Consider the following 57,671-nt stretch of genomic DNA (forward strand, 5'->3'; position numbering starts at 1 on the left):
CATCTCCAGCGAAACCAGCACTTTTTCGGCGCGGCCACGGGCAGCCTTTACCAGTGAAGCCGCGGGGTAAACCGTGAGCGACGTACCGACAACTAGCACTCTGGCGGCGGTAGAGACGTGCCACTTTGCCTCATCCATGTATTGCGTCTCTTCGCCGAACCAAACAATGTCCGGCCTGAGTTGAGTGCCATCTTCACAGCACTGCCCTAGCGAAATCGCCGAATCGTCTATGCGGTAGCGCTTTGGGTTTTCAGAGGTCCCACGCGCATAAGCAATTTCACCATGCAGGTGAATCACCTTACTGGAGCCGGCACGCTCATGGAGCCCGTCGACATTTTGCGTAACAACGACAACTTCAAATGATTGCTCCAGCTCCGCTATTGCAAGATGTGCTGCATTTGGCGCAGCATGCCATGCCTTCAACCGACGCTCGTTGTAAAAGGCTAGAACAGCTTCTGGACGTAGTTCCCATCCCTCAGGGCTGGCAACCTCTTGCCACGAATAGTTGTTCCATAGGCCCTTAGCATCCCGGAATGTGGGTAACCCACTCTCCGCGCTCATGCCGGATCCAGACAGAACAACTATCTTTCTTGGATCAACCTCAGGTTTCATGGTGACTCTGGCATCTTTTGGTCAGTCGACGCAGGTAGCATCAGCGCCTGTGGTGCTGGCTAAGGCCGATCGATCGCATTGTTGGGCATGAGATCTTAACCGGGACTGGCATCATCGTAGATACGGAATGCGCCCCTTGCGCTGTAGCGCACGTTCCCATCTCCTGATGATGCCGCGTAAGGGCTCCTGACTGTCGTCCTCGTAGCTATCAACGACATCTTGTTCGTCCACCGACAATTGCAGCACGCGCTTGATGCAGCCACATCCGGCAAGTTGCGCTCCGCAGAAAGGACATCGCTCCTTAAGGCAGAAGAGCTCATGGAGCTCGCCAGGCTGGCAACCACAGTCGGGGCAATCGGTCAGCGTCAAGAAGAATCTCCATTTGAACTAATGCTGTTAAGGAATCGCGGCAGGGTGGCGCTTGAAACTTAGTGATTTGTGCCCCCCCCCTGAAACCACATCGTCACTTATCACTTAGTCTAGTCCCGCTTTTCAAGTGGCAACATCTCAAAAAGCCAAACACATTCCGCGAAAACGCCTCTGATCCCTCCGTCCGAACTACATAGACTCATTCCTAGCGGCAGCCAACTCCGCTTTGAAAGACGTAGCACGATCACGTTTTATAGCCTTTTCATAACTCGGAATTATTTCTCTTGCCAGTGCCCGAACCGCCGTGAGACTTTTCAACTCTCGCTTGTAGTCGAAGGGGTGATCCGAGTTACTACGATCTTTTATTTCAGCGTTTAGATCAATCACGAGATCAGCAGTTATTTTCTGGGCAAGAAGAAATAAATTATCGAACCCAATTTCTTTAGCTATAGCTTCAGGATTTCGACAAAATTGCTTTCCTTCAGCATCAACTTCAAGCGCCTGACGTAATAGGTACATCAGGAAATAAGTCGTCAGCGTGTAGCTCGCCACCAACTTATTATCAATTCCACTCATAGCTTTGTTTACCGCGTCAAAGATCACAGAAATAGATGCAATTCTCCAAGCATTCACTTCTGGCCTGCCGAATATTTCGGAATGCAAATCGTCAAAAAGCCTATACGACTGATGACAGGACCAAGGCTGCTGTAGATCAAAAGCCAGTAATATTCGTGCCGCCAACTCGTTTGTGATTACGTTTTTAGCACTAATAGCTTCCCCACGCTTAATTTCGTATCCAAAGAGGTTTCCTAATTGATGCTGAAACTCCGCCTGCAGCCGACGCTGAATATTGCTATTAGATTGCAGGTCACGAGCACTAATGGAATTTTGGTTATTGCTATGCCTAGTGATTTTAGCCGCCAGCTCACTTGCAGGCGATAACCGAACAATTCTGGTGATAAGCTTTAACTCCGTCGAAATACTTTCCCTGTTTTCATAAAGAGTCGTTAAGCTTTGACAGCCATTAACTACTGTATACCCCGACATCCTAAAAACATCTCTATCGAAGCTAGCGTCTTCTGCAAGTATTGTAAGACCGTTATGGTAAAAGACGAAATTCTTATGCTCTGCCTGATTTCTAGCGCTTTCAGATATAGCTTTGTTTACTTTCGTCTTTCCAAGCGTCTGGCGAACGTTCCAAGAAAACAGCTCACCGTTCTGTAAGCCAGCCATCTGAACTAACTCGTCAGCACGAAGTACAGTTACAAAAACTTTAGCCTCGCCGGTCGAGTACTCAATAGGTTGAGCGCCGTCAAGGTTGAACTTAACTTCTGTCCCTACCGGAGCTGCTTCACCGGGAGGAACCCAGTTTTCCTTTAACGAATTTTCATCTACAACTCCAATGTCTATGCGATGTTTTAGATAATCGTCGGCATCGTCATTTATCACTGCGTTGGTTACAAATACGCCTCGAACTTCGTAACCCTTTTCTACCAAAGCACCTAGACCGGCATTTTTAATCAGGTGCTTCAGCTCATTATTCCCGGTGGATTCAGATAGTTTGGCGACAGACTCCGCCGTTTTAAGTTGATCGAGGGTTCCAGCAAAGAGTTTTAGATCGTTGTCCCCTAAAGTTTTTGCATTATTTTGTCTGAGCTTTGCTTGAAAAACAACAATCCGCTCCATATTATCATCTACATATATTCCGTCTATTCCTTTATCATCTACTCCGTCACAAATTGCGTCCTGAGCGGACGTCTCATCCAATCTAAAATAGTTTTCAAGAAACCACCCTAGGAAAGCTCGTGATTCAACTCGACCCGAAATCATATGCTTGCCAAAAAGCTGAAGAATTCTTGGGTAACTGAGATCCAGCATTAGCATTCCTACGAGTAGTGAATGTTTGACGAGATGACGTACCAGAACCTAGTCCTATGTGCGTTATCTAAATTTATTTTTTCGCTTTATGTATTTAAAAATCCAAACTTTTGATAATTAATTGGAAACGGGGTATGAATTGCTGCTCTTTAGCTCTGGCCAAATGCTGGAGTACGGCCCTGCGTAGACCAGACCACGCAAAGTGCTGGAAATAACTTGGTTAAATACAGCTTTATTGCAAGATACTGTATGGAAAGAAGGAGAAAAGAAGAGCAAATAAAGATGATCAAGTTAGCGGGATGTAATATATTGAAAACACAAAGTGCAGCGACAATAAACGCGACAAAAGCCGCACCGTGCAATCGTTGGAAGATTTTGCGTTGACTTGAAAGTTCCTCAGAAACTAGAGTAGTGCAACTGTCATTTGGATTTTGAGAGACCCCTGTTTTATTTGCAATTTCTGATGCCGATCTGACAAATTGAGTTATCACGCCAGTCTTGTATATCAAAGAGAATATCTTTTTCACCCCTAGTTCGTAGGCGCCTTTCATGGAAGCGGTAATTCCTATAGATATCATTATGGCACCAACGGAGGTTGATGAAATAATTCCTTTTTCCGTATCAAAAAGCGTTGATAGGTTCTCGCTAAAAACCAAATCAGCCGTGGGTGGCCAGCTAAGACCATTACGCTCTATCAAGTAAGCGACGGCTGCAACAATCAAGAACGCGGTTAGCGTTCCAATAGATGGCAGCTTACCTAATTCATCTGCATATCTCTCATATATTTTTTCTGATATGCCACTCATTACATCTCTCCCAAATCACGCACCAAGGCAATGAAAAGAATATCTCCCGCACCCGGATCGAACGCGCCATACTCGATCCATGGAGCCCCATAGAATTCAATGACTTCATTTTTCTCGAATGGTCTAATTAAACTAAGAAGTGCGCCTTCGCTGCCGAAATACAAGTTGGACTGCCGATCAGCTTCTAGATTTGTAATTTTTGCTGTCTTTGAAATTCTATCGAGAGATCTAATTCTTGCTTGATATATAACTGGCTGGCCAATTTCTCTACGAGAAACAACTTGGTGGAAAGCAACCGCCTCATCTCTACCAAATGTATACCTAATAGGTTCTTTCGTTGCTAGTGTCATTTCAAAGCTACTTTCGCCCGAAGCTTTTGATCTAATTATTGCAAGAATTTGGTCTATTTCCCGAACAATAGCTCGGTCTCCGTAGGTCCTAATGATTTTTGGATCTCCTGTCCGCAGGAGCTCGGAATGAGTTGACGGCTTTACTAAACCAGACGTGATTTGCGCTCTGCGTTGTGCGACCTCTTCAGCAAGAGCCTGCGTTCTATTGATGCCTTCGCTGGTCATTTTTTCAACAGCTGTTTTCAAGGCCAAATTTACTCTTTCAATAGCCGCCTTTACTCGATCGCTTTTTTTTACAAAGTCGATTATGTACCCTCCATTATATGAGGGGCCAACGAGTAATTCTGCATCTGGCCATAGCTTTTGAGGCATCTTTGAGTGCTTCCAAAGAGCTCCGTAGTTAATCTCAAGACAAGCCCTGTCTACGGCGTTTTGCAAATGGGAAAGTGTTTTCCCCAATGTGCGCATAGACACCATGTGATCACTTGCAATATCACCATCAAAATGTAGCTGCACTGCATAAGAACCGACCATATAACTTTCTCGAGAAATAATTAAAGGGCCCGGCATAAATCCTGAAAGCCCGGTTGTGTATTTATGAAAAACGAATCCTAATTCTGCATGCCTCCCTCAACGAAAATGGTCTGCACCGGATCGGCGTTATAACGCGCTAGGTATCCATGTATATCGCACACGACGCTGACGCCCACTCGCTGCCGGTTCCAATGTTTCCATCGCAGCAATGAGCAGACGCGAGCCGTTGGTTGCTGGGCTCGCTACTTTGGTGCGGATGTCAACCAGCTTGCTACGTTGATAGCCACAGGCGGACGAAGGGAGCGCGACTAGCCAGTACAAGCCAAGTACTATCCATGCGATGAGCGCAAGTGCTGCACCGATGCCTTGATTGAGGTCTTGTGCCAGTGGGTTGATCTGCTGCCAAAAAACCCATGGCAAACCGTTACGGATGGCTACAAAAACGCCAACGCCCTCAGCGGGCTCAAGCGACCATTGTGATGACCGCAGAGGCGTAAGCCTAGTACTTCTCCATCTGCTTCCCATGCATGAAACCCCCGTTCCAACCTGCACACTACCGTTGTGTAGTGGTTTTGTCAGCGGGGCACCCGGCATTTTGTATCAGCGGTGTCATCCGCTGCGATTGCACGCACTAAATTGCATGAGTAGAGGCGCCCGCCTTTGTGCGAACGCCTCCACCACTTTACTGCAGCGCTCGCTTATTTCTTTTTTCCTTTCTTGTCCGGCGTTTGACTCAAAGCGGACGCGGCCGCTGTTTTTGAATCCTTGCCGGTGCTGCCGCTACGCAAGACCTTGCTTGCGGCCTTGGCCGCTTTGGGGCCGGTTTTCTCATTGGTCGCCATGCGTGTGACCTCCTCGCCACCCCAGTGGTGGCGAGGCGAAACTAGGCCGATTATGTTGGCGGCACAAGTCTGGCTGCAGCGCGCGAGACGGCAGATACTGCAAGACCGCCGGTGTGTTATCTGGGTCAGTTATCTGGCGATGTACGCGCTGCTGTGTGCCTGATGTTTCAGGGTCGGCGTGCAACGACACGGTGCCAAGCCATCACTGCTGCGACGGTTCGGGCAACGGCTGCCGCGCGTCGCCCCAAGTGAGCATTGCATCCAGTGCGGGGCAAAGCGCCTGGCCCCATGGCGTGAGGCGGTAATCCACCTGCGGCGGTACCTGCGCGTAGACGGTGCGGAGCACCAGGCCGTCGCGTTCTAGCTGGCGCAGCTGTTGGGCGAGCATCTTCTGCGAGATGGCGGGAATCAGCCGTTCCAAGTCCGAGTAGCGCTGCACCTTGCCGTCGAACAGGTGGAACAGCAGTAGCAGTTTCCAGCGGCCTTCGATCAGTTTGAGCAGGGCTTCGACATCGCATGCGGCGGTGTCTGGGGTGTGCGGCTTTCCCATGGGTGCGTGACTTACCTTTGCGTGCGTTCTTGCGGCAGGTGATGCCGCTGCCGATCATGGCATACCCCTTTACACCGGACATCGCTGCCATGTCGCTTACCCTGCCCCACGCCATTGCCTGCTTCTTTGCCGCCAGCAACGCCGGCGATGCCACCGAGCTGGTGCCGCACCTTGCCATTGAAGCGGTGGTGCACGATGAGCGCCGCGAGCACCGTGGCGCTGCCGCCATTTCGGCGTGGCTGGCACAGACGCAGGCAACCACGCCGTATTGCGCGGTGCCGCTTGGCGTGCACACCCAGGGCGAGCAAGTGCGCGTCACTGCACAGGTGTCCGGCGATTTTCCGCAGAGCCCGTTACAGCTGGAGCACGTGTTTCAGTTGGTGGGCGGCAAGATTGCGGCGTTGCAGATTCATTGACTAGGCATGCCGGCGTATTGCGCCGTTAACACGTGCCGTGTGCCCTGCTGCCACAGCAGTCGGTACTACGTTTCGCCATGACGAGCGCTACCGCAGCGCGATGGATGCGCTGTCGCGTGCGTGATCACCGGCAGCGGCGATCACCTTCTACAACCTCTCTCTCTTTTGGAGCCAGCCAGCTGATGCATGCCCTTATCGTTGTAGCCCATCCCGAGCAGCGCTCGCACACACACGCGGTGGCCGCGCAGATTGGCGAAGCGCTGCTTGCCTCAGGCGGGGCGCATACATTCGAAGTGGCGGACCTGGCGCAGGAAGGCTTCGACCCGCGTTTTACGCCGGCCGATGTAGCGCTGTTTTCGGGGCAGGCCGGAGCGCCGCCCGATGTGGCGGCCGAGCAGGCGCGGCTGGATCGCGCAGATGCGTTGGTGCTGGTGTTCCCGATTTACTGGTGGTCGTTTCCGGCGCTGCTCAAGGGCTGGATCGACCGCGTGTTTACGCTGGGCTGGGCGTTTGATGAAGACGCTAACGGCAAGATCGTCAAGAAGCTGGGGCGTCTTTGCGTGCATGTGGTGGCGATCGGCGGCGCGGACGAGCGCACCTATGCGCGCCATGGCTACTTCGGCGCGATGAAGACGCAGATCAATCACGGCATTTTCGATTTTTGCGGTGCGCCGGTGCGCACCACGGAGTTGCTGACAGTGCCGGACCCTGCATTCCCGCAATCGCACTTTGCCACCGCGCGGGCGGTGGGTGAGCGGGTGTTTGCTGAGAGCGTGTAGCGAAGGTTGCAGAGCGGCGTGCTGCGATCCTGCAGCCAAGTGGTCAATAGCCGATGTGTCTGCCACCGCAGCGGTTTATTCAAACGGCCGCGGAGACGGTTGCCGGTTCTTGGCGTAAGTCTGGTACAGCCCTGCGGCGCGCTCGTCGGCGACGACGTTTTCGATGCTGCTCAGCCCCTTCGCGGCGATGGCCGACGACGCCTTGCCATCGCCCAACAGGTAGGCCAGGCGCAGATATGCCGCGCTATCCACCAGGTTTTTGTGCTCGGTGTCGCTGGCGTAGACCTCGGCCAGGCCGTAGTAGGCGTACAGGTTTCCGGTGGCTGCGGTCTTGCTCAAGATCGCCAGGCCTGGGTAGAAGCGGCCGCTCACTGCGGTCTTGGTGCCATAGAGCACCGTTGCGGCTTTGTTGCCTGCTTGCGATTCGGCCTTTAGGTGGGCCAGGTCCATGCGGTCCAGTCGCGCGCGTTCGGCGTGCGAGGGGTAGCCGTGGGCCAGCAGCCACTGCGCTTCTGCCTGCGAGTTGGCCACCAACGGGCTGCTGATTGAGCACGCGTGTGCGCCACGCTCGCACAGGTACTGCGCTGTGTCGGCGCCGGTTGCAGCTGGATGGGCAACCGCTGCTGGTGTTGGGTTGTTTGAAGCGGCAGTGCGGTTGGCCGTGGCTGCGTTGCGGCCGGGCGCACTGGCGGTTGATGCGGCATCGGCTTGGGTGTGTTGCTGTGCGCGTGCGCAGCCGGCCAAGGCCACTGCAACGATTGCCGCGAACAGGATGCCGGTCGGTCTCATCTCACTCTACCTTGTGGATGCGGTGACGACGGCAGTTATCCGTCATCGCCGCCATTGCGCGTTGCTGACGAATGCGCACCTTGGCGTGCAGCGATTGCGTGGTCAAGACCGATGCAACCACGCTGCTTGCGATCAGGCCGGTGCGCCACCGTCGCCATTGATCGCCCATTGCGCAGCAAACGCGCGTTGATACGCCGGCCGGCTTTCGCCACGCGCGACGTAGGCCTGCAGGTTGGGGAAGGCGTCCAGCAGGCCGGTGAGTTTGATGCGGATGAGCACGGAGATCATCAGCAGGTCGCCGGCGTTGAAGTCGCCTTCCAGCCAGGTGCGGTCGCCCAGATGGGCGCTCAGATGCTGCAGGCGGCGGTTGATGCGTTTTTGCAGCAGCGGCAAGCGCTCTGCCATCCAGGGTTTGTCGGCTTCCAGCAGCAGGGCGTTGCCCAGTTCCAGCATCGGCGGCTCGACGGTATTGAGGGCGGCAAACATCCAGGCGATGGCACGGGCACGGGCGTTGTCGTCGTGCGACAGCAAGCCAGCATGGTGCTGGGCGATGTGCAGCACGATGGCGCCTGTTTCGAACAAGGCCAAGCCATCCTGCTCGAAGGTGGGGATCTGGCCGAACGGGTGGATGGCCAGGTGCGCCGGTTCCTTGATCGCACGGAACGGCAGCAGGCGCACTGCGTAGGGTTGGCCCACTTCTTCCAACGCCCAACGCACACGGGTGTCGCGCACCAGCCCCTTGCCGCCGTCGGGCGAGCGCTCGAACGCGGTGATGGTGATCGTCATGGTCGAAAGACTCCGAGTGGCCGGCAGCTGAGGGCCTAGCGTACGCCGGGGAGACGCGCGGCCGCTGCGGGCAGTGACTGGCCTCGATGACGCGTGGATCGGTTGTCTGTCTCGCCTGCGCTGCCGCCGCACAGGTCGCGGCAAGCGCCGCATCCCTACGCGTTGGTATGGCCGTGGCAGATGCCCTCGGCCTGGCGGCGGCAGCAAGTGCCCGACCAGCCAACGCCCGCTGACAGCGCCGACCGCAGGCACGGCACGGCCCGCCCGAATCGTTTTTGCACTGCACAACGGTCGCGCCCGGTTGCCCGGTTGGCGGGGTGTTTTTAGGCGTAAAGCGCCTGCGCCTTTGCGTAATCAGGCCGATTGAGACGTTTTGCCATCCTCGTCTCACTTTCCCATTATACCGTGCTCGACATCACACACTTGTGTGACGGAACGCACATTTATAGCCGGAAAGGAGAGTCGTCATGATCGATAATGGACTGGGTTTGCAGACGCAGCCTATGGGGACGCGAGGTGCTGCAGGGCATGCGTGGGCCGGGTTTTTCCCCAGCGTGGCAACGCCATTTGGCAATGCCCCGCCGACGCGCTTACCGCCCGCACCCGCGCCCCGGCCAGACAGCCTCACCCTCAAGCGCCTGTTGCGTAAAAGCGCGCGCCGCCTGGTGCGGACGCTGCCCTGGCGGCATCAGGACCGGCTGTATTTCTTGAACACGTTCGGGCGGCTGCCCAATCTGTACCACCCCACCTACTTCAACGAAAAAGTGCTGTACCGCAAATGCGTGCACGGCGATTACCCGCTGTATCAGCGGCTGGCCGACAAGGTGGCGGTGCGGCCGTATGTGGCGGCGCGGATCGGCCAGGCGCATCTGATTCCGATGCTGCTGGACAGCGCCAATCCCGACGATCTGCTGCGCCTGCCGCGCTGGGAGCAGACGGTGATCAAGGCCAATCACGGCGCGAGCATGGTGGAAGTGGTGCGCGATGAGCCGGACGCGGCGCAGCGGCAGCGCATCGTGGCGCGTTGCAAGGACTGGCTGCGCACCGACTTCTCCGACATGGAGCGCGAGATCCATTACCACAACATCCCGCCGCGCATTCTGGTGGAGCAGTACATCGGCGACGCGCAGCAGGTGCCGGTGGATTACAAGTTCCATATGTTCCGACAGCCGGACGGCCGGTTTCAGTACGTGCTGCAGGTGATCTACGGCCGCTTCGACACGCCCAAGCTGTCGATGACGTTCTTTGTCGACAACCTGCACACGCCGTTCCACCGCATCCGCGACGACGGCCGCTCACCGCCATGCGCACCGGCGCTGCTGGAGCAGGCGCTGGAATTGAGCAAGGTGCTGGCGAGCGACTTCGATTACGTGCGTGTGGATTGGTATATCCAGCAGGGGCAGGTGTATTTCGGCGAACTCACCTTCACTCCCGGCGCAGGCATGGTCACCGGCCTGGACCGCGGGCTGGACCGGATGATGGGCGATATGTGGGTGCAGCGGCGCGCACCGGTGGAGGCGCGATTGCCGGCATATGGCATGGGTATGCGGGTGCCGGTGCGGTGAGGCATGACCGCAGGCGCAGCACCGATGCGATGACGATGCAGCGCACCAGCGATGCCTGCAGCGTTTCGGTGCGCCATGCACAAGCGTTGCGGGTGGCTGTTAGTGATGTGCTGATGTGCACGTTGCGGCAGCACGCGCGGAACGCACGCGATGCCGAGGATTCGATCGATCATGCGATCGCCGCCGCGCTGTATCCGCAATACCGGGCACCGCAAGCGTGCCTACCCGATCGGCTGGGCCACGCCTGCATGTTTGGCAAACTCGCCAGCGGCCCAGTCCAGAAACACACGCACCCGTGGCGACAGTTGCCGGGCGCGCGAATACAGTAGCGACACCGGGTTGGACGGTGGCGGTGTATCGCGCAGGATTTCCACCAGCGTGCCCTGTTGCAGGTCGTGGGCCACATGGAAGCGCGGCACCTGTGCAATCCCCAGGCCCAGGCGGATGCCGGCCAGATAACTCTCTGTGCCGGTGACGGTGAACAGGCTGGGCGGCGCGAACGTGCGCAGTCCTTGCGCGGTCTGAAACTCCAGCGGGGTGATCACGCCGGTGGTGATGGAGCGCAGGCCTACCATGCGGTGCGCGTGCAGCACATCGAGCTGCGTGGGCGTGCCGAAACGCTGCAGGTACTCCGGCGTGGCACAGGTCAGGCGTTCGAGCACGGCAACGCGACGCGCGACCAGTTCGCTGTCGCGCAACGGGCCATAGCGCAGCACGCAGTCGATGCCTTCCTCCACCAAATCCACCCAGCGGTCGCTCTCGCTCATCGCCAGCTCGATCTGTGGGTATTGCGCAAAGAACGCCGGCATCCCGGGCAGTAAAAAGTGACGCGCCAGCGTGCCCTGCACCTCCACCCGCAGCAGCCCTTTGGGTGCCACACCGCGGAAGCCGCCTTCGGCATCGTCGACGTCGTCGAGGATGCGCACGCAGCGTTGATGGAAGAGCTCGCCATCGAGCGTTGGCCGCACCACCCGCGTGGTGCGTTGTAACAAGCGCACGCCCAGACGCGCTTCCATCTCGGCGATGACCTTGGTGGCGGTGGAGCGCGGAATGTCCATGTCGTTGGCGGCCGCGGTGAAGCTGCGCCGCTCCACGATGCGCACAAACAAGCGCATGGCAGCGAACCGATCCATTGCACCCTCTGCCCACTGTTCGGGCGCTGGAAACAGTGCTGTGCATTCTAGTGTGATTATCGCCGTGTCATTGCGTTGGATAGTTTCGCAACGCCGCAGCCCGCGGCTTTGACGGAGAACTTCCCATGACGCAGCAACACAAGATCGCATTGGTTACCGGTGCCTCACGCGGTATTGGCGCCGCCATTGCCCAGCGCCTGGCCGGCGATGGTTTCACGGTGGTAATCAACTATGCCGGCCACGCCGCCGATGCCGAACAACTGGCGCACAGCATCGAGGCGGCCGGCGGCCATGCCATCACCGCGCAGGCCGATGTCAGCGACGCGGCCGCGGTGGCGGGCTTATTCGATTCGGCCGAGTCCGCTTTTGGCGGTGTGGATGTGCTGGTCAACAACGCCGGCATCATGCAGCTGGCCACGCTGTCAGACAGCGATGACGCGTTGTTCGACAAGCACATCGCGATCAATTTGAAAGGCACTTTCAACACGCTACGCCAGGCCGCACGGCGGCTGCGCGATGGCAGCCGCATCATCAACCTATCCACCAGCGTGGTGGGGCTGAAGCTGGAAACCTACGGCGTGTATGCAGCCACCAAGGCGGCGGTAGAAACGCTGACGGCGATCTTGTCCAAGGAATTGCGCGGCCGCGCGATCACCGTCAACGCGGTGGCGCCGGGGCCCACAGCCACGGCGCTGTTCCTGGACGGCAAACCGCCGGAGCTGATCGAACGCTTGTCCAAGGCCAACCCGCTGGAACGCCTTGGCAGTCCGGAAGATATCGCTGCGGCGGTGGCGTTTTTGGCTGGCCCCGATGGCGGCTGGATCAACGGGCAGGTGCTGCGCGCCAACGGCGGCATGGTCTGACCCGCTGTGGCACGCCGCATTGCGCACGCTGCTGGCTTTCCCATCAAGGAGCACTGACATGAGCAAACGCATTCTGGTCACTGGCGCGTCCAGTGGATTCGGACGACTGACTGCCGAAGCGCTGGCGGCCGCCGGCCACACCGTCTACGCCTCCATGCGCGATACCGCCGGCCGCAATGCCGGTGTTGCGCAGGAGATCGCCAACTTGGCAGGCACGCGGCAGCTGGCCTTGCATGCCGTCGAGCTGGACGTGCAATCGCAGGCGTCGGCAGACGCGGCGGTGGCTTCCATCGTGGCCAACGCAGGCGGGTTGGACGTGGTGGTGCACAATGCCGGGCACATGGTGTTCGGCCCGGCCGAAGCGTTCACTGCCGAGCAGCTGGCGCAGGTCTACGACATCAATGTGCTGGGGACGCAGCGGGTGAACCGCGCGGCGTTGCCACAGTTGCGAGCACAGCAGCAAGGCCTGCTGGTGTGGGTGTCCAGCAGCAGCTCGGCAGGCGGCACGCCGCCGTATCTGGCGCCCTACTTCGCGGCGAAGGCGGCGATGGATGCGCTGGCGGTGCAGTACGCGCGCGAGCTGGCGCGCTGGGGTATCGAGACCTCGATCATCGTGCCCGGTGCCTTCACCAAGGGCACCAATCACTTTGCCCGTGCCGGTGCCCCGGAGGATGCCGCACGCGCAGCTGCGTACGAGGCAGGCCCGTATGCAGGGTTTGGCGAACAGGTGCAGCAGGCGTTTGCGCGGATCGTGCCGGAGGATGCAGAGGTGGCCGAGGTGGCTCAGGCCATCGTGCGGGTGGTGGATACGTCATTCGGCAAGCGCCCCTTCCGCGTGCATATCGACCCGGCCGGTGATGGCGCCGATGTGGGCTTTGGCGTACTCGATCGCCTGCGTGCAGAGATGCTGCACCGTGTGGGATTGGGCGATCTGTTGGCACCGCGCGTGGTGAGGTGATGGGATGCGGCAGGGGTTGGGAGCGCCTGCCGGCTATGCTCTGTTGCGCTGAGTGCGCAGATGCAACCGCGCGCGGCAGTGTTGCTGGTTGGGTGCCGGCGTGGCGGTGGTGTTCGCACCACGCCGGCACCCTTGCTGCAGCGCTGCGGTGAGCTGGCGCTTGCGCGGACTGGCGTTTGGCCATGCAGGCCTGACGCTGGATCGCGCCCGGGTGCGCTCCAATGCGCCAATCCAGACCTGGTGTGTTTCCTCAACGCTTACAAGGACGTCGCTGTTGTTGATTGGTTCGTTGCGCATCCTCTGGCCCGTGGCCCTGGTTGGCCTGATGGCTTCCTGCAGCGAACCCTTGCACTGGTCCCTGCGCGCTCTGATTGGAAGCCGACGTCGTAAGGCGATCGACAGATCCATGACATGTCGATGCTATCGAGCAGGCAGGCAGACGCGACTGGTCGACGACAACGACAACGACAACGACAACGACAGCACGCTACACCCCACCCAACGGCCGCAGGCACAGCCAGATCGCATACCAATGCGACAACGCCCCGCCCAGCACGTGGGCGTGCCAGATGGCGCGGTTGTAGACCAGGGATTTGCGCACGTAGAACGTCACGCCCACGGTGTAGAACGCGCCGCCGGCAACGATGAGCCAGAGCACGGCGCTGTCCAGGCCGGCGATCATCTGGTCGACCACCACGATCCCGGCCCAGCCCAGCAGCAGGTAGATCGCCACCCAGAAGCCCTTGGCGATGCCGGGCAGGCAGAGCTTGGCGAACACGCCGAACAAGGCCACGCTCCAGACCGTCAGGATCATGGCCCAGCGCCAGCTGCCATCGAGCGCGACCAGAAAGAACGGTGTGTACGAGCCGGCAATCATCACGAAGATGCCGGCATGGTCGAACTTGCGCAGCATCGGTTGGCGCAGCGGCGGGGCGAAGTTGTACGCCGCCGAGCAGGCGAACATAGTCAGCAGGCCCAGCGCATACACGCAGGTGGCCAGCAACATGGTCTGGTTGGCGTGGGCGCGCCACACCATCCAGATGCCGCCGACGATGGACAGGAACAGACCGGCGGCATGCACGATCACATCGGCACGGCGGGCAGCAGGGGTTTTGTAGTGCGGAGCAATGGCGCGGGGGGGCACGGGCACGGCGGGTCTTCGAGGGGGAGGGCGCCCAGCAGCGTGCAGCGTCGGCGTGACGCGGTGGGGGCAACAGGATACCCGCTTGCTGAATCCGCTCAGTGAGGCAGGCTGGGCGGTTGCGCGCTGGTATGACGGACACACGCTTCTCTGCCCGGACGACCACGACGATGGACTTGATCAGGACGTGGAATCTCCCCGTAGCCCTGTCGCGTTGACTGCTGGGCTATCTAAAGAACCTTTCCACAACGCGCCCGCTTATTAAGGCATCCTTTAATAGCCCGCACTGGTAGTAAAGGATCCTTGCATGACACGTGTCACCGGCACATATGCCGTCATCAAGACGCATGACGAGACCGTACGGGCATTCGTTCCGGCTCCGCTCCCACCAGCTGCCCCTGTGCTGGATTCGGCTGCGTATCTGGAGCGCAATCGCCTTGCAGAGGTCGCACTGGCACGGCTGACGGGGATGGCGGGCCTGGTGGCGTCGAGCGAGTGGCTGATCTACAGCGCTGTTCGGCAAGAAGCGCTGTTGACTTCGCAACTTGAAGGCACGCAGGCCACCCTGACCGATGTCTTCGACGATGAGGCGGGGCTGGCGGTGACCAATGCAGACGATGTGGAAGAGGTCACCAACTATCTGCAGGCGTTCAAGTTCGTCCGCGAGCAGTTGCATGCGCCAACGGGACTGCCAATCTCGCTGCGCTTGCTGACCGAGGCCCACAGGATCCTATTGGCCGGCGTGCGTGGCGCCCACAAACTGCCGGGCAGCATGCGCACCAGTCAGAATTGGATCGGCGGGACCCGGCCTGGGAATGCCGCATTCGTGCCACCGCCGGCCGATCGCCTGGCCGAGGTGTTCGGTGATTTGGAGCGTTTCATCCATGACACACAGCCCACGCTGCCACCGCTGGTACGGATTGCGTTGGTGCACGCGCAGTTCGAAACCATCCATCCTTTTCTGGACGGCAACGGCCGGATCGGGCGGTTGTTGATCGCGGCCCTATTGGAAGACTGGCAGTTGCTGCCAGAGCCGTTGCTGTATGTGTCCGGCTACCTCAAAGCAAAGCAAAACGACTACTACCGGCACCTGTCAGCCATCCGCACGCATGGCGATTGGGAAGCATGGGTCGCGTTCTTTCTGGAGGCTGTGGAGGCCTCGGCCGAGCAGGCCCAGCGCAACATTGTGGCGATCGCCGCCTTGATCGCCGCCGATCGCAAGCGCGTGCTGAGTACCGGCAGCAGTACCTTGCAAGCGCTACGCCTCTACGAGTTGCTGCCCACCATGCCCAAGCTCACCGTCGACCGCGCCCAGCAAGCCCTGGAGGTTTCCTATCCCACCGCGCGCGCAGCCGTCACGACCTTGCAGGACATCGGTGTGCTGGTGGAAACGACCGGTCGCGCGCGCGGGCAGAGCTTCAGCTACCAAGCCTATGTGAACTTGTTGCGGGCTTAGAGCGACAGCGCACTGGCCCTCACGGCACCCGTTGCTGAATCCGCTCAGTGAGGCAGGCTGGGCGGTTGCGCGCTGGTCTCATACCCTGAGACACCTCCCCTGTCTCATGCCCCTCTTTGGGAGCCGCCGTATGCCTCCGTTTGCCCTCGCTCCCCGCACCGAAACCGCCGAACGCGCGCTGGCCACCACCGATGGCCGGCCCAGCCGCGATGGCGCGCTGCTCACCGAGCGCCTTGAACGGCGTTACCACGACCGCATCACCGGCAGCTTCACCCTGCCCGGGCGCGAAGGCCGTTACGCGCCGATCCCCGACGATGTGCCCAGCGCGCTGGCCGATGCCTTGCACGCGCGCGGCATCAGCCAGCTCTACAGCCACCAGGCCGACGCCTGGGCGGCGACGCAGCGCGGCGAGCATGTGGCGATCGTGACGCCCACCGCGTCGGGCAAATCGCTGTGCTACACGCTGCCGGTGGTGAGCGCGGCAATGACCGCCGGTGCCAAGGCGCTGTATCTGTTCCCCACCAAGGCGCTGGCGCAGGACCAGGTGGCCGAGCTGCTGGAGTTGAACCGCGCCGGCGAGCTGGGCGTCAAAGCCTTTACCTTCGACGGCGATACGCCCGGCGATGCGCGGCAAGCGATCCGCCTGCATGGCGACATCGTGGTGAGCAACCCGGACATGCTGCATCAGGCGATCCTGCCGCATCACACCAAGTGGGCGCAGTTCTTCGAGAACCTGCGCTATGTGGTGATCGATGAGATCCACACCTATCGCGGTGTGTTCGGCAGCCATGTCACCAATGTGCTGCGCCGGCTCAAGCGCATCTGCGCGTTCTACGGCGCCAACCCGCAGTTTATTTTGTGCTCGGCCACGATCGGCAACCCGCATGCGCACGCGCAGGCCCTGATCGAAGAACAGGTGCATGCGATCACCGAATCCGGCGCGCCCACCGGCGACAAGCACGTGCTGTTGTGGAACCCGCCGGTGGTCAATGCCGATCTCGGCCTGCGCGCGTCGGCACGCTCGCAGAGCAACCGCATTGCGCGCATTGCGATCAAGAGTGGGTTGAAGACGCTGGTGTTCGCGCAGACGCGCTTGATGGTGGAAGTGCTGACCAAATACCTCAAAGACATCTTCGACCACGACCCGCGCAAACCGGCGCGTATCCGCGCCTACCGTGGCGGGTATCTGCCCACCGAGCGGCGCGAGGTGGAGCGGGCAATGCGCGCGGGCAACATCGACGGCATCGTGTCCACCTCTGCGCTGGAACTGGGCGTGGATATCGGCGCGCTGGACGTGGTGATCCTCAATGGCTACCCCGGCAGCGTGGCGGCCACCTGGCAGCGCTTTGGCCGCGCCGGGCGGCGCCAGCAACCGGCGCTGGGCGTACTGGTGGCCAGCTCGCAACCGCTGGACCAGTACGTGGTGCGCCACCCGGATTTCTTTGCCGATGCCTCGCCCGAACATGCGCGTATCGCGCCGGATCAACCGCTGATCCTGTTCGATCACATCCGCTGCGCGGCGTTCGAATTGCCGTTCATTGCCAGCGAGCCGTTCGGGCCGATCGACCCGCTGGTGTTTCTGGAAGCCCTGGCCGAGAGCGAAGTGATTCACCAGGAAGGCGACCGCTGGGAATGGATCGCCGACAGCTACCCGGCCAATGCGGTGAGCCTGCGCTCGGTGGCCGATGGCAATTTTGTGGTGGTGGACAAGACCGACGGCAAGCAGCAGATCATCGCCGAGGTGGATTATTCCGCCGCTGCGCTCACCTTGTACGAAGGCGCCATCCACATGGTGCAGAGCACCCCGTATCAAGTGGAACGGCTGGATTGGGACGGCCGCAAGGCGTACGTGACGCGCACGCATGTGGACTACTACACCGACAGCATCGACTACACCAAGTTGAAGGTGCTGGACCGTTTTGACGGCGGCGTGGCCGGGCGCGGCGACTCGCATCATGGCGAAGTGCATGTGGTGCGGCGCGTGTCCGGCTATAAAAAGATCCGCTATTACACGCATGAAAACATCGGCTACGGCCCGGTCAATCTGCCCGACCAGGAGCTGCACACCACGGCGGTGTGGTGGCAGTTGCCGCAGGCCACCTTGGGCAAGGCGTTCGCGTCCAAGCAGGATGCGCTGGATGGATTTCTGGGTGCGGCGTATGCGCTGCATGTGGTAGCCACGGTGGCAGTGATGGCCGATGCGCGCGATCTGCAAAAGGCGGTGGGCAATGGCGACGGCGCGTGGTTTGCGGTGGCCGACCAGACCGGGCGTGGGCAACTGCGCGGCGTGGAAGAAGGCGAGCAAGGCGCGGTAGAACTGCAGCAGGCGTTCGTGCCCACGGTGTATCTGTACGACAACTTCCCTGGCGGGGTGGGCTTGAGCGAGCCGCTTTGGCTGCGTCAGGCCGAGCTGCTGCAGCGCGCGGACGAGCTGGTGCGCGGTTGCGATTGCACGGCCGGCTGCCCGGCCTGCGTGGGCCCGGTGCTGGCCGCGCATGAAGAGGGCAAAGGCGAGACGCCCAAGTCGTTAGCGCTGACGGTGCTGGCGCTGTTGTTCGATGCCAATGCGCCGTTGCGCCATGCCACCCAGGTGGACGACGATCTGGCGCTGGACGTGCTTGCATGAGGGTGAGTGCAGACCGGCTGCGGCTGCTGCGTCGGCAGGCGGGGCACACGGATGTGCGCGAGCCGGTGGCGGTTGCACATGGCGATGCAGCGCATGGCGCGGATGCCGTGCCTGCTGATGCCTTGCCTGCGGTTGCTACGGCGGGCGATGGTATCGGTGGAGGGGCGGAACTGCATTCCAGCGCGGTTGAACCGCTAACCGGTGATACGGCTGTTGCGGGTGATGTGCGCATGGAAGCCGCACCGGTTATGCATGCAGCGGCGGCGCCGACGCGTGCCCCGGCAGTGCCGGTGGCTGGCAGCGATGCAGGCGTCAGCGCAGACCGCCTGCGCTTGCTACGCCGTCAGGTCGGTGGGCTGACGCCTGCGCCGCGCACGCAGGATGCGGTGATGCCGACACGTGCGCAACGCCAGCCTGCGCCGGGTCCCGCTGCTTCTGCGTCGCGCGCTTTGCCGCGCGAGACTGTTGCACCAAGCGCGCAGCCCGGCAGCGGAAGTGCTGTCAGTGCACCGCGTCCCCCGCACACCACACCGGCAATGGCACGCCGCGCGTTGCAGCAGCCGGTTGCAGCGCCTGCGCGCGATAGCTCGGCGTTTGCCTGGGTGGACCACGATGTGCGTCACAAGCCGGCAGGCGCGGCCGCCGAGACGGCAGCGCGCGTGCCGGCTGTACGCGCAGCACCTGCGGTGCCCACATCCACCCCGGCACCGCAGCGACGCACCGATATCGCCGGATTACGCAAGATGATCGGCCTGCGCGAACGTGCGGTGTCGGCGCACACGCCGGTGCGCACGCCGTCCACCGATCGGCACCTGCCCGGCGACGAGATCGCACCGGGATTGCATCTGATCGAAGCGTTCCTGCCGCAGCCGATTCCATGCGAACCGCTCTCGCTGGCCTTCGCCAAACGCGAGGATGCGTTGCAGCCGGAGCACGTGCTGTTCTTCGACACCGAAACCACCGGCCTGGCCGGCGGTACCGGCACGCGCGCCTTCATGATCGGGGTTGCGCAGTGGTGCACCGATGCCGCGCAAGGCAGCGGCTTACGGGTGCGCCAGCTGATGATGTCCACCATGGCCGCAGAGAGCGCCATGCTGGAGTTGTTCTGCACCTGGCTCACGCCACAGACGGTGCTCTCCAGCTACAACGGCCGCTGCTACGACGCGCCGTTGCTGAAGACGCGGTACCAGCTGGCGCGGCGTGGCGACCCGATTTCTGCATTGGATCATGTGGATCTTTTGTTCCCTACCCGCCGCCGGTATCGCGGCACCTGGGAGAACTGCAAGCTGTCCACCATCGAACGGCAGCTGTTGCGCGTGGTGCGCGAAGACGACCTGCCCGGCTCCGAAGCCCCGGCCGCGTGGCTGAGCTATCTGCGCGGCGGCAGCGCGCGCAACCTGCGCCGCGTGGCCGAGCACAACCACCAGGACGTGGTGACGTTGTCGCTGTTGATGCAGCGGCTGGTGGCGGTGGAGGCGCAGGACAGAGACGTGATTCCGTTGATGGAGTCGGTGTAGCGGTCTGCCGCGAGCGCCGGCGATGCTGGCGGATCTGAGCGCATCAGATCTGGATATCGGTGATGCGGTGCGCTGGTGATCACGATCCGGCGACAGAAGTGCACTGCCCTGCCACTTTTCATCGCGGTGCGGCTGCTTTCGCTTTGTTGCGGAGCGCAGCGAGCAGCATGCGCAGGTGTGCGACGAATCGTTGTGCGATGGCCGGCGGTCTGTCTCTCCGCAGCGTGTGCGCGATGGGCAAGATGCAGTGTTTCGGCAGTCAAGCCACGCAAAAGCGGCGACCCGAACGCTTGGCCGTATTTGCGAAGAAGGCTGCCTTTTCGATGCGAAAGGTGGGGCGCTGTCATATTCGTTCTTTTCGGCGGTCTTACAGTGCAGTTGCCGTTCCGTCCGCAGCGCTGGTTTCCAGCGTTCTGCAGACCTAACCACTCACGCATGTGCAGCCTGCGAATTTGCCGCCGTGCTGCGCTGTGCGCAGTTGTCGGTTCGTGAGCTCGCCGCAGGAGCTGTCATCGACGCACACCAACGCACTGCGATGTGGCCGGAGTGATCGCGCACGTTGTGGGTTGACTCTGGATTTGAAGGATTGGCCGCATGGTTTCATTGTTGGATACACGGATCAGCCGACGTCGCCTGGTGGCAGCCGCCGCTGGTGCCTCGTTGCTGGGCTCCGCCCTGCCCGCACTGAGCGCCGCGCCACCGCCGGATGTGGGGCGCAAGTTCCTGCGCTCCCGTCGGCCGATGGCATTTGCCGGCAATACCTTCGTTGGCCACCTCGAACAACAGGGAGATGGCTACGACAGCTTCGATCGTGTGCTGGACATCTACCGCGAACTACCCGGGCACCGCTTCGCGAACAAGTTCGCGCTGCTGCCGCCCAGCAGTTATCACGTGACCCTGCTGGGCGGGGTCAACGAAATCGACCGCGTACGTGGGCCCTGGCCAAGTGATCTGGCGCGCGATGTGACGTTGAGCGAGATCAATGCCGATGTCCTTGCGCGGCTGGCGCAACGCACTGCCGCGCCGTTGGGTGCGTGCCGCTTTGTGGTGAATCCGGCTGCGGCAAAGACCGGCAACAACGACAATCTGCTCATCCCGCTGCAGCCTGCCGATGCGCAGACCGCACAGCGCCTGGAAGCCGCGCGTCAGGCACTGATGACGCTGACCCGCTTGCAGCGCCCGGACTACATCAACTTCCAGTTTCATCTCTCGCTGGCCTACCTGTGCGAGACGCTCGATAGCGCAGAGCAGGCTGCCTATCGCACTGCAGTAGGCGACTGGCTCAAGCGACTTGCGGCAGCGGGCCCGATCACGATTCCGCGCTTCCACTTTTGCACGTTTGCCGATATGGAGGCGTTTCGGACGGTGCGGGAGGTGTGAGGGCGGGGATTCGGGAGTAGGGATTCGGGATTGGAGTGAGGTGTGCGATCTCGCCAGTCCTCCGTGGGTGTTGCTTGAGAGCGGCTGATAAAACGTAGCGGGCAGCCGTGCGGTGTATTTGGAGAAAGCGCTCAGAACTGGGTATACGGGAGGTAGGTGGTGCACCGAGCACCAGCCGCACTCAGCTTGCGATGCGCGCAACGGTTTTTTGTCAACAGCTCTACCGGGCGCAGTACAACGGCCAATTTTTTGCACGTCCGGTATTACGCGTTTGCACTGGTAGCCATGAATCTGAAGATGCGATAGCGCGACCGTGCCACGCATTCCCGCGATCGGCCTGCTTCCACAACAAGCGCGGGTGGAAGCAGAGCGGCGTCCAGAGCGCATCCGCAATTGCACGTGCCGATGACGCGATCGTGACTTACATGGAGATGCGCAGATCTGCACCGCCGCCGCACAGCGGCGTACTGTCGCTACGACTCACTGTGTGGCGTGCAACCGCACCCGCACCTACGGACGCGTCTCCACCACGTCTGTGTGCATCTGCCAGGCGGCGAATTCCTGCTCGAAGTCGGCCAGGGTCAGCAGCCCCATGCAGGCGTGGGCGCCGCTTGGCAGCACCTGCCCCGCGGCAAGTTTGCGCACCAGCAGGATCGCGGCGAAACAGGGGATTTCCGGGCCATGCAACATCGCTGCGGTGAGGTCCCAACGCACGGTGAGCGGCTGTCCATCGCGCTCGCCGGCCAGCTCCACGCGCATGCCGCCCAGGTCGGTGCCGAAGCGGTCGAACCAGCGCCCGGCGCGTGCGAACGCTGGCGCCAGACGCGGTATCGGCACCGGCACACCGTGCTGGCGTAACCAGGCCAGCGCGGCCAGGCAGCGTTGCAGAAACGGCACCTCCAGCGCGGCGCGGAATTGCACGCTGCGCACGCCGGGATAGCGCTGCGGCAGCAGGTCGTGATCGGGCACATCGCAGGGCGATGCCAGTCGCGGTGCCAGCTGTGCAAATTGCACCCGCTGCGGCGATGCCCAGCCCACCACGGTCTGCCAACGGCCCTCGGTCCACCAGGTGAACGGCGTGCCGCAGTACGACAGCGCCGCACGCACGGTGGCCAGCCCCAGCGGCGTGCCCTGTGCGGGCGCGATCACCATGCCAATGGCGTGCAGGGTCGACAAGCGCGGCAGCAGTGCGTCGATCACTGCACTAGACAGTGCGGGCAAGGTGCTGGCACCGCTGATCGCCACGCGGCCAGCGTGCTGTGCCAGGTCGTGCAACGCGGCCGGAAAATCGCGCACGAACGCGCGGCCGTCGGCCAGGTCGATGTAGTGCATGCCGGCCTGCAGACAGCTGCGCGCCACTGCATAGTCCTGGCCCTGGAATGGTCCGGCGGTGTGCACCACCACATCGGCGGCGGTGGCGGCCAGGCACATGGCGAAATCGTCGGCGGCACTATCCAGCCGGCATGCGGAAATACGGCCAGGCGCGGCGTCGGGCCAGGTCGCGGCGATCGCGCCGGGATGGCGCCCGGAAGCAATGACATGCAGGTGTGGCAAGGCGGCCAGCGCCCGCACGATGCGCGCACCGAAGTGCCCATAGCCGCCCAACACCACCACCCGGTACGTCATCGCCCGCTCGCCCTTTCGCCAATGCACTGCAGTATCGGCGAACCGCGGCCATCGCGATCAACGCGATCAACGCGTCACAGGGCTTGCCAGGCCGTTGCGGATGGCCTCACGCATGGCGTGCCGCGCCTGGCCGTCTGCACGCGCGCTTGCCGCCGCCTGTTGCGTGGCCAGATCGGCCTGCTGCGCGGCGAGCGCTTGCTGTTGCGTGGCCAATGCCTCGATCTGCTGCTGCGTGCTGCGCTGCCTGGCGGCGTTGGCCTGCTGCATCGTGGACGTGGCCGGCCGCGCCGCAGCGCTGTCGCGTGCAAGCGACGCACGCGCCTGCGCCACGGCAGCGGCCGCATCACGTGCCGCCACGGCAGCCATCTGCATTCCCAACGCCGCTTGCTGCTCGCCCAGCCGGCCCTGCCGCTCGCCCAGCGCACCTTGGGCTTCGCCCAGCTGGCTGACCGGTGCGTACAGCACGCGGATGCGCTGCAGGGTGGCCGCATCGCGCACCACGTAGCTCTTGCCACCGTTACGAAACCACAGCAGTGCGCCCGTGCTGCCAGCCAGGCGCCGAGCGCGGGCCAGATCCTCGGTGGAGCCGTGCATGAGCGCCTCGCCGTCTTGGATCAGCACGTACGCGTCCTGGTCGGGGTGATCCGACAGGGTGAGATGACCATACGTGGTGACGTCGCTGGTCGGCGTGCGCATGGATGTCGCCGGCGCTGCCGGTGCGTGCGGCGCAGCGGGCATCGCGGTCGCGGTAATTGCAGCGACGGGGGCCAATGCAATGACCGGTGTTTGCGTACCGGGCACCTGCGCAGTGCTGGGTTGACCAGCTGATCGTGCGGCCATACATGGCGTCAACGCGCTGGTGAGCGCAAGCGCCAAGAGGATCATCAGGCCAGCGCGCGCCGATGCGGGGGTGAGGTGCAGCATGGGAATCTCCTTATGTGGATGAGGTTGGGCAAATCTTTCGTGTGATGCGGTGCTGCGCGTCGCGTCGTATTGCGGTGCTGCCTATTGCAGAGCTGCAGCGGCGAAGCGAATGCAGGATTGGCGTTGCTTGCACATGCCGTTGCTGGTGGCCCAACAAACACTGCTTGCCCTTACCGGTGCCGCCCGTAAACAAGCGTGGCGTTACAGGCGTGATGCACTACCCGCAGCAGCACGCTGTACGTCGTCGAAGACCGCAGCTGTAGGGCAAGCCTGCGTGCACGCCTGTTCGCAGTTGCTGCAGCTAGCTAGCCAGTCACCCGCGTTGCCCGGCCGCTGGCAAGTGCTTCGCGCAGAATGCTCAGCGCCTGGCGGGTGGCGAGCCGCGTGGCGCCGGCCTGCTTTCTGGCCAGCACGGCCTGCTGCTGCGTCAACAGGCGCTGCTGCTCCGCCAGCGCCTGTGTGTCGCCGGCAGCGCCCTGCACCGGTTGCGTCGCTGTTGCCACAGACGCAGGTGTGCCGGCAGCTGCGGCGGCGAGTTGCGCGGCAAGCGCTTGCTGACGCGCTTGCACACTGTCCTGGGCCGCGCGCAGTTGCAGGCTGCGTGCATAGCCGGTGCGCAGCCGATGCAGCAGGCCCGGATCGCGCACGACGTATTGCACGCCGTTGGCCCGGAACCACAGCACCCAGCCATTGGCGTTGATATACCGATGTGCGGTCTGCAGATCGTCGGTGGTGCCGTGCATGAGATGGCGCTCGCCCTGCAGCAGCACATAGGCATCGCCATCGTCCTGGATGTCCTGCGCGTTGCTGCCGCAAGCGGCTTTGGTCGATCGCGCGCCGGATGCGACGTGCCTTGGGCGTGGCGTCGAAAGCACAGGCGTTGGTGTGGGCATCACTGCGGGAGAGATCGGCGCAGTGGGAGCAGCGGAAGGGGCGGATGGAAGAGCTGGCGGGGCAGGCGCGGCCGGTGCTTGCGGTGCAGCGGAATTGGCAGAGGCCGATGGCGCCGAAGGGGCGACCGGCGCAGCACTTGATGCAAATGTCGAAGCAGCGCGTGGCGCAGCGAGATGGGCCGGCGCAGGCGCTGCGGGCGTTTGCGGCATTGCGGCTGCGTTGGCTGCTACTGCCGGTAATGTTGCTCTGGCTGATGCTGTTGTTGCTGTTGTTGCTGCCGGTGCTGCCGGTGCTGCCGGTGCTGCCATCAGCATGGGCGCAGCGAGCGCGCCGAGAGCAAGCAGCAAGGCGCGGCGCAGACGCTGCTGTGGGAACGTAATCTGATGCATGTGCGATCTCCTTGGGGATGTGGGTGCCACCAGCCGGTAACGGTCAGGTGGATGGGGGCAATAGCGAACACACGGCCACGGCGTTGCCGACGCTGGTTGCGTCGAGACGTGCTGAGTCGATGAGCGGGCGCGTGGCCTGACCCGCGTGAGTGGGGTGCAGCGTCTGGTGCTGTGCGCGATCACTGCAGTGGTCGCGCTGGATGAACCGGTCAATCGGATGGAGCGGTGATGGAACGCCTGCACTGCCGATGCAAAGACCAACCGCTGGTACCGCCGTCAGGCACGGCGACAAGGTATGCGGTGGTGACATTCCGGCCGCCGCCGCCGGCGCAGAGCAATCAGCAATCAGCAATCAACGATCAACGATCACCAGCACCGTGCATTCCAGGCACGGCGCCGCCCACCTGGCGACTGCAGGCCATGCCTCACGCTGGGCTGGTGCGCTACGCGTTGGATCTACTGCCGCGCACTGCCATGGCAATGCGCGCTGTGCTGTGGTGCAGGTCTCTAGTTGTCTTGGTCCGTGCCGGCCGCGGAGTGTTGGGCACGCGCGGCATTGAGGCGATCCTGGCGTGCGGCTTCCTTGTCCGCTTCGGCCTGATGGCGGCTCAACTCGGCTGCCTGGCGGGCGGCGGCAACATAGGCGTATTGCGCGTTGCGTTGTTGCAACGCCACCTCGCGGATCTGCTGCGCCGCTTCACGCACCTGCTGCTGCGCGTCCTGCTTGGCCTGCTCCAGCTCAGGGCCGAGCGACTCCAGTTGCTCGCGTGCTTCTGCCAGTGCGTCCTGCGCTGCCTGCAGCTCGTCCTGGCGCATCTGTGCATGCAGATCGCTCGCATCGATGGCTTGCTGTGCGGCGGCCCGGGCCTCCACTTCGGCAGCCTTCGCGCTGCGTGTGGCCTCATCGATGGCGTCGCGTACGCTTTGTTGTGCGTCGGCATCCCAGCCGGTGGTGTCCATCTGCCAATTGTCTTGCGCGCCCGGCGCATCCAGCACACCCGCCAGCACGCCGTTTGCCGGTGCTGCAGGTGCGGCCGGTGCCGCAGGCGCTGCCTGCAGCTGCAGTGGCGCAGCGCCATCGGTACTGTGCATGCCGTGCGACATCGCCGGCGATGCGCTGGCGATGACCACGACCGGCTGCAGCGCAGGCGACGGCAGCGGCGCGGGCATAGCGACCAGGCGCAACGGCGCCACGCCCAGGACCGCCACCGCGACCAGCGCACGCGCGCCCCAGCCCGGTGTGGCGTTGGTGTTTTGCAACATGATCAAACGGCGCTTGAGGCTCAGAAAACTGGGCGACGCACTGGACACCCCAGCCACCGGCGCTGCAGAAACCCCAAGGCTGACCAGCAGGCGGCCATAGTCGTGACGGCAGCGCACGTGACCGGCGACCACCGCCGCATCGCAGGCGGCTTCGCGGGCGATGGCGTATTCGCGCGCGGCCAGATGCAGCAGCGGATGGAAGAAGAACAGATGCTGCGCCAATGCCGGCAGCAGCCCCCACAACAAGTCATTCCGCCGCAGATGCACCAGCTCGTGGGTCAGCGCCATGTCCAGCTCATCGTCGCTGATGCTGGCCAGGCGACGCGACGGCAGCAACAGCACCGGCCGCCACAGGCCGATAAGTTGCGGCGAATCGATGTGTGCGCTCAGGCGCAATGGCGGTGCGTGGCGCAAACCGTGCGCATCGGCGGCCAGTTGCAGGGCCGCCAGCAGTGCGCGATCGGTACACGGCTCGGTGGATTGCACCTGACGGCGGCTGGTCCACCAGGCCATTGCGCTGCGCGCCAGCATCACCAGCACACCGGCCAACCAGGCCGCCACCACCCAGCGGACCCACAGCGACGGCGATGCATTGGGCAGGGTCGTAACCGCGTCCACAACTGCCTGCGCCACCGGTGCGGCGGCCGGCAACACCGCCAGCTCGACCGGTGCCAGAAACAGGCCCAGCACCGCCTGCAGCCCCACCATCCACCACAGCCAGCATTGGGTGGACGCCGGCAATCGCGGCAACGCCTTGCACAGCAGCCACACCACCGCCACCAACGCAGCCGATTGCAGGCTGGTCATCGCCAGCCGCTGCACTACCAGTTCGAACAGGCTCTGCATGACTCAGCTCTCCTTGCGCTGCGATTGCAGCTTGGCGACCAATGCTTCGAGTTCGGCCAGCTCGGTATCGCTGACCTCGGCGCGCTGCGACATCCACGCCACGAACGGCGACACCGAGCCCTGCAAGGTGTTTTCCACGAACTGCCCCACCGCCGTGCGCACCACCGCGTCCTGCCCGCTGGTGGCGCTGTAGCGGTACATGCCGTCCACCTGCTTGCGGCGCAGAAAGCCTTTGGCGCGCAGCCGCTCCATCATGGTCAGCACGGTCGAGCGCGCGAGCCCACGCGGCTCGCCGAACGCGGCAGCGACTTCGCCCACACTGGCGTGCCGTTGTTCCTCGATGTGTTGCAGCAGGGCCAGCTCCTGGTCCCCGATGGTCTTAGCGCTCATCTCGTGCCCCATGACTACAGATGTCGCTAACGTAGGCCTGACTACAGCTGTCGTCAATAGGTCGGATGGCAGGGGGTCGTACGGATGATTACTTCAGAAGCTGTTGGATGCGGCAGAAGGTGAGATTTCAGGAGGAAACGTGAGACTGATTCGCAGCAGAAGGTGAGAGTGACGGCCTTGAACGGGAGAGCCTCAAGCAGCGCGCCCGTTGGCCATCAACGGCTAACGGTTCGTTGTTGATCGAAAATGGCTCGTGATTGGTCAGGGCATCCTGACCACTCGATGGCCCTACGGCGGCTGTTCGAGACTGCTCGCAACCAAGGGCGGCCACACGGGACTGCAGGAATTTGAAGACCTCAGCGACGACGAGCGCGAAGCCTTCGATGCCTTCTGCGAGGTCGAAGGGGACGAGGACGTGGACACGTTCCGGGAACGCTACATCGGCGAGTTCAGCAACTGGGCGGATATGGCCGAACACGTCGTAGAAGAGACCGCACTTCTAGAGGGCGTCCCCGAGAGCCTACACGCTACTTCGACTACGAGGGCTACGGGCACGACATGCGCGTAGGCGGCGAAGCCTATGAATCACGCGGTCACTACTTCCGGAATTTCTGAAAACGGAGGTAGCGACCGAACGCTGACTCGACCCGCTCGCGCACGTCGCAAACTCTTCTCTCCGTGATCCCCAGGCTTGCCAGATCCTGGATCGTAATCGGGTCTGACAGATCGAATGGTGAGTTTCGTTCAAGACCGGTCGCGTACCTCTGAATCAGCTCCATGTCGCTCCGAATTGCATACATGAGGGCCGTTACACCTCTGCCGAAGAGGAAGGGCGCTTCAAGTAAGCAATCGTCAAATGCCGCAAGGACGTCGGTAGGAATGTCCTCGTACGGCTTGTGAAAACAATTGCTTTTTCGCCGGTACGCCGGCCCGCGCCGCCAACGCACCTCTGCCACTACGCAATCTAGCAACCCTATCGTCGCCTTATAGACCCTCAACCGTCGGTCATACGAATCAAGCCGAAGTTTGATGGTTCCAGTTCGCCACTGAGCAACTGCTACCGCCACACCCAACGCCGCGACGGCTGGGCCGAGAGTGGCTTTCATGAATTCAACTACATCAACCATCGAATCCCCAGTGATCAACATCCGGAGCTATTGGAGCACAGCTATGCAGCCTAAAAAGCCACGAGGAAGGCGGTGAACAGCTTCTACAACCCCAAAACTGACACGGTAGTTTACGCAGCAGACGGCGAAGTCTTTTCCTACGGTCCACGCATCACCCGCGGAGGCACCTTCGGGGAACCTGAGTACACCGAGCCGCCAAAGTGACCCACCCCCGATTCCAGGGCCATTCGCTAATAGAGATTTCGGCCTGATTTGGCGCCTGGGAATTCGCTTGGGACCCGCAATTTCGGGCGAATTCCTCAGGGGTTTTCCACGCCAGTGCACTGTGGGGTCGCTCCTCGTTATAGAAGCGCCGCCACGCTTCGATTTTGCTCCGCGCGTCGGCTAGTGACAAGAACCAGTGCTCATTCAGGCACTCCTGCCGCAGGCGCCCGTTGAAGCTTTCCACCAGCGCGTTGTCGATCGGTGTCCCTCTGCGGGAGAAGTCCAGCTCCACGCCGTTTTCATACGCCCAGCGGTCCATCACCTTGCCGGCAAACTCGCTGCCGTTATCCACCTTGATCGCCTCCGGCTTGCCGCGTTGAGCGGCCAACCGTGTCACTGCCTCGGCCACATCGTCGGCCCGCAAGGACTGGTCTACGACGATGGCCAGACACTCATGCGTGAAGTGATCCAGTACCGGCAACAACCGGAAGCGACGGCCATCGAACAGCGCATCACTGACGAAGTCCATGCCCCACAGGGTATTGGGCGCAGTGGCCACTTTGATCGGTTGCCGTCGGCGTGCACTGCGACTGCGACGAGGCCGACAATGCCTTAAAGACAGGCCTTCCTCCTTGTAAATGCGATGGATGCGCGTGTGGTTGTCCCGCCAGCCTTCCCGGCGCAGCATTACGAAAACCCGCTCGCACCCGTAATGAACACGGCTCAAGGCGATCTCCCGCATTCGCATGCGCACCGCGCTGCAGTCCCGCGCCTTGGCCTTGTAGGAGTAGCTGGACTGGGACATCGACATCATTTGCAACGCGCGGCGCAGGCTGACCCCAAAACGCTCACGCAGCTGGCCTACCCAGGAACGTCGCTGGGCAGGCCTCAGAGCTTTTTTGTGACCACCTCCTGCAGCATCGCCTTGTCCAAGCTCAGGTCGGCCACCAGTTGCTTGAGCTTGCGATTCTCCTCTTCCAGCAGCCGCAGGCGCTTGAGCTCGGACGGGCCCAGCCCACCGTATTTCTTGCGCCACACGTAGAACGTGGCCTCGGCTATGCCCATCTTCCGGCAGATCTCCCCGACCGCCATCCCCAGCTCGGCCTGCTTGAGCGCGTAGGCCATCTGCTCTTCAGTAAATCGTGACTTCTTCATCGCTTGAATCCTCGTTGCTACGGGGGCCCATGCTGCCGAAGTCTCTACTTTACTGTGGCTCAGTTTTCAGGGGTGGGTCATCTGGAAGGGTAGCGCCTTGGCGCCACTGGCCAGTTGGCGGTGATGAGCCACTCAGCTTTTACGCAGCTCTTCAGAGCGCGAGGCGTACCAACGGATGCACTGCTCTGCGGCAATTCGCGCGCAGGCAACTAGACCTGAGAGTTGTTCCGGCGGGCATTCCTTGCCAGTGGCACGAAAGTTTGCCTTGGCATGAGCAAGCTGATTCCTGGAGGCTGACAGTGCAGTCGCTAGTTCGACGAGCGCCTGCTTGCGTTGTTCCGCGGAACTAGAGGGGTCGATCTTAGAGAAACTACGAAGAAATTGTGGGGCATAAATCTTCATGGGTAGCGGATCGCAGCAGCGCTCGACCGACAAGCGCAAAGCCTCTGCGTCGCGGCTGAAGACCCGATTCTCTTCGAAGAGAACTAGTAGCCCATCCATGAATTCTGCGTTTGGTTTGAGTGCATCTCTCGAAAGTAGGCGCTTGCGAAGATCTTCGTACTGCTTCTCCCTGACCACCGTGGCGGAGACGTACTCGATACACTTGACGTACGCGAGAAGTGCAGCTCCGCCGCCGGAGGATCCATTCACACTGTTGAACTCGGAAAGGACCGCCAGAAGCCCCGGGCCTATAAGCAGCGGCCTAATGCTGCGTGCGCGTTGAACCAAGTCGCCGATCTCTTCATCCTCGGGATACTCGGAATCGAAATCGACAGGACGAGGAGATTCAAAAAACTCCAGGCCGAGAGTGACATGCAGTTCGAATAAGTAAGCCTGGATCAGGGAATTTGCTTCTTCTACCGTCGCTCCTTGCGGGTGATGTACTCCAATATAAAACTCTTCCCATCCTATTGGAGGGTTATACTTGTCATAGAAATGATCTTTGACAACGACTGCTGCGCCGAAGTGTGGCGAAGGTGATATCAGTGAAATTGACGCAGGGTGTCCAGCAATCTCGCCAGCAATCTTTCCGACATCATTCTCCAATGAGCTGATCCCACTCACAAACCCTTCTGATCGCATGTCCCAAGACTTCATCCTTACCACTGTTCGATGGTTTGAGTGGTAGGTGAGGCCATCGCAAGTGGTTGCTGGATCTGTCACCTCGATCGAAAGGTCTATCAATTCTTGGATCGTGAGCTCAATGGAATCTTCTGATCTCGGAAATTGCATCGTTACGACGGTTTCCCGAGAGAATGTGACGCTCTCGTCTAAGTCGGGCTCAAGATCGGGATCCAGTTCGGTTCCCTCCCAATCGATTCCGAAAGCAGTGCCTAGCCTGACAATTGCGTCCCGCAATGCGGCTTCAAGTTCTGGGGTGTCAAAATTCAACATTGGGCACGGTCAAGGTTAGGGAGCTTGTTGGCAAGCTCATGAAGTCTAGTTTGAAGCACCCAGGCTTTTGTGGAAAGTCGTCAGCCGTTTATGGCGTGCTGCCGCTCAAACTCTGTCGGGGATAGCCCCTAGGCGGATGAGCGGGCCTAGAACTTGGGCGTTTGCTACCCAATAGCGTGAATAGAATTTAGAGATCGGATTCCCCATCTCAGCTTCTCCCCCCATCCGATCCCCGTAGCTCTCGCTTAGTCCCTAAAGATCGCTCTTCTAGTGGTCACAGCTTGGCGCCATAGGTATCAACACGCATGGGAAGTTACTTTCGGCTTCTCCCGGCATCAACAGAAGCAGAGGCCGCTTATCGCTTTGCCGCTGTCGGTAAGGCTGATGTGGAATCGCAGTGCCTTCAACACCCCATTGATGTACGCGCTTGCGAAGCGGTGGTCAGGCCGCAGCGCCGCTCGTGACCCTTGGCGCCCCAGTGGCGATGACCTGCCTTTGGTGAGGTGCGACGCGAGCAACCGACCAAGGAACGTTTGATCCAGACGTTGTCGTTGAAGCGCCGACGACGGCGGGTAGCGGCATCAACGGTTCGATGCGCCTGGCATGTATCAAAAGGCGGGAGTCGATGTCTGCAGAGTCTTTGCAGAAGCAGGCATCAGCGTTGCTATACACAGCGTCATTGTGCGTCGGTGTCTGATGGGAAAGGATTACCCGACGCAGGGACAAACACCACACAGCATCGATTGAAGCCCGCGTCGGAAACGTGCCGATGCAGCTTCAAACAGTGACGCCTTTACTCATTGCCAGGAGTAAAGGCGCGTCGTGCCGCATGCCCTTAAGCATCGCGTTTACTTGAATACCGGCGTTGTGCCGGAAGCAGTCGTGCGGTCGCCTGCTGCCTGCATCTGTTTCCCCAGCATGCGGATGCGCTCTTCACCGATGGCGAGCGCTTGTGCAGTGGTGTGCACCGAGTAATAGCCAAGGTGCAGTGGGTGCGGATGTGGAATGGCCGAGCCGAGCACGAAGACCGCATCGCTGTTGCCAGGTGCTTGCAGCACGATGGGCGCGCCGTTATCGGCAAAGACCACCATGTCGCCGCGTTGCAGCCGTTCACCGGCATCAAGAGTGCCACTGGCTACTGCCAACCAGCCGACCAAATGACCGGCGGGCGGTTGGTAGGTCCAGCGTTCGCCGGGTTTCAAGGTGACCAATAGGTAATTGATGCCGTCAGGCGCATCGACCGGACTCTGCGCGCCCTCGTAGCGGCCGATCACCACATGCGCGGGGCCGGTCTTGGCCATGTGCTGCGCTTCGATGTAATGGCTTTGCGGCTCTGCCAGCTCCACGGCTTCAGGCAGTGCCAGCCATAGTTGAAATCCCTGGATGCAGGAGGCATCGGCTGGCGGCACCATTTCCTTGCCATGCCATACGCCTATTCCGGCACGCATCCATTCCACTCCGCCATAGGCAATGGTGCCGCGACCGGTTGTCTGGTCGTGGTAATGCATGCTGCCTTCGGTAAAGACCGTGACCGTGGCGATGCCCGAATGCGGATGCAGCGGCATGCCCGACATCGTATGGATGACCGAACCCTGCGCATCGAAGATGTCCAGGAACACAAACGGCTTCAGCACCTGCCCAAGATCGGACGGGCTCATAAGCCGGGTGATTGGGCCGCCAGAATCGTTGCCGCGTCTGCGGTGGACGATGGCGCGCGGCGCGGCAGTGGGCGCTTCTGTGGCGGGGAACGAAGGCTGCAGTGAGAGTGTGCGCATGACAGGCCTCGATCAAACCGAACGCGTTGCGCGCAGCACCGCGGCGATGCGGGCGCGATGCAACCAGGCGATTGTCGCGGTCACCACCATCAGGAAGATCGCCGGCACCGGGCTGCCGCCGATGACGAACAGATGCACACCGGTCGCCACCAACATCATGGCCGCAAGCAGTGCACCGCTGAGCGCAAACGTTGTCGGTAGCAGCAATGCGATTGCCCCGATGATTTCGATCGCACCGGTGACGATGCGCAACCACTGACCGAGGCCGATGTGATCGAACACCTCGGCCATCATCGGAACGCCGGCCAGCTTGGCCGCACCCGCAGCGAAGAACGCCACGGCGGCAAAGACGCGCAGGGTCCAGGAAAGGCCGCGAATGAATCGCCCGGCGCTGGGCTGGTTGGGAATGGACGAGGTGTGCATGAGGTGTCTCTCTAGAAGGGATGTGGGTGAGGCGGGGTCAGTTGAGGGCCGGGGTGGGCGCGAATGGCGTTCCCGGTCAGAGCGTCTTGTCTGGCGCCCGTGAGCCCACTGTGGCGTTCCGAATGCAGCTAAGCTAGCCGCGTAAAGCGACATGCCGTGTCGCAGAAACAGGGACGCCATGGAATTCGAAGACCTGCGGACGTTCGTCGAGGTGGCAGACGCGGGCGGGGTCTCGCCAGCAGCCAGGCGCCTGGGCGTTGCCAAGTCCATCGTCAGCCGCCGTCTGATCCGCCTCGAGGACGCTTTGGGGATCCAACTGCTCGCGCGCACCACGCGGGGCGCTGCCGTCACCGAGGCAGGCGCGACGTTTCGCGAGCATGCCGCGCGGATGTGTGCCGAGATGGACGTGGCGCGCGAGACCATCTTGCCCGCGGGCGATCTGCGTGGCCGCCTGCGTATCGCTGCGCCGCTGACGTTCGGCCCCACCCACTTGGCGCCGGTGCTTGCCGAGCTGGCCAGCCGGCATCCAGCCTTGCAGGTCCATGCCTGCTACAGCGACCGCTTTATCGACATCGTTGCCGACGGTTTCGACTGTGCGATCCGGCTGGGATATCTCGCCGATTCGAATCTGGTCGCGCGCCGCGTGGCGCCGATGCGCGGCAGCTTGATGGCCACTCCCGCGTACCTGCGCAAACATGGCGAACCTGACACGCCACAGGCGCTGCTGACGCACGAGGCGCTGCTGCAAGGCACGGAAAGCTGGCGGTTCATGGACGGCGACAAGCTGGTGACGATCCATCCACGCGGGCGCTTCAAGGCCGACAACGGCACTGCGATCGCGGCGGCAGCGCTTGCCGGGCTCGGTATCGCGGCACTGCCGGATTTTCTCGTGGCCGAGCATCTTGCCTCCGGCGCGCTGGTTCGCGTCATGAACAAGTACCCGTCTCCCGAGGCCGGGCTTTACGTCGTGCGGGCGCCGGCCGCGCATCCTGCGCGCAAGATTCGTGTCCTGACCGATCTGTTGATCGAACGCTTCGGTGGTGGTGTTTGAAGCACGGCGGCGCCATTTTGGGGTGATGCCGCCCCTCTCGCCTGGACGCGACGTCGGCTGGCCGGCGCACACTGGCCGGCGCAGCCAGATGCAGCCGCCCTAGCCCTTCAGCACCAGCGATACATCGGGATATCTGTCGCAGATGAAGTCCACGAAGGCACGCACCTTCGGCGCCGCCAATCGTCTGGACGTGTGCAATACCCACAATGCCGGCTCCACGCCGGAGATCGTGCCCCACTGCACCAGCTCACCGCGGGCGAGTTGATTCCATGCGATCGACTGCGGAATCAACGCCACGCCGCCGCCTGCAAGCGCCGCATCGCGGACCATCAGGAACGAGGAAAACCTCAATCTTGGAATGGGCTCCAGGACCAGGCGCCCGTCATCCAGAGCCCATGTGGTCGGTTGGAAGCTCGACATTACGACAGCGGCAATTGGCGCGACCGCGCTGCTGGTTGGCATGGCGATGCTCGGCGCTGCGACCACAACCAGCCGATCCTTGGCAAAACAGCGACCGACCAGGCTGCTGTCCGGGCTGGGGTTGATGCGGACGGCCACATCGAACTGTTCTTCCACCAGGTCGACCGTGCGGTCCTCTGCCACCACCTCCAGCGTGATCTCCGGGTAGGCCGCACAGAACTCTGCGCCGATGCGCCCCATCGCCAGTTGCGAGAACAGCACCGGAGACGCCACACGCAGGCGGCCGCGCGGCGTTGAAAGCCCTTCGCGCGCAGCCGCCATGGCCTCGGCCACCTCGCTCAGCGGGACCTCGGTGCGCTCCATCAGCAACTGTCCGGCCTCTGTAAGCCGGAGGCCACGGGCGCTGCGCTCGACCAAGCGCACCCCCAGTTGCTCCTCGAGCTCGGCGATGCGACGGGACAGGGTCGCCTTCGACCGACCACTCGCACGGCTGGCCTTTCCCAGGCCCTGGTTCGCTGCGACCAGCGCGAAATCGATCAATGCATTCAGATCCATGGTGTTCCAGATTTGAAACCAGGCGTCTATATATTGGCGTCTTCGTGTTACCTACGCAACGCCATACAGTTTGCTCATCGCAACGCCAGACGAGTAACTGTCATGAGCACCACGCAACGCGCAGTCGTCATCCGGGCCTACGGCGGCGCCGATGCCGCCGAAGTGGCCACCATTGCAATACCCCACGCCGGAGCCGGCCAGGTGCTGGTGCGCATCCGCGCCGCCGGCATCAACGGCATCGACTGGAAAGTCCGCGCAGGCTTGGTGCGGGAGGTCTTTGCGCTGCCCTTGCCGGCGGTGCTGGGCGCCGAACTGGCCGGTGTGGTGGAGGCCGTCGGGCCCGGTGCCACGCGCTTTCAGGTCGGTGACCGGGTCATGGGCGCGATGGGCGCGCTCGGCGCATTTGCCGAGTTCATTGCGGTAGACCAGACCAAACTCGCACGCACTCCCGATGGCCTGGACGACGTGCATGCCGCTGCCATGCCGGTTGCTGCGGTGGCCGCCTGGAAGAGCCTGCACCACGCAGGCCCGCTCGTGGCAGGGCAGCGGATCCTGATCCATGGCGCAGCAGGCGGGCTGGGCGGCTATGCGGTGCAGTACGCCAAGCGTGCAGGGGCGCAGGTGTTCGCAAGCGCATCCACCGAGCACGTCGATTACGTGCGCAGCCTCGGCGCGGACCAGGTCATCGACTATCGATCGCAACGCTTTGAAGACCTCGTTGGCGACATCGACCTGGTGCTGGACTACGTCGGCGGCGATGTCCTGGACCGCTCGTGGCAAGTGCTCGCGCCGCACGGTGCGATTGTCGGCACCACCTCGCCGGACATCCTGGCCCGCACACCGCGTGGCCGCCGTGGCCTGTGGTTCATGAACACCCCGGACGTCGCGCTGCTGGAAACCCTGGCCGCACAAGTGGCCAGCGGCGCGCTGACATCCAAGGTCGGCGAGATCGTCGGTTTCGCCGAGATCCCCTCAGCAATCGAACGCAATCGCACCGCTTCGCGAGCCGGCAAGGTCGTGGCGGACATGTCGCACTAACTCATCCATCCACATCCATCCACAGCAGGAGACTCACATGAGCATTCTCGTTAGCGGTGCCACCGGCACCATCGGTTCCCTCGTCGTCCAGGGCCTGGCCGATGCCGGCGCACAGGTCCACGCACTGGTGCGCCAGACCGGCAAGCGCGCCTTTCCAGCCGGCGTCACCGAGGTTGTGGCAGACCTCACCGACGTTGCATCGATGCGCGCGGCACTGTCGTCGGCACGCACCTTGTTCCTGTTGAATGCGGTGACCCCGGACGAGGTGACGCAGGCGCTGATCGCATTGAATCTTGCCCAGGAAGCAGGCATCGAACGCATCGTTTACTTGTCGGTGATCCATGCCGACAAATTCACCAATGTGCCGCACTTCACCGGCAAGCACACGGTCGAGCGCATGATCGAAAGCCTGAACATTCCTGCGACGATTCTGCGTCCGGCGTACTTCATGCAGAACGAGGGCATGATCCAGAAGACCATCGAAGGCTACGGTGTCTATCCGATGCCGATCGGCGCGACCGGTGTTGCCATGATCGATGCGCGCGACATTGCAGACATCGCGGTGATTGAGTTGCTGCGACGCGACCGCGCACCTGCAGCACTTGAGCGCGTCACGCTTGAGCTGGTCGGCCCGCATGCCGTGACCGGCGCTGCCGTCGCGAAGACCTGGAGTTCAGCACTCGGTCGCGAGATCGCCTACGCCGGCGACGACGTGGCGGCATTCGAAGCACAGATGGCTGCGTATGGCCCCTCCTGGCTGGCATACGACATGCGCCTGATGATGGCCGGCATCCAGAAATTCGGCATGCAGGCAGCCGACGGCACGGTGGAAAAATTGCAGGCGATCCTGGGCCGCCCGCTGCGCACCTATGAAGACTTCGTGCGCGAGGCCACTGCGCGGGTTTAAACCCAAGTTGCCAGCAAGCGCGGATGTTCCGCGCTTGCTGCGTACAAGCCTCTGTTGGAAGCGTGTGTCGCGTCAAAGACCAACGCGGTGGACGACCGAACAGAGAAACGGACGTCCGCGGACACTTCTGCAGATCAAAAACCTCAGGGTGTGCGGCCGAAGCGCTTGGCATGCCGATTGCTTAAGCCTGTGTACCTTTTCAAGTCCAGGTACCAAAACATGACCGTCACCATCGGTGGGCCATCGCGTACTCCCCAACGGCAACGTCGCATTCAACGCGCAGTGCTAGCCAGCCTCTTATCGACAGCGTTGCTGGCCGCTGCGTCCTGCCTGGCCGCCGATCAAGCGTCGCTCACACCGCAAAAGCCCCTGCAAGGCTGGGCAGCGATGGCTGACAAAGACGTAGACTTTTCATTGCAGTGGTTCAAGAACCAATCAATCCTGGCGGTGTATCCAGATCCTGCAGCATTTGAGGCCACGATGGCCAAGGCGCGTCAACAGGCCGATGCCGATATCCAACACGTCACCAACTTCGAAGGCTATCGTCAAACACTCGCGCATTTCTTTTCGACCTTCAACGACGCCCATGCCTATGTCTGGATGCAGCTGCAGGCAAAGACGTATCAATGGCCGGGCTTTCTTGCCAGGTACCAGGGTGGCCGCTTCCTGGTCGCCGGCTCGGACGGAAGCGTGGCAAATGGCTCGGAAATCACCGCCTGCGACGGACAGCCGATGCGCCAATGGTCCGAGCGCATTGCGCTCTACGAGCACATGATCCCGGAAAACATCATCCCCGGGTTGGAGTCGACGCATGCGCGCACTGCGCCGATTATGTTTCGGTATCGGAAAAGCCCATTCCTCAAACGTCCGGAACACTGCACCATCGATGGGCGCAGCGTCGTCCTCGATTGGAAATCCCTGCCGCAAAGCGACCTGACGAAGCTGATGTCTGTGATCAAGCCCGACCTCGGCACGGACGTCGCTGTCACGCCATTCGGTGCGAACGGGGCATGGGTCCGGCTTGGCAATTTTTCGCCGGCAAACAGACAGCAATCGGATCAATTCCAGGCGTTATACCGCACGGCTCCATCGCTGCGCGACAAGTCGGTAATCGTCTTGGACGTCCGCGGCAACGAGGGCGGACCTTACGAGTGGTTCATGGGTGTGCTGCGAGCGCTCTATGGCAACGACTACACCAACTATTACGCAAGAGAGCGGTTGAAGATTTCGGCCGTCTATCGGCTCACCAAACAGTCGGTCGACACCTCGACGTTTTCCCCCGCCAGCCCTGGCGCAGACGCGCCAGCAGCTGCACCGCCGGACGGCATTACCTACGATGAAGACAACAAGCTCTCCCTGGCGGCAATGGCGCGTGGGGACCAGTTGCTGCATGCGCCGGCCAATGCAGAACGAATCGCCAAGCCAAAGCGACGGCCGATCAACCCCGTGCACGCGCGCGTGCTGGTGCTCACCGACTACGACTGTGGCAGCGCTTGCATCGGATTTGTCGACGAGCTGAAGCAGTTTCCAGGCGTGCTGCAGGTGGGCACCGAAACCTTCGTCGATGCGCGCACCGGCTCGCCGATGACGGCCATGCTCCCAAGCGGCAATGGCGGTATCGCCGTGCCTTACATGACGCGCGACGGACGGCCACGCAACGACAACGTGCCACAGAAGCCGGATATCGCGTTCACCGGCAACATCGACGACACCGCCGCGGTGCAGGCATGGCTTGAGCAAATCCTGAGCACCCCCTGATACAGGCTGTGGCCGTTGGGTTTTCTGCGCTGAGTGCTCTGTTTCCAGACGCCGCCCCGGTGTAGAGAACGCCGCGCTTGCCTGCCTGGGCGTGCTACCGGGCTCTGATTGCCGGTGCGCGCGCCGGCACCAGATCGAACACTTGCTCGGTCGCCGCGTCGACCGCCGCACGCGTGTACAGCAACGGGAAATATTTGCCCTGCAGCCACAGGGGCGCCAGGTCGCGGTAATGCGGGCTGGCCGGGTCGCCGGATTGGCCGGGGTAGTTCACCGCGCGCGAATTGTCCCAGTCGCCAAGGTCGATGATCAGACGTGCGGACGGGCCGATGGTCTGGCGGAAATCTTTGGGGTCGTAACTGGATTGATTGGGCGTGTACGGGCTGCCGCCCTTGGGGAATGGGCCGACATCCAGCAGTGCGCGTTCGCTGCCGAGCGCGGCGCTCATCGCATGGGTAACGCTGTTGGTGTGCAGCTTGCCCCACTGCCATTGCGCCGGATCCGGCCCTTGCTGGTCGACCAATGACTGGTATGAGCTGCGCAGCGACTCCAGCAGCAACTGGTCGCGGCGTGCGGCAGGGGTTGGACCGAATGCGGCCCCCGGATGCTCCAACGCATCCATCAGCACTGCGGCGTCGGGCATGCCGAAGGTGGCCGCCTCGGCAGGGCGCAGGACCAGCGCTTTGTAAGCCGCGCCGAGATAACTGCTGAACCACACTTCTTCCAGCGCGGCAGCGGCAGAAGTTGCGCTGACCTCGCCGTTCCACGGTCGCAGCAGTGCCAATGCCGCGTTGGTCGCCGGGTCCTGCGCGTGCAGCGGTTGGAGCAAGGCCACCAGCCGCTGTGCCAGCAACGACACCTGGTCGTTCTGCAACTGCTGCGAATCCTGCAGGGTCACCTTGGGCAACTGCGCGAGGACTTGGGTGATGCGTGCATGCCGCGCGTCGTTAGCCCATTCGAAGCCGATCTTGCGCGCCAGGGATGGATCGCCGGCCGGCAGATTCATCTCGTTGGAGGTGGTGATGAAGCCGGAAGCAGGGTTCTTCGATGAGGGCAAGATATCGCTGTTCCAGAAGCCGCTCCACTCGTAGCGGCCATCGCCGGGAACCGGCAGCAACCCATCCGAATGTTCGCGGCGCGGGGTCATGCCGGCCGTCGCCCAACCGATGGTGCCGTGCACATCGGCATAGACCTGATTCACCGATGGCGCGCCCCAGTGTGCGAGCGCGTCCTTGAACTGCTCGAACGATGCGCTGCGCAGATAACGCAGCGACCCCAGATACGGCGCCGCACCGGGTTGGCTCCAGACCGAGCGAATGGCGTAGGCGATGTGCTTGTCCGCATCGACATAGATCACCGGCCCATGCCGGGTGAATTGCAGCTCCACCGGCACCGATGCAGCGTCGCGCACTGCAATGGACTCGCGCTGCGTGCGCATCGGTTCCCAATGGCCCTGATACCAATACGACGTGTGATCGGCCGGGTTCAGACGGTAGACGTAGAGATCTTCCTGATCGATGTTGAAGATGGTCAGGCCGAAAGCGCTGGTGCGGTTGTGGCCGATCGCGATGCCCGGCGCGGTGGGCTCGCCGGCGCCGATGATGTCCAGCCCCGGGCTGTTGAGATGCACGAAGTAACGCAGGCTGGGCACGGTGTACGCGCGGTGCGGGTCGTCCGCCAGCACCGCATGACCGGTGGCCGATTTGTGCGGGGCAATCACCCAATTGTTGCTGCCTTCTGCAGCGGCTTCTTCTTCCGGGCGTAGCGCTGCGATGTCTGCGATAGCGCTGCGCGGGTGAGTATCTGCACTCAGCCTGGGGCTTTGCGTGGCCAGCTCGTAGACCTTCAACACCGCGTCCGGAAGGCAGGGATCCAGTCCTTCGGGCACCTTCGTGGTCCAGGCCGGCTGCAGTTTCAGCCGGATCGCGTCGACGCTTAGCGCAGCCTTGCAAGCGACCTTGGCGCGGGCGACCTCGCTTTTGACGTTGCGGCTCAAACCGGTGGTGCGGATGCGCAGCACGTCTTCTGGCGACCATGTCTGCGGTCGATAAGCGAAGGCGCGGAATTCGTACGGCAGCGCCTGTGGATGCGCATCCAGCCAGGCGATGTAGGCATTGATGCCGGCAACGAATCGGCTGACGTCGCGCTGTGCATCGGGGCCGTAGCTGGCCCATTCGGCGTGCATGTCGCCGCGATACAGAAACAGCCGCGACGCGCGGTCCTGTTCGACATAGGCCGGCCCGAACGCATCGGCAAGCTGGCCCAGCCCTTTGCGACGCAGCAGGTCGAGCTGAAACAGACGGTCGCGCGCGACGTTGAATCCCTGCACAAAGAACGCGTCGCTATCGGTACGGGCGTAGATGTGCGCCACGCCCCAGCGATCGACGCGAATCTGCGCCGGGCGCTCCAGTCCGGCCACGGTCATGGACGATTGCGATTGCGATTGCGATGGCGCGGCATTGCCATGCAGGCTCAAACTGCTCAGCAGCAGGCACAGCACCCACCGGTGTGTTGTGTGGAACATGGGTGACGCCTTGTGAACGCAGAAAGGAAGATGCCGCACGCCTGCACGATGACACAGGCAGCAAGCACAGCGTGCCGCATTGGCGGCGTGTGCTCACACCGATTGCAGAATGCCCGGCGCAGCAAGCGAATCATGCTGGTCGCTTCGCGCCTGCGATCCATCGTGGGTGCAGTCAATCCATCGCTCAGGGAGCAGCTAACAAAACGACTGTGCGCACCGCCAGGCAGGCGCGAGCCGGTGCTCGGTGCTCGGTGCGGCATGGACCACGCGTACACGCCGGTTATGAGCGCGCCGTCCACATCCACCTGACGACTGCTCGCTACGTTTTATTAGCCACTCTAAGTGCACACGCACACATCACTGTAGCGTTGGCTTGATCGCACGCTGCACGTCTGCATTCGACGATGCCATGCGCCGCATGCGCCGACATCACGTGGCATCGCGCGTTGCACATGCATCTCCCTTCACATGTCGCCTAACGCGAGCGCGCATGATCGTGGCTCTAGCGGCACTTATGCTGCACAGGCAATGTCTCCATGCCGCCAAAGCGGAAAGCGTCTGCGTTCTCTCTCTGGTGGCAATCGATTACCCAACCAGCACGATCACTCCAAGCGCATCCGGTCCGTGATGCGGTCGCACCGGGCGTTGCCTTGCTCGGCGACGAGCAGATGGAAACGCTGGCGCGTGCGCTGGCAACCTCGCACACGCTCTACACCGGGCCGGCACGCGAACTGTTGTTGTCGGGGCTCAAGTTCAACCAACGCGCGCTCGACGGTGCGGCATCGCGCCTGACCGAGATGGCAGCCGATGGCGTGCGATTGCACCCTGCCGGCGAGTGGTTGCTGGACAACTATTATCTGATCGAAGAGCAGATGCGCCTGGCGCGGCTGCATCTTCCGCCCGGTTACAGCCGGCAACTGCCGCGTCTGCGCACCGCCACCGCAATCGGCCTGCCGCGCGTCTACGAGTTGGGCCTGCAGGTCGTCGCGCATGGCGACGGGCGTGTGGATGCGATCACGCTGAGCCGTTTCATTGCGGCCTATCAGCAGGTGGCACCGCTCAAACTCGGCGAGCTGTGGGCGATTCCAATCGTGCTGCGGCTGGCATTGCTCGACAACGTGCGCCGCATTGCCGACGGCATCATGCACGACGGGCGCGACAACGCCCTCGCCGCGGACTGGGCGGCCTTGCTCAACGCCACTGCCGCGGCCCAGCCCAAGGATGTGGTGGTGGTGGTGGCCGATCTGGCGCGCTCGCAACCGCCGGCAACCGGCGCGTTCGTCGCTGAGTTGACGCGCGGCATCCAGGGCCGCGGCCCGGTGCTGTCGATGGCCAGTGCCTGGGTGGAGCAATGGCTGGCCAGCGAAGGCCAGAGCGTGGAAGGTCTGGTGCATGCCGAAAGCCAACGCCAGGCGGCCGAACAGGTGGCGATCAGCAACAGTATCGGCAGCCTGCGGTTTCTGGATGAAATGGATTGGCGCGAATTCGTCGAAAGCATGAGTGTGGTGGAGCAGCACCTGCGCAGCGATCCGGCCGATGTCTATGCACGCATGGATTTTCAGACCCGCGATGCCTACCGGCATGTGGTGGAGCACCTGGCCCAGCGCATGCACTGCGACGAACCGGCGGTGGCGCAGACGGTAGTACAGCTGGCCGCACAGGCCAGCGCCGACGCGCCGGTGACCGCCCATGTGGGCTATTACCTGGTGGATGCGGGGCTGCCGACGTTACGTGCCGCGCTGCGCGCGCCATCCACGTCCGCGCGCCCGACGCCATTGCCGCGCGGGCGGCGCGCACGCCGCGTTGCGCTGCCGGTGTATCTGTTGCCGATCGCATTGATCGCCCTGCTATGGACCGGCCTCTTGCTGCAGGGCGTGAGCGCACTGCCAGCGGCGCTGTGGTGGACCACCGCCGGTCTCGCACTCCTGGCCGCCAGCGAGTTGGGTGTTGCCTTGGTCAATTGGGTGGCGACGCTGTGGGTACGCCCGCATCCGTTGCCGCGCATGGACCTCCGCCTGGGCATTCCACCGGATTGCCGCACGCTGGTGGTGATGCCGAGCATGCTGGCCAGTGCCGATGCCATCGATGAGCTGGTCGGCGCGTTGGAGGTGCATTACCTGGCCAACCGCGACGAGCAGCTGTACTTCGCGCTGCTCACCGATTTTCTCGATGCCGCGCAAGCCTTGTTGCCTGCCGACATGGCGCTGGTGGCGCATGCGGCGCAACACATCGATCGGCTCAACGCGGCGTATGCCGACGCGCATGTCGATCGGTTCTTCCTGCTGCACCGCGCACGCGAATGGAACGCCCACGAGGGCTGCTGGATGGGTGCAGAGCGCAAGCGCGGCAAGCTGGAAGCACTCAACCGCCTGCTCTGCGCGGAAGATGCGCCGCTGCAGGCAGCCAACGACTTCCTGCAGGTGCAAGGCGATGTCGCCGCGCTGGCGCAGGTGCGTTATGTGATCACGCTCGACAGCGATACCCACCTGCCTCGGGATGCGGCACGCGCATTGGTCGGCGCGATGTCGCATCCGTTGAATGTGCCGCGCATGGATGCGTCCGGGCAGATCATCGAAGCCGGTTACGGCATCCTGCAGCCTGGCTTGGGCACCGGCATGAGCGAGGGCGGCGAATCGCGCTTTGCACGCATGTTCGGCATCGAGCCGGGCATCGACCCGTACACGCGCGTGGTGTCGGACGTGTATCAGGACCTGTTCGGCGAAGGCTCCTTCATCGGCAAGGGCATCTATGCCGTGGCCACCTTCGAGCAAGTGCTGGCCGGCCGCTTCCCCGACAACCGCGTGCTCAGCCACGACCTGCTGGAAGGCTGCTATGTGCGCGCCGGTTTGCTCAGCGACGTGCGCCTGTACGAGCGTCATCCGCAGCGCTATGCCACCGATGCCAAGCGTCGCGCGCGCTGGGTGCGTGGCGACTGGCAGCTCTTGCCGTGGCTGCTGCCTTGGGTGCCCGACCGGGGTGGCCGGCGCGCGCGCAATCCGCTGTCGTGGTTGTCGCGCGGCAAGCTGCTGGACAACCTGCGCCGCAGCCTGGTGGCACCGGCCGCTTTCGGCTTGTTGCTGATCGGCTGGCTGTGCTCGCCCACACCGCTGCGTTGGACGCTCTGGCTGTTGGTCCTGTGGCTGCTGCCGGGGCTGTGTTCGGCGCTGTATGCGCTGGCGCATCCGCCCGAGGGCCTGGGGCTGCGTCATCACGCGCGCCAGGTGGGCGTGGGGCTGCGCCAGCATCTGCTGCGCACCGGTGTGGTGCTGGCCTGCCTGCCGTTCGAGGCAGGGCTGCAGCTGGCGGCCATCGCCCGCACGCTGCTGCGGATGACGATCACCCATCGCCATCTGTTGCAGTGGGCGCCATCCAGCGAAGTGGAACGCAGCGCGCGCAGCGGCAATGCCGAACACCCCCTGATGGCCGGCGCCGCCTGCAGTGCGGCGCTGGTGGTTGCGGCGGTGGCATGGTGGTCGCCGACGGCCTTGTGGGCGGCGCTGCCGCTGGGGCTGGCGTGGTTGGGCGCGCCCTGGCTGATGGCCTGGCTGGGCGAACAGCCCGCCGCGCCGGTGGCGCAGTTGTCGCAGGAGCAGCGCGATTTCCTCGGCGGATTATCGCGGCGTACCTGGGCGTTCTTCGAGAGCCATAGCACCGCGCAGCACCATTGGCTGCCGCCGGACAACGTGCAGGAATACCCGGTCACGGTGGTGGCAAACCGCACCTCGCCGACCAACATCGGGCTGGGGTTGCTGGCCAACCTGGCTGCCTACGATCTGGGCTACCTGACCGTGGCCGGCGTGATGACCCGCGTGGCCGACACGCTGACCACGCTGGAATCGCTGCCGCGCCACCGCGGCCATTTCTACAACTGGTACGACACCGAAACGCTGGCACCACTACTACCGCGCTATGTCTCCACCGTCGATAGCGGCAACCTGGTCGGGCATCTGCTGACGCTGCGGCAAGGGCTGCTGGCGCTGGTGGATGCGCCGGCGGTGTCGATGGCGGTGTTCGACGGGCTGGCCGACACACTTGGCGTGCTGAGCATGCAAGCGACGCCGCGCAGCGACGATGCCACCGCCGCACTGCGCGCGATGACGCAGCGCGTGCAGACGATCCGCAACCAGCCCACGCCGACCCTGCACCAGGCCGATGCCGCCCTGCGGCTGCTGTTGGCACAGAGCCAATCGCTTCTGGCGGCGATGCCGAGCACGGGTGATGACGAAGAACCCTGGCCGCAGCGCCTGGTGGACTGTTGCAAGGCGACGTTGGACGAGTTAAGCCAGTGCGCGCCGGCACTCGCCAGCCCCTCCACGCACACAGCGGAAGAAGCCTCCCCGGCGATCGCCACGTTGCGGCAACTGGCCGACGGCAGCCAGCCGCCGCAGGTGCAGACCTGGGCCGCCACGCGCGTGCAGGAGCTGCAACGGCTTGCGCATATCGCCGGGCAACTGGCGCAGATGGACTACGGCTTTCTCTACAACCGTGCCCAGCAGTTGTTGTCGATCGGCTACAACGTCGACGACCGCCGCCTGGATAGCGGCCATTACGACCTGCTGGCCTCGGAAGCGCGCTTAGGGCTCTTCGTGGCGATCGCCCAGGGCAAGCTGCCGCAGGACAGCTGGTTCGCGCTTGGGCGCACGCTGACCGATACCGGCGCCGAGCCGACGCTGCTGTCGTGGAGCGGCTCGATGTTCGAGTACCTGATGCCCGACCTGGTGATGCCCAGCTACCCGCAGACGCTGCTGAGCCGCTCGATGCGCGGCGCGGTGCAGGCGCAGATCCGCTACGGCGCAGCGCGCGATGTACCGTGGGGCGTGTCCGAATCGGGCTACAACACGGTCGATACGCGGCGCAATTATCAATACCGCGCGTTCGGCGTCCCCGGGCTGGGGCTCAAACGCGGGCTGGGACAGGATCTGGTGATCGCGCCCTATGCCAGCGCGATGGCGTTGATGGTCGAACCGGATGCGGCCTGCCGCAATCTGCAGCAACTGCAGGCGCTGGGCTTCGGCGGCCGCTTCGGTCTGTACGAGGCGATCGATTACACGCCTTCACGGGTGCCGCGTGGCGAACAACACGCCGTGGTGCGCTCGTTCATGTCGCATCACCAGGGCATGGCGTTGCTGGCGCTGGATCACGTGTTGCGCGATGCGCCGATGCAACAACGCTTTGTCGCCGATCCGCAATTCCAGGCCACGTTGTTGCTGTTGCAGGAGCGCGCACCGCGTGCCGGCGTCTACGTCAAAGGCCTGGTCGAAGCAGCCGAACGCCCGGTCGCCACCGAGGCGGGGATGGCGCTGCGTATCCATCGCGACCCCAACCTGGCGCAACCGGCGTTGCAACTGCTCTCCAACGGGCGTTACCACGGCATGTTGACCTCCGCCGGCGGTGGCTACAGCCGTGCACGCGACATGGCGGTCACCCGCTGGCGCGAGGATGGCACCCGCGATCACTGGGGCGCGTTCTGCTATCTGCGCGATGTGGACAGCGGCGCGGTGTGGTCGGCCGCGCACCAGCCGACCTGCGTGCGGGTAGAGCGCTACGAAGCGATCTTTTCCGATGCAAAGGCCGAGTTCAAGGGCAGCCACCAGCGGTACGACAGCCATCTGGAAATCGCCATCTCCGCCGAGGACGATGTGGAACTGCGCCGCTTGCGCATCCGCAACCGCTCGCGGCAGACGCGGGTCATCGAGATCACCACCTACGCCGAAGTGGTGCTGGCGCCGGCCGCCTCCGATGAGGCGCATCCGGCTTTCAGCAACCTGTTCGTGCAGACCGAGATCCTGGCCGACCGACAGGCCCTGCTGTGCACACGCCGACCGCGCGGGCACGACGAGACTCAGCCGTGGATGCTGCATCTGGTGGCGGTGCACGATGCCGATGTGGCGACGATCTCCTACGAGACCGACCGCGCCGCGTTCATCGGGCGGGGACGCAGCACCCGCAACCCGGCGGCCCTGAGCGAACAGACCGCGCTGTCGGGCGCGGCCGGCTCGGTGCTGGATCCGATTGTGGCGATCCGCTGCCGTCTCTCGCTGGCGCCCGATCAGCAGGCGCAGGTCGACATGGTCTACGGCGTGGGCACCCAACGCACCGCCTGCACCGCGTTGATCGACAAGTACCGCGACCGCCGTCTGGCCGACCGGGTGTTCGATCTGGCACTGACCCAGAGCCAGGTCACGCGCCGGCAGATCAATGCCTCGTTGGCCGATGCGATGCTCTACGAGCGGCTGGCCGCACGCGTGCTGTTCGTCGACCCGCAACTGCGCGCCGACAACGAGGTACTGCTGCACAACCACCGCGGCCAGTCGGCGCTGTGGAGTCACGCCATCTCCGGCGATCTGCCGATCGTGCTGTTGCGCATCACCGATCCGGACAATCTCGAACTGGCGCGCCAGCTGGTGCAGGCGCACGCGTATTGGCGCCTGAAAGGCCTGCGTGCGGACCTGGTGATCTGGAACGAAAGCCAGGCCGGCTATCGCCAGCAGTTGCAGGACGCCATCCTGGGCCTGATCGCCGCCGACCCCGAAGCCAATGTGCTCGACCGCCCCGGCGGTATTTTCGTGCGCGCCATCGAACACATTTCGCAGGAAGACCGCGTGCTGTTGCAGACCGTGGCACGCGCGATCCTGAGCGATGCCAACGGCACCCTGGACGCGCAACTGCAGCGCCACCCCAGCGCGCGTGCGCACCCGCCGCTGCTGGAGCCGATCCAGCAACTGGACAGCGCCGACGCGTTGGCCAGCACCCACGCCGCTTACCTGGACCACACCCTGCAGGCCGCAGCCGAAGAAGCGGTGCTGTTCGACAACGGCCTGGGCGCATTCGCCGCCGACGGCCGCGAATACCGCATCACCCTGGACGAAGGCACCGCCACGCCGGCGCCGTGGTGCAACGTGATGGCCAATGCGCAGTTCGGCAGCGTGGTCAGCGACAGCAGCCCCGGTTACAGCTGGGCCGAGAACGCGCACGAATTCCGGCTCACGCCGTGGCATAACGACCCGGTCGGCGATGCCTCAAGCGAGGCGTTCTATCTGCGCGACGATGACACCGGCGAGGTGTGGTCGCCGATGGCACTGCCATGCCGCGGCAGCGGGCGCTATACCGTGCGCCACGGCTTCGGCTATAGCGTCTACAGCCATATCGAACACGGTATCGGCAGCGAGCTGTGGGTGTTCGTCGATGTGGAGCGGCCGATCAAGTTCAGCCATCTACGGCTGAAGAATCTGTCCGGGCGTCCACGTCGGCTCAGCGTCACCGGGTATGTGGAATGGGTGCTCGGCGACATCCGCGCACGCTCGCAACTGCATGTCGTCAGCGAGGTGGATCTGGGCAGCAGCGTGCTGACCGCGCGCAACCCGTACAACACCGAATTCGACGGGCGCGTGGCGTTCTTCGATGCCGATGCGCCCAGCCGCAGCATTACCGCCGACCGCAGCGAATTCCTCGGGCGCAACGGCAGCCTGGCCGCACCCGCCGCGCTCACTCGGCAGCGCTTGTCCGGGCGCGTGGGTGCCGGCCTGGACCCCTGCGCGGCGATCCAGATTCCGGTGACGCTGGCGGCCGAACAGACCTTCGAAACGGTGTTCCGCCTGGGTGCGGCCGCCGATCGCGCCAGCGCACTGACGCTGGCACGTCAAAGCCGTGGCGTGGCCAACGCGCACACTGCACTGCTGGCGGTGCGTGCGCACTGGCAGCAGATTCTGGGCACCGTGCAGGTGAGCACTCCCGATGCGGCGGTGGATCTGCTGGCCAATGGCTGGCTGCTCTACCAGACCATCGCCTGCCGGTTCCTGGCACGCAGCGGTTACTACCAGTCCGGTGGCGCGTTCGGCTTCCGCGACCAGTTGCAGGACAGCATGGCGATGGTGCATGCGCAGCCGGCACTCACCCGCGCGCATCTGCTGCGCTGCGCCGCGCATCAGTTCGTACAGGGCGATGTGCAGCATTGGTGGCACCCGCCGCAGAACCGGGGTGTGCGCACGCAGTGTTCGGACGATTTTCTGTGGTTGCCACAGGCGCTATGCCGCTATCTGGACACCACCGCCGATACCAGCGTGCTGGACGAGCGCGTGGGCTTCATCGATGGGCGCGAACTCAAGCCCGACGAAGAATCGTATTACGACCTGCCCCAGCTCACCGGCAACATGCAGTCGCTGTATGCGCATAGCGTGCTCGCCCTGCAACGTGGCATGACCCGGCTGGGCGAACGCGGCCTGCCGCTGATCGGCAGTGGCGATTGGAACGACGGCATGAACCGGGTCGGCAAGGATGGCAAGGGCGAGAGCGTGTGGCTGGGCTTTTTCCTCTACGACACGCTGCTGCGTTTCGCAGACGTGGCCGCGCAGCGCGACGATGCGGCATTCGCCACGATCTGTCGCACGCATGCACAAGCTCTGCGTGCATCGTTGGAACAGCACGCCTGGGATGGTGGCTGGTACCGGCGCGCCTGGTTCGACGACGGCACCCCGCTGGGCGCAAGCGACTCGGACGAATGCCGTATCGATTCGTTGTCGCAGAGCTGGGCGGTGCTGTCCGGTGCGATGGACCCGACGCGCAGTGCACAAGCGATGGACGCGATGCACCAGCATCTGGTCGACACCGACGCCGGCATCGTCAAGCTGCTGATGCCGCCGTTCGATCGCACCGAACACGACCCCGGCTATATCCGTGGCTACGTCCCCGGCGTGCGCGAGAACGGCGGCCAGTACACCCATGCAGCGGTGTGGGCGACGATGGCCTTCGCGCATCTGGGCGACAGCGCGCGGGCCTGGCAACTGGCCGGCATGATCAACCCGATCCACCATGCCCGCGATGCAGCGGCGGTGCAACGCTACAAGGCCGAACCGTATGTGCTGGCCGCCGATGTCTACGCGGTGGCGCCGCACGCCGGCCGCGGTGGCTGGAGCTGGTATACCGGCGCGGCCGGCTGGATGTACCGGCTGCTGACCGAATCGCTGCTCGGCCTGCAACGGCATGGCGAACGCATGCACATCGTGCCGTGCATCCCGGCCGGCTGGCCGGGCTACCAGCTGCGGTATCGCTTCGGCGCCAGCACCTACGTCATCGATGTCACCCAACGCCCAGGTGGAGCGGCACGGCTGGAGATTGATGGTGTGCTGCAGGCCGAGCTTGCTTTCACTCTCATCGACGACGGTGCGGTCCACGCTGTGGCTCTGGACTGGCCGGGAGACGCGACATGAGCCTGCACACACGCACCCACACCAATCATCAGCTCTCCGAACTGGGCAAGATGCTATCGGTCTGGCCGCAGCGGGTGCGCGACCCCAGCCAGTTCTGGCCGCAGTTCGATGCACTGGCGCAGGACATTCTGGACGAGGCAGCCGACGCCGATCTGCAGCGGGTGCAGGACCGCCTGGAGCAGTTGTTGCAGCGTCACGGGCTCACGCGCACGCAATAAGTGTCTCGCAAGCGGCGAGAGCGCCGCACCAGAATGTCAGTCGGTCGCCCGGTAAAAAGCTGAGCGTCTCGCAAGTTGCATGGGCTTGGTGGTGCGTGTCGCAGAGCGACACGATAGCTGACCAATCAGAAGAACGTCGTGCATTGCTTGCGCTATGCACACCGACCATCTCGACTGGTCCTTACCCGCTCACCGTCGCGGGATTTTACGCGGCATGAATGCCGCAGAAGAATTTACATGGGCGTATTTGCAGCGTGTCCCGCGACGGTGAACGGGCAAGGGCCCTGCAACCAAGCTGCACATCACTCGCTTTGCATCTGATCTATCCGAAATGTCTAATCCATCGAGACACAAGATGCAAAAGCGGCCAAGGATTTGAGTCGTATAGGCGTTTGGATACAGTCAAAAGCTGAGTTATTCGAGGGCGCGGTGCCCTCACCGCTCGCGGGACACGCCGCAAGTACGTCCGTGTAGGCTCGGTGGCGGCATCCATGCCGCCACACGGTCCCGCAATCGGCGAGAACACCGCACCAGAAAGTTGGTCGGTTGCTTTGTTGAAGACATGCACACCGACCATCTCGACCGGTCCTTGCCCGCCCACCGTCGCGGGACCTTACGTGGCATGGATGCCGCGTAAGAGCTTACAAGGACGTACTTGCAGCGTGTCCCGCGATGGTGGGCGGGTAAGGGCCCCGCAGCAAGCACGCAGCACCAATGCTCTACGCATGCCTTACCGCACCGTTCCACCACATCTGAGCAAGCAAGATTTTGCAACTTGGCTTCGTTAGACGCAGCGTCAAAATCTCAATCAACCGAGCGCGGGCAACAAGGCATGACGCGCTTTACTGCTAGTGCGCCTGAGCTACCGCATACAGCGCCCGACGCCGCCATGATCGACTGCGCGCAGCCGCCGCGCTTAGACTCCGCGTTTACATGCGCCAAGGTTGCTGGTGATCGATCTCAATGACATCGCGCTGTACGTGCAGGTGGTGCGCAGCGGCAGCTTTGCCGAAGCCGCGCGCCGGCTCGGCACCGCTCCCAACAGCGTGAGCCGGCGCGTGCAGCAGCTGGAAGCGCAGCTGGACACGCGCCTGATGCAGCGCTCCACCCGCAAGCTGACCTTGACCGACGCCGGGCAAGCCTTCTTCGAACGTTGCGCCGATGCGGTGGACGGGCTGACCTCGGCCGGGCAGAGCCTGGTGGCCGATGGCGACGAAGCCGCCGGGCTGGTGCGCGTAGCGGCACCCGCGGATTTTCTGGATTTTTTCCGTATCGAATGGGTCGGCGAATTTCTCGCCGCGCATCCGCGAGTGCGCCTGGAATTCGTGCTCAGCGATGCCAAGGCCGACCTGATCGCCGAACGCATCGATGTGGCCTTCCGTGGCGGCACATTGCCGGACCTGGGGTATGTCGGCCGCCAGATCCTGGCCGACAACAGCGACCTGCTGGTCGCCAGCCCAGACTATCTGCAGGCGCGCGGCAGGCCGCTGCAGTTGGACGACTTGCGCCAGCACGACGGCATCGGCTTCCCGCACCCAAGTGGGCAGATGACCTGGACGCTGATCGGGCCGTCAGGGCTTGCCGAGCAGGTGCAGGTGCAGGCGCGTTTTGCTGCCACCACAGCGCGCGCCTTGCGCCTGGCCGCCGTGGCCGGGCTCGGCATCGCGCTACTGCCGCAGGCACTGACGCGCCCGGATATCGAACAGGGCCGCCTGAGCGTGGTGCTGCCGGATTTCCAACGCCGCGGTCAGGGCCTGCACGCGCTCTACCCAAGCCGACGGCATCTGCCGCGTGCGGTCTCGGCGTTTATCCAGGCCGTGACCGTGCGATTGAATGCGCTGTAGGCGCATGGGCAGTAGCGACGCCGCTTGCGGCGTCGCGCCAGCTCAGGCAGCAAGCCCATCGATCTGCTGATGGGCAACGGCAAGACCCGCTTCACGTCCCTCCTTCCCGGTGGCCAGTCCCTCGGCAACTATGACCTCCGGGTGATGCAGGCCGACGAAGCCCAGCGCGGTGCGCATGTAGGTTTCGGCATGCTCCAGCGACGCCAGCGGCGAGCCGACGCTATAGAACCCACCGCGCGCCACCGCCAGGATCACCCGCTTGTCGCCGGCCAGCCCTTCGAGCACTCCGTCGGACGTATAGCGGAAGGTCTTGCCGGCCACCAACACGCGATCGATCCAGGCCTTGAGCTGGGTCGGTACGGTGAAGTTGTACAGCGCCACCCCGATCACCACGGTGTCGGCATCCAGAAATTCCTGCAGCACTGCAGCACCATTGGCCAGGTCTGCGGCCAGTTCCGGCGTCTGATCGGCCGTGGGATTCTGCTGCGCAGCCAGATGCGCGCCGGACAGATGCGCGATCGGGTTGGCGGCCAGATCGCGATGGGTAACGGTGACATCACCGTTGCGCTGTTGCAGCTTGGCAACGATGCGTGCGCTGAGCTGACGGCTCGCCGAATAGTCGCCGAGGATGCTGGAATCGAGATGAAGCAGTTTCATTGGAATGCCTTTGCTGGATAGGTGGGGTGTGATGGTTTGGCGATGCATGGCTGGGGTGCGCACGCATCGACGGTTGGGCGGTGCAGGCCATCGTTGAAGACCTGACGCCATGACTCGGGCGTGCGGGTTTGAAGGCGCATTGCCTTCAGCACGATCGGTAATGCGCTGTGTTGCCTGGCAAGCGCTGCGTGCTTGACGCCGCATGCCGGGCAGCCATGTCTCGGCTGCCCGTAATGCGCGCGACTCAGCCCAAGCGGCCCTTGGCGCGCAATTGCTCGCCGATGCGGCGGATCTCCGCCTCGCCCTGCGCCAGTGCGGCGGTGCTGGTGTGCACCGAGTAGTGGCCCATGACCAGGTCGTGCGGGTGCTTGACCGCCGACCCCAGCACGAAGGAGCTCGCACCGACCGACACCACATCGATGGCCTGCTCGGCATCCTTGAACACCGCTATCTGGCCGCTGCCGATGCTCTCGGCCGCGTCCAGCTGCCCGGTGTGCACCGCGATCCAGGCCACGCTGTGGCCGGCCGGCGGCACGTAACGCCAGCGCTCCCCGTCCTGCAGTTGCACGCTCAGATAGGTCATGTCGGCCGGCGCCGGAATCTTGCTTTCCAACTCGCCGTAGCGACCCAGCAGCACACGCACCGGCCCGGCCACCGGCACGTCGGCCGGCGACAGATACAGGCTTTGCGCCGGGGCGTTCTCTTCGGCTGCGGGCAATGCGACCCAAAGCTGGAAGCCCTTGGCCGAGGACTGGCCGACCGGCACACCGTCGTGCCACACGCCATTGCCGGCACGCATCCATTCCACACCGCCGGTAGGCAGCGTGCCCTGCTTGCCGGTGCTGTCCTCGTAGCCGACCTCGCCCTCCATCAGGTAGGTGAGCGTGGCAATGCCCGAATGCGGATGCATGCCCATCGGTGCCCCTCCCACGGACGGTTTGACGGTGAACAGGTCCAGGAACACGAACGGCTTGACCAGCTGCCCCAGATCGCCCGGGCTCATCAGCCGGGTGATCGGGCCGCGGGTGGTGCCGCGGGTGCGAAACACCACCGGGCGCGGCGTGGCCTGCACGCTTGTCTCGTGCTGCCGCTGATCGGCGTAGGTGGTGGCCAGTTGTGCGTTCATGACAGATCCCTTTGCGGTGGTGGAGCCAGCTGCTCCGGTGATGCAAAGCGTAGAGATGCGCTTATTGATCGACTAGCCGGAAGATTTGGAGTGGAATCGTCCAAAAATCGAAGTAATCCAGCCTGCACGCCTTCGCCTCCTTGGTACGCGCAGACGGAATAGCGGCCGGCATCCCGCGTGGGCTGCCTGCCCGAAGTGGGGCGGTCACGCGGTCTGGGGGTCTTCGCTCAGCGAGCCGGAGGCTGGACGCCAACCGCCAGTCCAGGAGTGCACGGCCCTGCATTGCGGACCCCGCGCCCCAGCGGGCGGCCTTCATGCCACACCAACAACGGGTTCTTCACGCTTGCGCCATTCTTTCGCTGGAGACGCCCGATGATCCGCACCCTCGCCCCGCTCGCTGCCGTCCTGTTGCTCTCGGCCTGTGCTTCCAATCAGGTGGCGCAGGTGCAACCCATCGATGGCGCGATCTCCGGCCAATGCCATATCGAAAAGGTCCGCGGCATCGTGGGTCTGGCCGCAGCGGCGCAGACGGTAGAGCGCGCGCGCGTGGATAGCGACAGCCTGCAGGTCAGCGTGCGGCGCGGCGAGCGCGCCACCGGCGGCACCACCGCCAGCGGTCTGGCCGACCCCGCACAGGGCGCCAGCGAAAGCGGCGGCGATCACCTGAGCATCGAAACCGGCCCGACCAACAACATCACTGCGGTGTATTGCGGCTGAGGGCAACGCGTGCCGCTGCGCACAGGTTGGCCGCAGCACGGGCGGTGCGCAGCGCCTGGCGGTGCGCGCCGCGCAGAAGCTGGGCTCTGACGTGAGAGGTGTCGGTGGCAGTTGACGCACCGCCCTCACGTTGCTGCTTTGCGGTGGCGCCAGCGCACAGATGCCGAACGCTGGCCGCCTGCTGGTCACCCAAACGGGTGGCGGCGCGTTTCAGAGCGGCTGACACAGTGGCGCGAACGGCCGCCAGATCGGAGATGGACGGCATTGAGCAACCGCAGCCAACGCACACGGCAACCAGATTCCGCGCACCGGCTGCGGCCGCCTGGCGGCTGCGTCGTCGGTTGCTTCTTGGAGCGGTAAACGCAAGCTGGCAAGCAGTCGTCAGCTAGGCGTGGGTGGCGCGCCCGAAACCGCAGTGCACGGGTGGTCCATGCCGTACCGAGCGCTGGTTGTGCCCACCTGCGGAGCGCGCCGTTGTTTTGTTCGCTGCGCTTATAGTCCGTTGAAGAATTCTGTATCCGCAACGGGGCGGCTACGCGTCGTGGAAGCAACGCCGCCTGCGGGCGTCCGGCCGGCGTTGTCCGCATTGCCGTTGGTGGCGTCAGCAAACTTCGATGTGGGCCGCGCCAGCGCAACGACATCGCGCAGGATTCAGCTGGTGTCGGCAAGGTGCGACGCCAGTGTTCCAAGCGAGGGTGTTGATTTCGCCGTATCGCGCTTGCCTGCTAGTCGCTGGCCTTAAAGGATGCGATCCAGCAGCTTCCAGGCATTAGTGAGCGAACCGCTAGCGCTTTGCTCGCGACGCCGCGTTTGGTTGTCGCTTGCTGTTTCCGGATCCGCGACAGCGGACGCACGCAGTGCCACGCTTACGCAGACATCCATCACCAATCACGCCATCGGAGATGGCGATGCTGGCGGATCGTGGTCTCAACGATCGTTATGCAGCAATAACGCGAAGCGTATCTGCACGTGTATCGAGGCGACAGTGCGGCGGCACACACAGCAATCGGATGCCGCGCAGAACTGGCACAGCTCTCTATCCATCGCCTGTCTGCTGCGTTTATTCCGCCGCTGCGCAGTGCATTCAGTCAACGACAGCCATCGTCGATCGCTTGCGATGTTCGCTTCCGCGCCCAGTCGCAACGTTGAGCTGATCTATCGCTGCCGCTAGGTAGTCGGATGCTAATGGAGACTTAACTTCAATCCTGGCCCGGCATTAACGACAGACTGCGGACAACTTGGCACCCTGGCATTGTGGTGCCGAATGCGTGGCACCATCGCTCGGATGACGATTGCGTCCTACCGATTGCGCTTAACTCTTTCAACGCTGTGAGGATAGATGGCACGTTCGTATATGGCTTCGTTTTTTCGCGAATGGATCACCGCTCCTAGCTCGGTCGCAGCGATCCTCCCCTCCGGGCGTGCACTCGCTTCCATCATCACCTCCGAGCTCTCCGAACGTACCGGGCGCGTGCTCGAACTTGGCCCCGGTACCGGCGCATTTACCCAGGCGATGCTCGCCAAGGGTGTGCGCGAGAAGAACCTGATCCTGCTCGAATACAACCAAACGTTTGCATCGTTGCTCACGCACCGCTTCCCGCACGCGACAGTGCTGCAGATGGACGTTTCCGATCTTGAATCGCTACCCCGCCTCGATGGGGCCTGCGCGGATGCAGTGGTCTGCGGGCTTGGCTTCTTGAACATGCCCGCACATCAGGTGACCGCCATCGTGCGCGGCGCCTTCCTGCATCTCAAGCCGGGCGGACGCATGTATCTGTTTACCTACGGCTTCAACTGCTCGGTGCCGGCGCACATTCTCGATGCGCTCGATCTGGAGGCTGTCAAGATCGGGCGGACCTATTGGAACATCCCGCCAGCGACGACCTATCGCC

The 57,671-nt window shown here is 62.9% G+C and carries 43 protein-coding genes, 2 other RNA genes and 1 pseudogene (2 of these 46 cut by a window edge); 21 read left to right on the forward strand and 25 right to left on the reverse strand.

The window, feature by feature from the left end; genetic code table 11:
- From ABQZ00_RS22830 to ABQZ00_RS22860, 7 genes are all read right to left on the reverse strand, one after another.
- Positions 1-612: the 5' portion of an SIR2 family NAD-dependent protein deacylase gene (locus ABQZ00_RS22830; RefSeq protein ID WP_323539171.1), read on the reverse strand. 111 nt of this gene lie to the left of the window's left edge; only the first 612 of its 723 coding nucleotides appear in the window; its start codon is at positions 610-612; its stop codon lies beyond the left edge, outside the window.
- A 111-nt stretch (positions 613-723) separates the two neighbouring features.
- On the reverse strand, positions 724-981 hold the full coding sequence (locus tag ABQZ00_RS22835; RefSeq protein ID WP_323539170.1) for a hypothetical protein: 258 nt from the start codon (positions 979-981) through the stop codon (positions 724-726).
- A gap of 189 nt (positions 982-1,170) precedes the next feature.
- Positions 1,171-2,859 carry an AIPR family protein gene (locus tag ABQZ00_RS22840; RefSeq protein ID WP_323539169.1) on the reverse strand — a complete coding sequence of 563 codons (1,689 nt, stop codon included), beginning with the start codon at positions 2,857-2,859 and terminating at the stop codon, positions 1,171-1,173.
- 149 nt (positions 2,860-3,008) lie between these two features.
- Complete coding sequence (locus ABQZ00_RS22845) at positions 3,009-3,665, reverse strand: hypothetical protein (RefSeq protein WP_323539168.1); 657 nt, start codon at positions 3,663-3,665, stop codon at positions 3,009-3,011.
- Positions 3,665-4,549: a hypothetical protein gene (locus ABQZ00_RS22850; RefSeq protein ID WP_323539167.1), complete on the reverse strand. Its 885-nt coding sequence runs from the start codon at positions 4,547-4,549 to the stop codon at positions 3,665-3,667. Before ABQZ00_RS22850 ends, ABQZ00_RS22845 begins: the two co-directional genes overlap by 1 nt.
- Before the next feature lie 698 nt (positions 4,550-5,247).
- On the reverse strand, positions 5,248-5,391 hold the full coding sequence (locus ABQZ00_RS22855; RefSeq protein WP_164497824.1) for a hypothetical protein: 144 nt from the start codon (positions 5,389-5,391) through the stop codon (positions 5,248-5,250).
- A gap of 202 nt (positions 5,392-5,593) precedes the next feature.
- Positions 5,594-5,941 carry a winged helix-turn-helix transcriptional regulator gene (locus ABQZ00_RS22860; protein ID WP_323539166.1) on the reverse strand — a complete coding sequence of 116 codons (348 nt, stop codon included), beginning with the start codon at positions 5,939-5,941 and terminating at the stop codon, positions 5,594-5,596.
- An 89-nt stretch (positions 5,942-6,030) separates the two neighbouring features.
- Here ABQZ00_RS22860 and ABQZ00_RS22865 point away from each other — a divergent pair, with 89 nt between their 5' ends.
- Both ABQZ00_RS22865 and ABQZ00_RS22870 read left to right on the forward strand, forming a co-directional pair.
- On the forward strand, positions 6,031-6,357 hold the full coding sequence (locus tag ABQZ00_RS22865) for a nuclear transport factor 2 family protein (RefSeq protein WP_323539165.1): 327 nt from the start codon (positions 6,031-6,033) through the stop codon (positions 6,355-6,357).
- 182 nt (positions 6,358-6,539) lie between these two features.
- The gene (locus ABQZ00_RS22870; RefSeq protein ID WP_323539164.1) at positions 6,540-7,136 is read left to right on the forward strand and encodes an NAD(P)H-dependent oxidoreductase; all 597 of its coding nucleotides are present in this window, start codon (positions 6,540-6,542) and stop codon (positions 7,134-7,136) included.
- 75 nt (positions 7,137-7,211) lie between these two features.
- Here the strand turns inward: ABQZ00_RS22870 and ABQZ00_RS22875 are convergent, their stop codons facing one another.
- Positions 7,212-7,925 (reverse strand): hypothetical protein, encoded by a 714-nt coding sequence (locus ABQZ00_RS22875; protein ID WP_323539163.1) that lies wholly within the window; start codon positions 7,923-7,925, stop codon positions 7,212-7,214.
- A 132-nt stretch (positions 7,926-8,057) separates the two neighbouring features.
- Positions 8,058-8,711 carry a glutathione S-transferase family protein gene (locus ABQZ00_RS22880; protein WP_323539162.1) on the reverse strand — a complete coding sequence of 218 codons (654 nt, stop codon included), beginning with the start codon at positions 8,709-8,711 and terminating at the stop codon, positions 8,058-8,060.
- 482 nt (positions 8,712-9,193) lie between these two features.
- Between ABQZ00_RS22880 and ABQZ00_RS22885 the strand changes: the two genes are divergently transcribed.
- On the forward strand, positions 9,194-10,276 hold the full coding sequence (locus ABQZ00_RS22885; RefSeq protein WP_503064318.1) for an ATP-grasp fold amidoligase family protein: 1,083 nt from the start codon (positions 9,194-9,196) through the stop codon (positions 10,274-10,276).
- Positions 10,277-10,497: 221 nt separating this feature from the next.
- Here ABQZ00_RS22885 and ABQZ00_RS22890 read toward each other — a convergent pair whose 3' ends face one another.
- The gene (locus tag ABQZ00_RS22890) at positions 10,498-11,409 is read right to left on the reverse strand and encodes a LysR family transcriptional regulator (RefSeq protein ID WP_323539160.1); all 912 of its coding nucleotides are present in this window, start codon (positions 11,407-11,409) and stop codon (positions 10,498-10,500) included.
- 125 nt (positions 11,410-11,534) lie between these two features.
- On the opposite strand from ABQZ00_RS22890, the gene ABQZ00_RS22895 reads away from it, so the two are divergent.
- Complete coding sequence (locus tag ABQZ00_RS22895) at positions 11,535-12,272, forward strand: SDR family oxidoreductase (RefSeq protein ID WP_323539159.1); 738 nt, start codon at positions 11,535-11,537, stop codon at positions 12,270-12,272.
- A 58-nt stretch (positions 12,273-12,330) separates the two neighbouring features.
- The gene (locus tag ABQZ00_RS22900; RefSeq protein WP_323539158.1) at positions 12,331-13,230 is read left to right on the forward strand and encodes an SDR family NAD(P)-dependent oxidoreductase; all 900 of its coding nucleotides are present in this window, start codon (positions 12,331-12,333) and stop codon (positions 13,228-13,230) included.
- A 487-nt stretch (positions 13,231-13,717) separates the two neighbouring features.
- Here the strand turns inward: ABQZ00_RS22900 and trhA are convergent, their stop codons facing one another.
- Positions 13,718-14,380, reverse strand: coding sequence for a PAQR family membrane homeostasis protein TrhA (trhA, locus tag ABQZ00_RS22905; RefSeq protein ID WP_055852741.1), 663 nt, complete (start codon positions 14,378-14,380; stop codon positions 13,718-13,720).
- 298 nt (positions 14,381-14,678) lie between these two features.
- Between trhA and ABQZ00_RS22910 the strand changes: the two genes are divergently transcribed.
- From ABQZ00_RS22910 to ABQZ00_RS22925, 4 genes are all read left to right on the forward strand, one after another.
- Positions 14,679-15,827, forward strand: coding sequence for a Fic family protein (locus ABQZ00_RS22910; RefSeq protein WP_115552426.1), 1,149 nt, complete (start codon positions 14,679-14,681; stop codon positions 15,825-15,827).
- A gap of 130 nt (positions 15,828-15,957) precedes the next feature.
- Positions 15,958-18,453, forward strand: a complete 2,496-nt coding sequence (locus ABQZ00_RS22915) for a DEAD/DEAH box helicase (protein WP_323539157.1) — start codon at positions 15,958-15,960, stop codon at positions 18,451-18,453.
- Positions 18,450-19,970, forward strand: coding sequence for a ribonuclease H-like domain-containing protein (locus ABQZ00_RS22920; protein WP_323539156.1), 1,521 nt, complete (start codon positions 18,450-18,452; stop codon positions 19,968-19,970). Before ABQZ00_RS22915 ends, ABQZ00_RS22920 begins: the two co-directional genes overlap by 4 nt.
- A gap of 594 nt (positions 19,971-20,564) precedes the next feature.
- Positions 20,565-21,350, forward strand: coding sequence for a DUF1868 domain-containing protein (locus ABQZ00_RS22925; RefSeq protein ID WP_323539155.1), 786 nt, complete (start codon positions 20,565-20,567; stop codon positions 21,348-21,350).
- Positions 21,351-21,860: 510 nt separating this feature from the next.
- Here ABQZ00_RS22925 and ABQZ00_RS22930 read toward each other — a convergent pair.
- From ABQZ00_RS22930 to ABQZ00_RS22940, 3 genes are all read right to left on the reverse strand, one after another.
- A complete protein-coding gene (locus tag ABQZ00_RS22930; RefSeq protein ID WP_323539250.1) occupies positions 21,861-22,976 on the reverse strand; it encodes a saccharopine dehydrogenase family protein in 1,116 nt (371 codons plus the stop codon).
- 66 nt (positions 22,977-23,042) lie between these two features.
- Positions 23,043-23,900 carry a hypothetical protein gene (locus ABQZ00_RS22935; protein ID WP_323539154.1) on the reverse strand — a complete coding sequence of 286 codons (858 nt, stop codon included), beginning with the start codon at positions 23,898-23,900 and terminating at the stop codon, positions 23,043-23,045.
- 305 nt (positions 23,901-24,205) lie between these two features.
- Positions 24,206-24,775, reverse strand: coding sequence for a hypothetical protein (locus ABQZ00_RS22940; protein ID WP_503064314.1), 570 nt, complete (start codon positions 24,773-24,775; stop codon positions 24,206-24,208).
- On the opposite strand from ABQZ00_RS22940, the gene ABQZ00_RS22945 reads away from it, so the two are divergent.
- Positions 24,754-25,173, forward strand: a complete 420-nt coding sequence (locus ABQZ00_RS22945; RefSeq protein ID WP_349775725.1) for a hypothetical protein — start codon at positions 24,754-24,756, stop codon at positions 25,171-25,173. The genes ABQZ00_RS22940 and ABQZ00_RS22945 overlap by 22 nt on opposite strands.
- 517 nt (positions 25,174-25,690) lie before the next feature.
- Here the strand turns inward: ABQZ00_RS22945 and ABQZ00_RS22950 are convergent.
- Positions 25,691-27,292 carry a M56 family metallopeptidase gene (locus ABQZ00_RS22950; RefSeq protein WP_323539152.1) on the reverse strand — a complete coding sequence of 534 codons (1,602 nt, stop codon included), beginning with the start codon at positions 27,290-27,292 and terminating at the stop codon, positions 25,691-25,693.
- A 3-nt stretch (positions 27,293-27,295) separates the two neighbouring features.
- Entirely contained in the window at positions 27,296-27,682 is a 387-nt protein-coding gene (locus ABQZ00_RS22955; protein ID WP_055852713.1) for a BlaI/MecI/CopY family transcriptional regulator, read from the reverse strand.
- A 253-nt stretch (positions 27,683-27,935) separates the two neighbouring features.
- On the opposite strand from ABQZ00_RS22955, the gene ABQZ00_RS22960 reads away from it, so the two are divergent.
- Entirely contained in the window at positions 27,936-28,250 is a 315-nt protein-coding gene (locus ABQZ00_RS22960; RefSeq protein WP_238151939.1) for an antirestriction protein ArdA, read from the forward strand.
- Positions 28,251-29,092: 842 nt separating this feature from the next.
- On the opposite strand, the pseudogene ABQZ00_RS22965 reads toward ABQZ00_RS22960, so the two are convergent.
- The 4 genes and pseudogenes from ABQZ00_RS22965 to ABQZ00_RS22980 form a co-directional block, all read right to left on the reverse strand.
- A pseudogene (locus tag ABQZ00_RS22965) lies at positions 29,093-30,168 on the reverse strand (IS3 family transposase); the annotation flags it as partial.
- A 132-nt stretch (positions 30,169-30,300) separates the two neighbouring features.
- Positions 30,301-31,563, reverse strand: coding sequence for a hypothetical protein (locus ABQZ00_RS22970; RefSeq protein ID WP_323539151.1), 1,263 nt, complete (start codon positions 31,561-31,563; stop codon positions 30,301-30,303).
- Between the two features lie 848 nt (positions 31,564-32,411).
- A complete protein-coding gene (locus tag ABQZ00_RS22975) occupies positions 32,412-33,221 on the reverse strand; it encodes a pirin family protein (protein WP_323539150.1) in 810 nt (269 codons plus the stop codon).
- 129 nt (positions 33,222-33,350) lie between these two features.
- Positions 33,351-33,761, reverse strand: a complete 411-nt coding sequence (locus ABQZ00_RS22980; RefSeq protein ID WP_323539149.1) for a DoxX family protein — start codon at positions 33,759-33,761, stop codon at positions 33,351-33,353.
- Between the two features lie 178 nt (positions 33,762-33,939).
- Between ABQZ00_RS22980 and ABQZ00_RS22985 the strand changes: the two genes are divergently transcribed.
- Entirely contained in the window at positions 33,940-34,812 is an 873-nt protein-coding gene (locus tag ABQZ00_RS22985; RefSeq protein WP_323520846.1) for a LysR family transcriptional regulator, read from the forward strand.
- Between the two features lie 99 nt (positions 34,813-34,911).
- Here ABQZ00_RS22985 and ABQZ00_RS22990 read toward each other — a convergent pair whose 3' ends face one another.
- Positions 34,912-35,787, reverse strand: a complete 876-nt coding sequence (locus tag ABQZ00_RS22990; protein WP_323539148.1) for a LysR family transcriptional regulator — start codon at positions 35,785-35,787, stop codon at positions 34,912-34,914.
- Between the two features lie 102 nt (positions 35,788-35,889).
- Between ABQZ00_RS22990 and ABQZ00_RS22995 the strand changes: the two genes are divergently transcribed.
- The 3 genes from ABQZ00_RS22995 to ABQZ00_RS23005 all read left to right on the forward strand — a co-directional run bounded on the left by ABQZ00_RS22995 (position 35,890) and on the right by ABQZ00_RS23005 (position 39,490).
- Positions 35,890-36,825, forward strand: coding sequence for an NADP-dependent oxidoreductase (locus tag ABQZ00_RS22995; protein ID WP_323539147.1), 936 nt, complete (start codon positions 35,890-35,892; stop codon positions 36,823-36,825).
- A 37-nt stretch (positions 36,826-36,862) separates the two neighbouring features.
- A complete protein-coding gene (locus ABQZ00_RS23000; protein ID WP_323539146.1) occupies positions 36,863-37,732 on the forward strand; it encodes an NmrA/HSCARG family protein in 870 nt (289 codons plus the stop codon).
- 219 nt (positions 37,733-37,951) lie between these two features.
- Complete coding sequence (locus ABQZ00_RS23005; protein ID WP_323539145.1) at positions 37,952-39,490, forward strand: S41 family peptidase; 1,539 nt, start codon at positions 37,952-37,954, stop codon at positions 39,488-39,490.
- A 94-nt stretch (positions 39,491-39,584) separates the two neighbouring features.
- On the opposite strand, the gene ABQZ00_RS23010 is transcribed toward ABQZ00_RS23005, so the two are convergent.
- Complete coding sequence (locus ABQZ00_RS23010) at positions 39,585-42,011, reverse strand: penicillin acylase family protein (RefSeq protein WP_323539144.1); 2,427 nt, start codon at positions 42,009-42,011, stop codon at positions 39,585-39,587.
- Between the two features lie 258 nt (positions 42,012-42,269).
- On the opposite strand from ABQZ00_RS23010, the gene ABQZ00_RS23015 reads away from it, so the two are divergent.
- From ABQZ00_RS23015 to ABQZ00_RS23030, 4 genes are all read left to right on the forward strand, one after another.
- Positions 42,270-42,346, forward strand: a non-coding RNA gene (locus tag ABQZ00_RS23015) — sX9 sRNA.
- A gap of 201 nt (positions 42,347-42,547) precedes the next feature.
- A complete protein-coding gene (locus tag ABQZ00_RS23020) occupies positions 42,548-51,217 on the forward strand; it encodes a GH36-type glycosyl hydrolase domain-containing protein (RefSeq protein WP_503064315.1) in 8,670 nt (2,889 codons plus the stop codon).
- A complete protein-coding gene (locus ABQZ00_RS23025) occupies positions 51,214-51,435 on the forward strand; it encodes a hypothetical protein (protein WP_323539143.1) in 222 nt (73 codons plus the stop codon). Before ABQZ00_RS23020 ends, ABQZ00_RS23025 begins: the two co-directional genes overlap by 4 nt.
- Before the next feature lie 950 nt (positions 51,436-52,385).
- Complete coding sequence (locus tag ABQZ00_RS23030; protein WP_323539142.1) at positions 52,386-53,279, forward strand: LysR family transcriptional regulator; 894 nt, start codon at positions 52,386-52,388, stop codon at positions 53,277-53,279.
- A 42-nt stretch (positions 53,280-53,321) separates the two neighbouring features.
- Here ABQZ00_RS23030 and ABQZ00_RS23035 read toward each other — a convergent pair whose 3' ends face one another.
- Positions 53,322-53,936: an FMN-dependent NADH-azoreductase gene (locus tag ABQZ00_RS23035; protein ID WP_323539141.1), complete on the reverse strand. Its 615-nt coding sequence runs from the start codon at positions 53,934-53,936 to the stop codon at positions 53,322-53,324.
- A gap of 244 nt (positions 53,937-54,180) precedes the next feature.
- A complete protein-coding gene (locus ABQZ00_RS23040; RefSeq protein WP_323539140.1) occupies positions 54,181-55,062 on the reverse strand; it encodes a pirin family protein in 882 nt (293 codons plus the stop codon).
- A gap of 372 nt (positions 55,063-55,434) precedes the next feature.
- Here ABQZ00_RS23040 and ABQZ00_RS23045 point away from each other — a divergent pair, with 372 nt between their 5' ends.
- Positions 55,435-55,779: a hypothetical protein gene (locus ABQZ00_RS23045; protein WP_055852673.1), complete on the forward strand. Its 345-nt coding sequence runs from the start codon at positions 55,435-55,437 to the stop codon at positions 55,777-55,779.
- Positions 55,780-56,134: 355 nt separating this feature from the next.
- Here the strand turns inward: ABQZ00_RS23045 and ABQZ00_RS23050 are convergent.
- Positions 56,135-56,211, reverse strand: a non-coding RNA gene (locus tag ABQZ00_RS23050) — sX9 sRNA.
- 907 nt (positions 56,212-57,118) lie between these two features.
- Between ABQZ00_RS23050 and ABQZ00_RS23055 the strand changes: the two genes are divergently transcribed.
- Positions 57,119-57,671 carry the 5' portion of a class I SAM-dependent methyltransferase gene (locus tag ABQZ00_RS23055; RefSeq protein WP_349777727.1) on the forward strand. Its footprint extends 26 nt past the window's final position, so 553 of the gene's 579 nt are visible here — the first part of the coding sequence; the start codon lies at positions 57,119-57,121; its stop codon lies off the right edge, out of view.

The organism is Xanthomonas sp. WHRI 10204 (genome assembly GCF_040202875.1).
Taxonomy (GTDB): Bacteria; Pseudomonadota; Gammaproteobacteria; order Xanthomonadales; family Xanthomonadaceae; genus Xanthomonas.

Excerpts from the sequence above, each read along its gene's own strand:
- ABQZ00_RS23045 (WP_055852673.1), top strand. The coding sequence starts at position 55,435 with ATGATCCGCACCCTCGCCCCGCTCGCTGCCGTCCTGTTGCTCTCGGCC.
- ABQZ00_RS22990 (WP_323539148.1), bottom strand. The coding sequence starts at position 35,787 with ATGGATCTGAATGCATTGATCGATTTCGCGCTGGTCGCAGCGAACCAG.
- ABQZ00_RS22860 (WP_323539166.1), bottom strand. The coding sequence starts at position 5,941 with ATGGGAAAGCCGCACACCCCAGACACCGCCGCATGCGATGTCGAAGCC.
- ABQZ00_RS22840 (WP_323539169.1), bottom strand. The coding sequence starts at position 2,859 with ATGCTGGATCTCAGTTACCCAAGAATTCTTCAGCTTTTTGGCAAGCAT.
- ABQZ00_RS22950 (WP_323539152.1), bottom strand. The coding sequence starts at position 27,292 with ATGCAGAGCCTGTTCGAACTGGTAGTGCAGCGGCTGGCGATGACCAGC.
- ABQZ00_RS22865 (WP_323539165.1), top strand. The coding sequence starts at position 6,031 with ATGTCGCTTACCCTGCCCCACGCCATTGCCTGCTTCTTTGCCGCCAGC.
- ABQZ00_RS22985 (WP_323520846.1), top strand. The coding sequence starts at position 33,940 with ATGGAATTCGAAGACCTGCGGACGTTCGTCGAGGTGGCAGACGCGGGC.
- ABQZ00_RS22870 (WP_323539164.1), top strand. The coding sequence starts at position 6,540 with ATGCATGCCCTTATCGTTGTAGCCCATCCCGAGCAGCGCTCGCACACA.
- ABQZ00_RS23040 (WP_323539140.1), bottom strand. The coding sequence starts at position 55,062 with ATGAACGCACAACTGGCCACCACCTACGCCGATCAGCGGCAGCACGAG.
- ABQZ00_RS22895 (WP_323539159.1), top strand. The coding sequence starts at position 11,535 with ATGACGCAGCAACACAAGATCGCATTGGTTACCGGTGCCTCACGCGGT.
- ABQZ00_RS22935 (WP_323539154.1), bottom strand. The coding sequence starts at position 23,900 with ATGCTGCACCTCACCCCCGCATCGGCGCGCGCTGGCCTGATGATCCTC.
- ABQZ00_RS22930 (WP_323539250.1), bottom strand. The coding sequence starts at position 22,976 with ATGACGTACCGGGTGGTGGTGTTGGGCGGCTATGGGCACTTCGGTGCG.
- ABQZ00_RS22910 (WP_115552426.1), top strand. The coding sequence starts at position 14,679 with ATGACACGTGTCACCGGCACATATGCCGTCATCAAGACGCATGACGAG.
- ABQZ00_RS22955 (WP_055852713.1), bottom strand. The coding sequence starts at position 27,682 with ATGAGCGCTAAGACCATCGGGGACCAGGAGCTGGCCCTGCTGCAACAC.
- ABQZ00_RS22900 (WP_323539158.1), top strand. The coding sequence starts at position 12,331 with ATGAGCAAACGCATTCTGGTCACTGGCGCGTCCAGTGGATTCGGACGA.
- ABQZ00_RS22880 (WP_323539162.1), bottom strand. The coding sequence starts at position 8,711 with ATGACGATCACCATCACCGCGTTCGAGCGCTCGCCCGACGGCGGCAAG.
- ABQZ00_RS23000 (WP_323539146.1), top strand. The coding sequence starts at position 36,863 with ATGAGCATTCTCGTTAGCGGTGCCACCGGCACCATCGGTTCCCTCGTC.
- ABQZ00_RS22890 (WP_323539160.1), bottom strand. The coding sequence starts at position 11,409 with ATGGATCGGTTCGCTGCCATGCGCTTGTTTGTGCGCATCGTGGAGCGG.
- ABQZ00_RS22855 (WP_164497824.1), bottom strand. The coding sequence starts at position 5,391 with ATGGCGACCAATGAGAAAACCGGCCCCAAAGCGGCCAAGGCCGCAAGC.
- ABQZ00_RS22980 (WP_323539149.1), bottom strand. The coding sequence starts at position 33,761 with ATGCACACCTCGTCCATTCCCAACCAGCCCAGCGCCGGGCGATTCATT.
- ABQZ00_RS22970 (WP_323539151.1), bottom strand. The coding sequence starts at position 31,563 with ATGTTGAATTTTGACACCCCAGAACTTGAAGCCGCATTGCGGGACGCA.
- ABQZ00_RS23010 (WP_323539144.1), bottom strand. The coding sequence starts at position 42,011 with ATGTTCCACACAACACACCGGTGGGTGCTGTGCCTGCTGCTGAGCAGT.
- ABQZ00_RS22995 (WP_323539147.1), top strand. The coding sequence starts at position 35,890 with ATGAGCACCACGCAACGCGCAGTCGTCATCCGGGCCTACGGCGGCGCC.
- ABQZ00_RS22920 (WP_323539156.1), top strand. The coding sequence starts at position 18,450 with ATGAGGGTGAGTGCAGACCGGCTGCGGCTGCTGCGTCGGCAGGCGGGG.
- ABQZ00_RS23005 (WP_323539145.1), top strand. The coding sequence starts at position 37,952 with ATGACCGTCACCATCGGTGGGCCATCGCGTACTCCCCAACGGCAACGT.
- ABQZ00_RS23025 (WP_323539143.1), top strand. The coding sequence starts at position 51,214 with ATGAGCCTGCACACACGCACCCACACCAATCATCAGCTCTCCGAACTG.
- ABQZ00_RS22915 (WP_323539157.1), top strand. The coding sequence starts at position 15,958 with ATGCCTCCGTTTGCCCTCGCTCCCCGCACCGAAACCGCCGAACGCGCG.
- ABQZ00_RS23020 (WP_503064315.1), top strand. The coding sequence starts at position 42,548 with ATGCCGCCAAAGCGGAAAGCGTCTGCGTTCTCTCTCTGGTGGCAATCG.
- ABQZ00_RS22975 (WP_323539150.1), bottom strand. The coding sequence starts at position 33,221 with ATGAGCCCGTCCGATCTTGGGCAGGTGCTGAAGCCGTTTGTGTTCCTG.
- ABQZ00_RS22875 (WP_323539163.1), bottom strand. The coding sequence starts at position 7,925 with ATGAGACCGACCGGCATCCTGTTCGCGGCAATCGTTGCAGTGGCCTTG.
- ABQZ00_RS22845 (WP_323539168.1), bottom strand. The coding sequence starts at position 3,665 with ATGAGTGGCATATCAGAAAAAATATATGAGAGATATGCAGATGAATTA.
- ABQZ00_RS22850 (WP_323539167.1), bottom strand. The coding sequence starts at position 4,549 with ATGGTCGGTTCTTATGCAGTGCAGCTACATTTTGATGGTGATATTGCA.
- ABQZ00_RS23035 (WP_323539141.1), bottom strand. The coding sequence starts at position 53,936 with ATGAAACTGCTTCATCTCGATTCCAGCATCCTCGGCGACTATTCGGCG.
- ABQZ00_RS22925 (WP_323539155.1), top strand. The coding sequence starts at position 20,565 with ATGGTTTCATTGTTGGATACACGGATCAGCCGACGTCGCCTGGTGGCA.